Source organism: Desulfatibacillum alkenivorans DSM 16219, assembly GCF_900142135.1.
Classification (GTDB): domain Bacteria; phylum Desulfobacterota; class Desulfobacteria; order Desulfobacterales; family Desulfatibacillaceae; genus Desulfatibacillum; species Desulfatibacillum alkenivorans.
This window is the reverse complement of record NZ_FQZU01000028.1, coordinates 1-57,671: the sequence shown is the minus strand read 5'-3', so window position 1 is coordinate 57,671 and position 57,671 is coordinate 1. Positions and strand designations below refer to the sequence as shown.

Here is a 57,671-nt window from a genome sequence, read left to right as displayed (position 1 = left end):
TCTACTTTACGGTGCTGGATTCAAGCAACGCAACGGTGACTCCGTCGCCCATTACGTCGGACAGCCTGCAAACCGCCGACGGCGTGGTCGAGGCCACGTTCTCTTCGGCTTTGGATCCTGATGTTTATTCGATTTTGGGAAAATATTCCGAAACCATCGTATCCAACCAGGTGGACATTACGGTAGTCGCCGCTCAGGCGGCCAACATCTCCCTGCAAGCCAGCAAAACCACGTTGACGGCCAGCGGTCTCGACACGTGCCTCATTACAGCCACGGTCACCGACAAGTACGGCAACTTTGTGCCGCAGGGAACCACGGTGAATTTCACGGCTTTTTCCGGAACCTTGTCCAATGGCGGAGTGGGCACAGTCAACTCCAATGGAGAGGCTTCCGTCACTTTGACATCCAGCCTCTATGTTGGGACTGAAAACGTAGAAGCGACCGTAGACAGCATTTCCGAAGACATTGACCTGACCTACATTCCCGGACCTCCTGCGCACATCGCCTTTGAACGCACGTCCATTACTGCGTATCAGGGCAGCGGGGCCGAAATCGCCATAAGATGCTCGGTAACGGACAATTACGGACCGGCGGCCATCGGACACAACCCGGTCGCCGACGGCACGACCATTTATTTCTATGCGCTTGATCCCAACAACGCCTCCATTGGAACGGTGTTGTCCTCTTCCAGCGCAACCACAAACAACGGCATGGCTTCCGTCAACTTCAGCGTACCTTCCGACAATCCGGGAAGCTACACTGTGCAAGCCACCTATCAGAGCGTGGAAGGCGACACTCCGGTGACCATCAACGTTTTGCAGACGGAGCCTGCAAATGTTAACGTCGCCGCGGCCAGCGACTCCATTGTGGCGGACGGGGCGTCCCACACCACGATTACCGCCACGGTTTACGACCAATACGACAATCTTATGGGGGACGGCGTGGCCGTCACGTTTACGACCACCTCCGGAACTCTTGACGCCACTGTAGGAAACGGCGGAACCGCTACCTATAACACCGTCACCAGCGGCGGCATAGCAACGGTTAGACTCTACAGCGCCCAGTTGGTGGGCTCGACCACTGTCCGGGCGGACGTGGGAGGCGTAACGGGCACCGTGGACGTGGACTTTGTGGCGGGAGCGCCGGCAAGCGTCGCCGTATCCCTTTCCACCTCAAATATGGTCGCCGACGGCGAGAGCACAGCAAACGTGACGGCATTGGTGCTGGACGCCAACGCCAACCCGGTGCCTGACACAACGGTGCAGTTTTCCGTGGAAGCCGGCGGCGGAAGAGTAGTCCCCGTTGCCGACACTACGGACGAAAACGGCTACGTAACTGTTACCTATATCGCCTCCAGCACGGGCGGGACTTACCTTATCACCGCCACCTGCGGGCAAGGCATTACAGGCAACAAAACAATGGTCCTGCAAGACCTTGTCATTTCGTCCTTGATTCTCACCGCTTATATCGACGGCACACAAGTCAGTGGTAACGTGCCGGAACTGGTGGCCGACGGAACATCTAATATTTCCTTGTGGGCCGAACTTACGGATAATGCCGGAAATCCCGTAGAAGACGGCACGGTAGTGACCTTTGTCACCACGCAAGGAGATTTGACTTATATAGGAGCCGGGTCCGGCGGCGGCAACTCCGTGACTGCGGAAACCTATAATGGCATTGCCAAGGCCACCCTGACCAGCAGCACCACGGCCGGCACCACGGCATTTATCACGGCTACGTCCTCCTCGCTGGTGGATAGCATGACCGTGGCCTTTGTTCCGGGCGCGCCTTACCGGATCGACGCGTACGCCAATCCTTCGACCATTCCTTCCTACACCTATTATTGCCCCGGCGATACGGCCAGGGTGTACGCCACAGTGTATGACAGGACAAATAACCTTGTGGCTGATGGCACGGAAGTGGTTTTTTCCATCGATAGAGGATGGATTTGGGACGATTATCCGTTATGCCCCGAAGACGACGGCGTGTACACGGTCGTCGCCTCCAAAACCGAAGTGACCGCCAACGGCGTGGCCAAAATCGGCGTGCTTGGAAACAACACCGGCACCATAGAAACCGGCACGGTCAACGTGTGTGTGGACGGCCTGTGTTACGAAGATCCCACCAGGCCGGCGCCCAATAATCGCGGCGTGCAGATTTCCTACGGCTCTACGGGCTCGTCTTCTGGCCTGCCCACACGGATTGTGCTTTCCGTGGATACCGACGCGCTGTTTATTGCGGGTTCGGGCAAGGCGGAAAGCTGCATCATCACAGCCGAGGTTTATGATGAAACCGGAGACCCCATCCAGGACTATTACTCGGCGGGAGACGGTTTGATTTCAGCCACGGAAAGGACTTTCCAGTCTGCTTCCGCATCTTTTATCACTAGCGGATACGACGCCGGCGACTACCTGGTCATCAGTTCGGGCGAGTACGCGGGATCCTACGAGATCGACTCGGTCGACAACGAGCACCAAGTGACGCTGAATACCGGGGCCAATCCCTTTGGCTCAACGGAAACCGGAGTGTCGTTCACGGCCTATATTGTGGATAATATAGAGTTTAAAATCCTGAACGGCCCCAACAACCAGGAAAACATCGACGGAAATGAGGGCGTGGGCGCCACTTCCCTCAAATCCACTTCCAGCGGCATCGCCTACGCCACTTTCAACTCCGGCTATTCTCCCGGCCCGGTGTCCATCCAGGTCACCTGCACCCAGGGCGGACAGTCTGCTGTCGCCACTTACTCCGACATCGTAATCGGCGCCGGCAATCCCGCGGTGGTCAATCTCTACCCCCACAACGAGATCTTCGGAACTTACGGTGAAAACTCCGTCCGCTTGCTGGATGCCGTCGTAACCGATAAGTTCGGCAGCCCGGTTCCGGATGGCACGGCGGTTTACTTCGGACTTCTGGATGAAATCAGAGTCAGCGGAGCAGGCTTTACCGTGTCCGATTCGGGAGCGCGTTCGCAGGTTGTGGTGGCGGAGGATGTGAGCAGCGTCAACGCCGGCGACACCTTCTTTGTTGGAGATGATGACTCCGATTACAACGGCGGATACACCATTTACAGCGTGTCGCCTCCCAACACTCTGATTCTGGACAAGCAAATTGAAGCAGGCGTTTGCGCAGACAATTATCTAATCGGCTACGCCGAGTACGGAAATACCAATGGAAGCCGGGTTACGGGTAATGAAGGCGTTTCCGGCGTTGCCGTTAACACCATCCTGTTCCCGACCTATACGGCCGGCAACAAGATGGTTTACATCTACGCACTGGCTTACGGCGCAGATTCCAGCGGGAACTCCGTTCCTGTATACGACACCTGGTCCGGCTACTACTCGCCCAGCCGCACTTTCGGCAGCGTGCTCGTAAGCGCGGGCAGCACCTCCCTGATTGCCAACGGAACTGCAGAGACGACAATAACCGCTGAGATCTATGATTCCACGGGAGCTGCAGTCGCCGATGGCGTGACCGTCAACTTTACGTCTCAAAGCGGAACATTGTCCGCTGCGACCGCAGATACGGTGAACGGAGAGGCTACGGTTACTTTGACCAGCCCCACAACCGCGGGTGTGGATAGTATCACGGCCTGCGTCCAGGGCGTGTGCGGAGAGTTGGACGTCACCTACAAGGCGGATGAGGTCAGCACCTTGTCCTTGTCCCTGACGCCTTCCAACCTGACGGCCGACGGCGAGTCCACCTCCGTCGTCGAGGTTGTGGCAAGGGACGCCAACTTTAACCTGGTGGAAGGAGTTACGGTCAACTTTACCGCGGATTACGGAACCTTGTCCTCTGGGGCGGCCCAGACCAATTCCCAGGGCTATGCAACGGTGACCTTCACGGCGCCTTCTTCCGTGCCCGCCGGGTCTCAGGCTGTCGTTACCGCCAAGACTTCCAATGGGACGACAGCCACCGGGAATATCGCCCTGGTTGCCGCCTCGGTGGAAACGGTTGAATTAACCTCCGGCGTTTCGGAAATTGTAGCTAACGGGGCGTCTTCCGCCCTGGTTACCGCCACGGTTTTGGATAACAACGAAAACGCCGTGCCGGACGGCACCACCGTGACTTTCACGACCAGCGCCGGCACCTTGAATGACTCCACCTCCACAACGCCTGTGGCCAATCAGACGTCCTATGACGTCACCACGGTGAACGGCGTTGCCAAGGTGCTTCTGTACTCGGCCACCAATTTGGGAACCGCCACGGTGAATGCCGTGGCCGGCGGCATTGGAGACAGCATCAGCATATCCTTTATACCCGGACCTCCCGCAAAGGTGAGCGTTTCGGCCACGCCCAGCAGTCTGACCGCCGACGGCGCAAGTCAAAGCCTTATCAAGGCTACCGTGCTTGACGCCAACGACAACCCGGTGGCTGACGGCGAAACCATAACCTTCTCCGTGACTCAGGACGGCGGCAGCCTGGACAGCCTGACCAGACAAACGGTCGGCGGCATCGCCAGCGTCACCTATACGGCGCCCGCCTCCGTGCCTGGCACACAGGTCAGGGTGTACGCTTCCTCCACCAGCGGAGACTCCGGGAACGTCATTATTGAACTGACCGGCCCGTCCATCGCCAGTGTGAGTCTGGAAGTGGATCCCACCAGCCTGCCGGCTGACGGCTCCAGCACGGCTACGATTTTCGCCACCATCACTTTGTCAGGCGGCGGAGCAGCCCCGGACGGAACAACCGTCAACTTTGAAATCTTCTCAGGAGGAGGCCAGCTATCCGCAACCAGCGCCACCACTTCCGGCGGCATCGCCCAGGTGGAGCTGACAGCCGACAGCAATGCGGGAACCGCGGTCATCAAGGCGGAATGCGGCGGCAGGACGGCAGAAGTGGATGTGGAATACGAACCTGGAAGCGTCAGCGTATCGGTGGAGCAGAACTCCCTGCTCGGCACGGGCGAGGAAACCACGGAGATCCGCGTCCTTTTGGCCAAAGCTGACGGGTCTGTGATCACAGTACCTCAAACCGTTACCTTCACTCTCAGCGATCTGAGCATGGGCCAGTTGTCCCATACCACGGGCAACACCTCTGCACCGGACTTTGATGAGTTCAACTCCTGCGTATTCACCGGCGGAACCAAGGGCGGAACCGTGGAGGTCATCGCCAAGTGGACCACCTCCGGCGTGGAAGTCACCGGGTCGGCAATCATCGATATTCAGCCGCCTCCCGCCTTCCTGCAGTTGGCGAGCGGTTATCCGCTGCCGGCTTCCATTAACATCAAAGGCACCGGCGGCCAGACCACCTCTCAATTGGTGTTCAATGTCCTGGACTCCGTGGGAGACCTGGTGGCTGACGGATATATCATTGACTTCGAAATTGGAGACGGCGCCGGAGGCGGGGAGCAGGTCATTCCCACCACTGCGATGACCTCCAGCGGACAGGTGGGCACCATTCTGCAGAGCGGCTGGGCTTCCGGAACGGTCAACGTGAAAGCAACCTATCACCACGACCGGACCGTGAACATCTCGGCCTCCAAGGTGACCATCACCAATGGACCGCCCGTTGGCGAAGGCTTGAACATGTCTCCCGAATACAACAATATTTCGGGCATCAAGATTACCCAGTTGGAAGACTTGATGCAAGTAACGGCCAACGATAAATACAATAACCGCATTCCCGAAGGCTCGGCGATTTTCTTCGCCACCTACGGCACCGGGGGCATGCTGGCCAGCGGCAGCGCTTTTACCGATAGTGAAGGCAAGGCCAGCGACACGCTGATCTCCACAGCCAGCGCTCCCACTCAGGGATGGGTGTCCGTAACTGCAGAGGCAACCAACGGCGGCAGAACCACCCAGGTTACCTCCATGGCATTCAGCCCCACAAGCCCGGACACCAATATGTACATCGGCACCAACGGGGGCGGCGTTTACAAGTCTAACGACGGAGGCGCCTCCTGGACGAACGTGTCCATACCTAGCGGCATAAGCACCAGGCAAAGAGCGTGGCTCGACCCCTACGTTAACGACGTGTGCGTGGATCCCGATGATGCAAACACCGTGTTTGCAGCCACGGGCTACAACGGAGACGGCGCCTTGTACAGGAGCCTCAGCGGCGGTAACGAATGGAACAGCAACAATTCCGAAGAAGTGTTCGGATGCTTTAACAGGAACTCTGAAGTCACCTCGGTGCTTTGCGACGGCGGCGGCTCGGATTGGGTCTGGGTCGGCACCCAGAGCAACGGCCTCTGGTACACCCTGGACGGCTCTGCGGAACCCAATATCACCTGGGTCCAGGCGGGGCTCTCTTCAGCCCTTAAGTCTTTCTCGGCTGATGACGGCGTCACGGCCAACGGGTCCGATATACTGACCTCCGCGTCCGCCACCTTCCAGACCAATGATTTCGGAGCGGGCGACACGGTCGTCATTTCTACGGGCGACGACGCCGGAACCTACACCGTGGCCAGCGTGGTGAGCGAGACGGAAATCCAGTTGAACACCGCCTTGAACCATGACACCTCCCCGGGGGCTGTCACCACGGGCGGAGCTTCGGTCCAGGGCGGCTCGGCAGTCTTGGTGGACGGCGAAGCGACCTTTGACGCCTCAGGCTTTGAAGCCGGAGACTCCATCACCATCTTTGGCGGCAACGATGCCGGAACATACTCCATTCAGAGTGTGGACAGCGAGACCCAGTTAACCCTGGATGCTGACTTCACCGCTACGGTTGGGGATGTTATGGACGGCAGCGACGGCCAACAGATTTCAGGCCAGGTGGTGTTCACCTCCGCAACCGCCAAGTTTGTTGATGAAGGATTTGCAGCAAACGACAGACTCATCATCACTTCCGGCGACGACATCGGAATGTACATTATTAACACCGTGGTGGACAACAACACGGTTTACCTTGACAAAGCATTTACATCAACCTACGCAGATCCCATCACCGGCAACGACGCCCAGACCGCTGTCGGCTCGGCTACCATATCCTTGCCCAATACGGATCTGTACGACCTCATTGAAGCGGGGTATTACGTCGCTCTCACCAGCGGGAATGATCTCGGGGCGTACACCGTGGTCAGCCTGGCAAGCGCCTCTTCCCTGGTGCTAAACGCGAATATGACCACCGCCGCAAATGACGTGGATTACATGCTGTTCTACGGAAAGGCCAACCCCGATCAGAACAACAACGGCGTGTACCGCAAAAACGGCTCCAATCAGGTTGTTTTCTACTCGGATACGGCAACCTTCCTGACCGACGGCTTCAAAGCCGACGACATCCTGCTCATCGAGTCGGGATCTTACACGGGCGCCTATTCCATTCTGGGCGTGCTGAGTGAAAAGACGCTGTTGCTGCAGGAAAACGTCGCTCCGGTCGTCGTGGAAGAAACGGGCCTTAACTACACGCTGTTCCATAATGAAAACAGTGTGTCTTACAAGGCTTACCACAGGCAGACCGGATACAGCACCGCCTCGGACAACTCTTACTGGTCGAACGTGACCAACGGATTCTCCGTTTACGGATCGGCTGTCATCAACGCCTCCGGTTCAACCTTCGTGACCGACGGATACGAGGTCGGCGACATCGTGACCATCAACTCCGGTTCGGACGCCGGCGTGTACACCATCGTGGATCTCACGGAATCTTCGATTACCCTGGATAGGGAGTTGACTCAGGTTTGCGGCCCTGTTTTCACGGCGGAAGACCTTCAGACCACGGCCGGCTCCCCCATCGTCCGCTCCAGCGAAGCCACCTTTGTAAGCGACGGATTTGAGGCAGGCGACGCCTTTGTTATAGCCACCGGAGCAGATCTTGGAAACTACTCCATAGTAGAGGTCATCGACCAAACCCAGGTTCGCCTGGATGCGAATATGAGCACCACTGCATTGGACGGCAACATAACTTACCGCGTATATCATGCCTGCGATTCGGTGGACTTTAACCTGTATCATGTTGGTTTAACCAGCATCACCTACGTAGCCAACCATCTGTCCACGCTGGTTTCCTTTACCGTTACCAGCAACGACGTAACCGGCACTGACGCAGGACCTCAGGTTCGCGACGGCAAGTGGGTGAGGGACATCATCAAGGTGGACGGAAGCGGCTCCACCGCCGTGATCTACGCGGGAACCCAGACTGGAGTTTATCGCTCTGCGAACGGCGGCCAGACCTGGAACTTCCTGAAAGACTCCTTCGAAGGCTCCACCATCAAGACCCTGGATGGAACCAAGATCGGCAACGATGAAATCATCTACGCCGGCACCGAGGACGCAGGGCTTTGGATCTATGTGTATGACACCGTAGGCGAAACCGGAGTGTGGCATAATTACACCGACGGTTTGGATCGCGCCTTGCTGGTTACGTCGCCTGAAGCGGACGTGGATAACATAGGCAACGGAACCTTGAGCGACATGAGCGTCACGGACGACTCGGTGACTGAGTTCTGGACCTTGACATGCACCACCGCCAATCCGGGCGCCGGGATATTCTCCCTGGTCGGCACGGTAAGCGGCGCGCAGCCTGACGTGGATATCAGTGCAGGCGCTTACACTTGCCCGTATCTGGAACTCACCCTCAATCCGGGCGCCATCGACTTTGAAGTCGGCGACACCTTTACCTTCAACACGGTGCGCGACGACGGCAGCTCGGTCACCGACATAGTGGTGGACATGGACAATGAACTGCTTTACGCAGCAACCATCTACTATGAAGGCTCCGACGTGTACCATGAAGTCGGCAACCTGAAGGTTGTGGACATTGATCCGCTCACGGGCTTGCCTGTCGGCGATTGGAGAGATGCAACCACCGGCCTGGCTCAATTCGATCCGCCGGATGACAAGACTCTGTTCGCCATCCACACCATCGCCCTTTCCAATAGTCCCGGGCCTGGTGGAACGCCGCAGGCGATTTTCGCAGGCGGCCAGGGCATCCATCTGTACAAGGCTGCGGACGGCGTGACCACTACCGGCACAACGGATCTTTCCACCGGCGATGTGTACTGGGGCGCCAGCGAGAACGGCCTGGACAACACCATCATGACCAGAAGGGTGATCCTGTTCTCCGGCGAGGTCGGGTTCCAGGCATACAATGAGGCCTCAGAGACATTGTACGCCATCGGCGGCGCCAGCATAATCACGCCCACGACGACGTCCGATTGGGCGGAAGTCAAGGCCGTCGGAGACTCTTCCAGAACCGTGGAATTCACCTTCTACGTACAGGATATCAACGGCAACCCGCCCATTGTCGGCACGACCGTGATGTTGCGGACCTACAAACTGGAGGAAGGCGACTACAAAGAGATCGACACCATCACCCTGAAGACTTACGGTGACGATTTGATCTCCGGCGGCACCTGGCGGGATCCCACGAATGAAGATACCAACATACCCTTTACCTATACGATCAACTTTGGAGATCCCATAGTGAAGGTGGAATTCATTCTGACCCAGAGCGCCTCGTGCAACACGGAACCTGTGGAGTCGCCAGGGTGTAACGGCGGCAATGAAACCCTCACGTACACTTATCGATAAACCTGCAACCCATCGGTCTCCCGCAAGGGATGCCGATGGTTCCATAGCAAAATGCGGCAGTTAATCGTTTTTCATCCATAGGGAACGGCTTATGAGTATAAACCCCATTAAAATTGGTGTAGTTGTTATCCTGGCTTGCGTCCTCGCGTTCTGCGGACAGGCCTTTTCCCAAGACGAAGGGGAATATATCGGTTGGCGCCAGGGGCTGGAGTATACGGTCCAGGAAGGCGACACCCTGTGGGATATCTCGGAAAAATTCTTCGACACTCCGGCCATGTGGCCGGAAGTATGGAAGCAAAATCCCCATATCAAGAATCCGCATTGGATTGAGCCCGGAACGGTTATCAATATTTATGTGGAAGACGGTATGGCTTACATTCCCAAGGAAGAGCCTCCTCCGCCCGAGCCGGAGCCCGAGCCGGAACCGGTGGTGGAGGAACCGCCTCCCCCTCCGCCGGCTTATTGGTATCCAGCCATAGAAAAGGCCGGCTTCATCAGAAAACCGGAATTGGATTCTTTGGGGGAAATCAGGAAAACCCAGGACGGCAGGGAAATGGCAGGCACAGGCGCCGCCATCTATGTTGCCTTAAGTACGGATGACCAATACGCTGAAGGCGATCGTTTCACCATCTGGCGTCCCTTGGACAAGGTCAAGGATCCCTTCAATGGAAAGTTCCGTAAAGCCGTAATTGGAACGCAGCACTGGATCCTTGGCGAGGCTGTCTGCACCCATATATCCAATGGAACCATGAAAGCGGTCATTGAAAAAACCTACCGCTCAATCATGGTCGGCGATAAATTGATGCCTTATCGCAACCTTCCTTCCAACATAGTCATTCAGCCTGGAGTTCCCGGCATGGAAGGCAGGATTGTGATGGAGGAAAACAATTCGGCGATTTTCGGGGCCGGCGACGTGGTTTTCGTTAATAAAGGAACGGACGACGGCTTAAAAGAAGGCCAGATGTACTCGCTTTATCATGATCAGAATGTCAAATCAGATTTATTTGAGGATGACGGCCTGTTTCAGGAGTCCTTGGGCAAGATAATCGTGCTGATAGCCCAGAGCAACAACTCCACGGTGCTTATCACTGAAAGCAAAGAGGACTTCAATGTCGGAACCGTATTCAGGACCCAAGAGTTGATTGATCGCTAACCGGCGATTACGCCATGATTTTCAAAAGCCCTTTCCCGACCCTGGAAAGGGCTTTTTTAATCTTATCTGCAACATGTCAATTAGACTGCCATGAAAACCAACCTGACCATCCTTCTATATAGCCTGATTTTGATCACGGCTGCGTTATCCCCTGTTTCGGCCTGCGGCGATGATATGGCCGCAGCCATCCAAAATGGGGATTTACAAGGAGTTCTCCGGCTTCTTGAAAACGGATGCAATATAGAATCTTCGAACGAGGCGGGAGATTCGCCCTTGCTCCAGGCCTGTTTGGCGGATCAGGAGGAAATCGCCCTTGCGCTCATTGACCAAGGCGCAAACGTCAATGTGCAGCCCCCAAGGCATGGTTTAACGCCGCTGATGGTCGCCTCCGTCAAAGGCATGGAGCAGGCTGCGCAATCCCTGGTTTCTTCCGGCGCGGCTGTTAACGCCCAAGGGCTTAGGGGCCAGACGCCCTTGTATTTCAGCATTTTTTCCAAAGACCCCAGGATCGTACAGTTGCTGCTGGAGGCTGGCGCAGATCCGAACCTGAACGACGAGCTTAATCAGGCGCCGCTGTTTTTCGCCGCCAACGCCGGCCGGTTGGAAATGGTGAAAATGCTGCTGGAGTATGGAGCGGACGTCGACAATAGGGGAGGGGGCTTGGGGCAGGACGCCTTAATGGCGGCCTCGATACAAGGGAATTATGAAATCGCCAAGCTGCTGCTGGAAAAGGACGCAAAATTTCACATCCCGGATAAACAAGGCATGACCGCCCTCAAGTTTGCCAGCCAGTTGGGCCATACCGATATCGTCAACCTGTTTCTCGCACGCTACGCCCACCCTTTGCTGCCGCCCTTTGTTGACTCCATGAAGGAAAAGCAAAGCGCCGTGGAGGAGCGGAAGGCCAAACAAGAATAAGGTCGTTTTCCGGATTAGGTGAATTTTTTTCTGGAGGCGTCATATTCCCTGGCGAAGCGTTCCAAATAACCGTGATCTGCAAAGGAGTAGTACTCTCCCTGTTTTCCTATGATCAAATGCTCCAGCAGGTGAATCTCCACGGAACGGAACGCCGTGAACAGAGTGTAGGTCAGTTGGATGTCGTTTTTGGAAGGCTTTGTATCGCCTGATGGGTGGTTATGGGCCAGCAACACGGCGGAGGCGCCGGTTTTTAAGGCTTTGTCTATGAGCTCCCTGGTGTAAACATGGCTTGCATTCAGGCTGCCTTCAAAAGGGGTTTCCATGTCCAGAATGCGGTTTCGGACGTCCAGGTACACAATGAAAAAACATTCGTTTTTTTTGTTTTCGAACTGAAAGTTGAGCAGGTTGTATAGGTCTTCCGATGAGCTGACCGCCTCTTGCAAGGAGGCCAGAACGGCTTCGGACTCCAGGTGTTTTTTGGCGACCGCACGCATGAGGAGAATGCCGAGGATATTGGCAGGGCCGAGGCCTTTGACTTTTTGCAGCTCGTCTTTGTCTGCGGCCAGGACGGCTTTTAGGGACCCAAAATGGTTAACGGCTGCTTTTGCCTGCTGCTTGCAGTCCTTCCTGGGGGTCGCCAGGGTCAAAAGCAGTTCAACCACCTCGTAATCCAAAAAGCCGTCCAGCCCGTTTTGTAAAAAGCGTTCCCTCAGCCTGCCTCGATGCCCCTCTCCGGGGTTGGCCGCGCGCAGTTTGGGGACTGCTTCGTTTAGCGTTTCAGGTGCAGATCCCTCTTGTTCCCATTTAGCCATACTGGTCGTCGTGTTCGTCGCGCAGCTTTCGGGTCATGAGATTAAACAGGGCTTTGGCCGGGTCTTCGTCTTCGTACAATACCTTATAGGTTTGCTCCACAATGGGCATTTCCACGTCCAACTCAATCGCCAGATTGTAGACGGACTTGGAGGAGCGCACCCCTTCAGCCACCATCCGCATTTTGGAGAGGATTTCCTCCCTTTTCATGCCCTGGCCGATTTTCTTTCCAAAGGTGTAATTGCGCGAGAGATCCGCAGTGCAGGTAAGAACAAGGTCTCCCACGCCGGCGAGGCCGCTGAAGGTTTTTTGCTTGGCGCCCATGGCGCGGCCCAGCCTGCGCATTTCATTCAACCCTCGGGTGATGAGCGCAGCGCGGGTGTTGGCGCCGAATCCCAGGCCTTCGCAAATGCCCGAGGCAATGGCCATGACGTTTTTCACCGCTCCGCCCACTTCCACGCCTAGCAGGTCCGTATTGGTGTATACCCGAAAATAAGGCGTTGCGAAGGCCTCTTGGACCGTCATCGCCGCGTCCGGGTCCGAGGCGGCCACCGTAACCACCGTGGGCATGCCCTTAGCCACTTCCTTGGCGAAGCTGGGTCCGGAAATAACGCATATATTCTCCCGGGGAACATGAGTCAGGGTTTCCCGCAGGATGCCGGACATGGTCAGGCGGGTGCCGATTTCAATGCCCTTGGTGGCGGAAACCACCAGGGTTTCCGGCTTGATGAAGGGCTTCATTTTCAGGGCGGTTTCCCTCAGCCATTCCGAGGGAACCACGCTGACGATCATGTCCTTGTCTTTCAGGGCCTCTTCCAGATCCAGGGTGGGAGTGATGTTTTCGGACAATTTGATGTCCGGCAAAAACACCTTGTTTTCCCGCTCCTTGGCTATGGACTCGGCGACTTCTTCCTCCAGAACCCACAAAGAGGTCTTATAGCCCTTGGAGGCCAATAACTGGGCCAGGGCCGTGCCCCAGCTTCCTCCGCCAACAACAGCAACCTGCAACTCGTCTATGCTTTTGTTGAGAGTATATGCCATGCGATTGTTATTTCTCCTCGTCTTTTTCAGCCAGCCGCTGGGCGCCGATCAACCTTTCTCCCGGCTCCATGCCCATGAGGCGCACGCCCATGGTGTTTCTGCTGATCACCGAGATGTCCGCCATGGGCATGCGAATGATTTTGCCCGCGTTGGTCATGAGCATCAGGTCATCGTCGTTGGAGACGACCAGGATGGAAACCACGTGTCCGTTCCTCTCGTGGGTGCGGATGGTGATCACGCCCTTGCCGCCGCGTTTCTGCAGCGGGTATTCGTCCAGGGACGTGCGCTTTCCGAATCCGTTTTCCGTGCACGAGAACAGGGTTTTGCCGTGGGTCAGCACTTCCATGCCCACAAGGTGGTCTCCGGCGGCGAGGGTCATGCCCTTGACTCCCCGGGAAACACGGCCCATGGCCCGCACGTCCGATTCGTGGAAACGGATGGACTTGCCGAAGGCGGAGCCCAAAAACACGTTTTGGGTGCCGTCGCTTATGCGGGCTGCGATGAGCTGGTCTCCTTCGCCGAGGCTCAGGGCGATGATTCCGTTGGACCTGGGATTGCTGTACGCCAGAAGATCGGTTTTTTTGATGATGCCGTCTTTGGTGGCCATGATAATGTTGTATCCCGGCTCGAACTCTTTCACATCCAGCACGGTGGTCAACTGCTCGTCAGGAGCCAGGTTGAGCAGGTTGGATATGAACTTGCCCTTGGCGGCCCTGCCGGCCTGGGGAATTTCGTAGACCTTTCTCCAGTACACCCGGCCCAGGTTGGTGAAAAAGAGCAGGGTGTTGTGGGTGGAAGCCACGAAAAGACGAGAGACGAAATCTTCTTCCCCCGTGCCCATACCGATCTTGCCTTTGCCGCCGCGGCGCTGGCTGTGATACAGGGTCAGGGGATTGCGCTTGATGTAGCCGCGATGGGAAATGGTCACCACCATGTCTTCTTCCACGATCATGTCTTCGATGGTAATTTCCCCTTCGTCGTCCACGATTTCCGTGCGCCGTTCGTCCGCATATTCGGCTCTGACTTCCAGCAATTCGTCTCGAACGATCTCCAGCACCAGTTGGTCGCTTGCCAGGATTTCCTTGTACCGGGCGATGGCTTTGATCAATTCCCGATACTCTTCCTCCACCTTTTCGATTTCCAGGCCGGTGAGCTTTTGCAGGCGCATGTCCAGAATGGCCTGGGCCTGAATCTGGGTAAGGTCAAATCTGGCCATGAGGCCTTCCCGGGCTTCCAAAGGCGTGCTGCTTGCCCGGATGAGCTTCACCACCTCGTCCAGATTATCGATGGCTATCTTGTAGCCTTCCAAAATATGTGCACGGGCTTCGGCTTTGGCAAGCTCATATTTGGTCCGGCGGATCACCACCACCTTCCGGTGGGCGATGAAGTACTGGAGCGTTTCCTTGAGATTGAGCAGCTCGGGCTTGTTATTGACGATGGAAAGCAGGATGATGCCGAAGGAGTTTTCCAACTGGGTGTGTTTATAGAGCTTGTTGATGATGATGGAAGCCATCTCATCCTTTTTCAAGCCCATGGCTATGCGCATGCCGTCCCGGTCGGATTCGTCCCGCACAAAGGCCAGGCCTTCTATCACCTTGTCCTTCATGAGCTGGGCGATTTTTTCTATCACCCTGGCTTTGTTCACCTGGTAGGGCAGCTCCGTCACCACAAGGGTTTCCTTGCCGGTGCGGTTGTCCTTTTCCACCATGATGCGGGCGCGGATCTTGATGATGCCCCGGCCCGTTGAATAGGCGCTGTGAATGCCGGCCCTGCCGTAAATAATGCCGCCCGTGGGAAAGTCCGGCCCGGGAACATATTGGAGCATCTCCTCAGGCGTCAGCTTGGGATTTTCTATGAGCGCGCACAGGGCGTCCGTGATTTCCCCCAGGTTGTGGGGAGGAATATTGGTGGCCATGCCAACCGCGATGCCGGCGGAACCGTTCACCAACAGGTTGGGAATCCGCGTGGGCAGGACCGTGGGCTCTTGTATGGTTTCATCGTAGTTGGGGATGAAATCCACAGTTTCCTTGTCCAGATCCTCCAAAATGGCGTGGGCCATCTTTTGCATCCGGACTTCCGTATAACGCATGGCGGCCGGCGGGTCGCCGTCGATGGACCCGAAGTTGCCCTGGCCGTCAACCAGGGGATAGCGCAGGGAAAAATCCTGGGCCATACGCACCATGGTATCGTATATCGCCGCATCGCCGTGGGGGTGATACTTACCCATGACGTCGCCGACGACGCGGGCGGATTTCTTATACGGCTTGTTATAATCGTTTTTCTGTTCATGCATGGTGAAAAGCACACGCCGATGAACCGGTTTTAGGCCGTCCCGCACGTCCGGCAGGGCGCGGCCTATAATCACGCTCATGGCGTAATCGAGATACGATTTTTTCATCTCGCTCTCGATGCTTATTTCGAGCATGTTTTCTCCCAAATCCATGGTTACTCCTGTCAGTGGAAAGATTGTCTCGACAAGAGAGGCCGGAAGGATTTTCCGGCCCCTTTTTTAGACCTGATTCCTGTACGAGGAAATATATACTTTTAGTCGACAAATCCACGATAGTCAAGGCTTTTAAGGGATTTTCGCCATGAAAGAACTGCTTGATAACGGCCGGTATTTTTTAGGTTTTCAACAGGTTTGCCAAGGGCGCCTTTTATAGGGTTTTTGCGTCCGATTTCCGGATGGATCGATTGCAAATATGGAGGGCCTCCGGAGGTCAGGGCCGGGCCTGGATATTTGGTTGGGCAGGTCCGGCCAATAGCCTAGCGGCAAGCCCCCGGCGCCTGTCCGTTCTTTGGGCGCCCTAGGCAGAGCAGTACCCTGCCGGAGTTGCGGCGCAACAAAAGGCGCGGTCCAAAAAATACGTTGGAAGCCCGGAATGTCTGGCGGGCGCATGGGGACGGGGAAAACTTTTGGTTGGTTTTCTATAATGCCGTCTTCGGCCTAATTCATTAGTTTTAAACGTCCCACGAGGCCGCACCTTTTGTCCTTATGGACCCAGGCAAAAACTGCCTTGCCTGGGCCACCTTAGCATGGTGCGCATAAATTGGAATGTAGTGACAGGCCCCCGGCGCCTGTCCCTAAACGCGCTATGCGCGTTTAAAGGGCGCCCACACGGGGGCGCCGCTGCAATGTGAGAGCAAGCCGGATAGGTTGAATTTGAACATAGTGACAGGACTCGCCCTGTGCATTTCTTTGGGGGGGCTCAGGCTCCAAACCGTTGGCGCATGCTATTTTCGGCATTGCATGCCGCGTCGGGTTTTATGCAAATGGTATTTTCGCGGGCTTTAGGCTTCCACAATGGCTTTGTAGCTGGCGCGGTAGATGTCGGCCAGGGTGAGGAAGAAGGTGACGATGAGGGGGCCGTAGATGACGCCCAGGATGCCGAAGATTTTCAGGCCGCCCATGATGGCCAAAAAGACCAGCAAGGGATGCATCTGGACCCGGTCTCCCACAAGTTTGGGCTTGATCACGTATTCCACGGAAAAGGACAGAATCGAATAGAAGATGATAAAGAACATGCCCGTGGCGATTTTGCCCTGGATGAACATGACGATCGCCGCGGGCAGGAAGACCACGCCGATGCCCACAATGGGCAAAAAGGCCAGGATGCCCATGACCACGCCCCATAAAAACGGGGAGGGCAGGCCGAACAGGGCGAAAACCGCGCCGCCCAATATCCCTTGGGCCAAGCCGCACACGCCGTTGCCCAGAATGACGGCGCCGGACATATCCTTGAATTTGGCCACCAGCTTCTCATCCTGATCCTGGGGAAGGGGGGACATGTCCACCAAATAGTCCACCAGCTTACCGCCGTCTATCAATATAAAGAATATTATCAGTACCATAAAGAGGAAGTTAAGCACAAAGCTGAGAACATTGGATACGACGGCTTTGCCGGAGTCCAGGAGAAACCCGCCCACAAACTGGCCCACCTGGGAGGCGGCTTGCGTGATTTCCGCGCCGGTAATCTCAATCCCGTAATCGTCAATATACTGGTTGATGGTCTCAAGCAGGGTGCTGTTGTTGATGATGGTCCTGATTTGGTCCGGCAGGGCTGCTTTGTTGACCATGTCGAGAAACCCCACGGCTTCGGATACGACGATGCCCGCAAAAAGCAGGGTGGGGATGAACAATACCAGAAATATGATAACGCAGGTGAGGCTGGAGGCTGCGCCCGGCTTCATTTTTTTGAGTAAAAGACGGTAAACCGGGGCGAATACGCCGGTGACCACGAAGGCCAGCACCAGGATGGAGAAAAAGGGCCTGAGCAGCCACCCCATGAATCCTATGGAAATGATGTACAGGGCCAGGAAAAAAATGAGAATCATCTGGTGGCTTTTCCGGTCCTGTTCCATGGCCCTAATCCTTTGGCTTGCCCAATCCTATATCCGGGCGGGTTATGCTGTCGTGGTAGGCGGTTCCCAGTATCACGCCAATGGTGATGAGCACCGCTCCCGCAAGGCTTGCGGGGATGGCGTACAAGCCTATATGCGGTTTTAACAGGGCGTAGCCCGGCAAAAAGAGCATGAGGCACACCGTACACTGCCAGGGCTCCAGGTAGGCGGAGATTTTTTTACCGACCATCTTTGCCCAGATTCTCCGCATCCCCATTTTTTGGGCTGTGGCCAGGGCGAAGGAGGCGTCCCGGTTGCTCATGAGCGGGTAGTAATTCCGGGGCTCCCGGCCCGCCCGGTGCTTTTGGGTTTTCACCTCGTTGCCGAACCGGTCCCAAATGGTGGTGACTCCGGTTTGACGGCCCATGTCCCAATGGCTGAGCATGGCTTTTTGACCGTTGTCGAACCAGTCGTTCCACTCGCCGTGCATCCAGCCGTCTTTAAAGGCGCCTTGGGTGGCGACTTGTCCGTTGGGCCACCATTTGATCCAAAGGCCGACCTGCACGCCGTCCTTGTACTCGCCTTCCATCTGCTTGGCGCCCGAGCGGTACCAGAAGGTCCACATGCCCTGGCGCAGGCCGTCCTCAATACGCCCTTTGGCGTACTCCCGGCCCGTCTCCCAAATGCGGAAGGACAGGGGCCAACGGATAATTTTTTCGTAAGAATTCATCATAATCGTTTGGAATCAGTTAGAAAGCAGGCGCTAACGGAAAAATAGCCTTTACAGCCGCCGGAAGTTTTCCTTTAGGCCCAATATAAAGGGCAGCAAACCGGCTTCAGGCCATATATGCCGCCCTCAATAAATATTCGAACGGATTCCCGGAAAAAGAATTAAAAAATCAGTGTTCCAGATCCGGCGCTTTGGATGCGATGGTCAATGAAATAGCATACAAGGCGATTTCGTAAGGAACCACCAGGTTGTAGGAATGGCCGGTTGCCCACCAGATCAGGCCGCCGCCGATGATCGCCGGAACGCCGGTGAAAATAAGAATGCCGAGAGCCCTGGGCCTGGTCACGCGTTCAAAGAAACTCTTTTTCATGCTCTTTCTCCTGAGTGTCAAAAGATTCAAGGCCCGGGGCGGGGAGCGCCCCGGGATTGTTTTTAACAACTATTTTTCAATAATCATGGCCATGCCCATGCCGCCGCCGATGCACATGGTGATGAGGCCCGTGTTGTAGCCCTGGCGCTTCATGTGATGAATGGCGGTGACCATCTGGCGGGCGCCTGTGCAGCCGATGGGGTGGCCCAGAGAAATGCCGCTGCCCAGTTCGTTGGGCTTTTCCGTGTCGATGCCTAGTTCGCGCAGGCAGGCGATGGCCTGGGAGGCGAAGGCTTCGTTCACTTCCAGCATCTGCAAATCGTCGATGCTCATGCCTGTGGCTTTCAGCACCTTGCGGACCGCCGGGATGGGGCCGAGGCCCATGTAGGCGGGGTCCATGCCGGCGGAGGCGAAGGCCTTGATTTTCGCCAGGGGCTCCAGGCCCAGCTCCTGAGCCTTTTCCGCGCTCATGAGAAGCACGGAGGCGGCGCCGTCGTTGATGCCGGAGGCGTTGCCGGCCGTGACCGTCCCGTCTTTGGTGAACGCGGGACGCAGCTTGGCCATTTTCTCCATGCTGGTGTCCATGGGGCGTTCGTCGGTGTCCACAACCACTTCCTGTTTGCGCTGCATATAGGTGACGGGCACGATTTCGTCTTTGAACAGGCCGTCGGTGATGGCTTTTCTGGCGCGATTATGGGAAAGCACGCCCAGGGCGTCCTGTTCTTCGCGGGTGATGCCGTATTTTGAGGCGATGTTTTCTGCGGTGACGCCCATGTGGTAGCCGTAAAAGATTTCGTACAGGCCGTCCAGGACCATGAGGTCGTCGATTTCGCCTTTGCCGGAGATGGCCATGCGGTAACCCCAACGGGCGGAGGGCAGGGACATGGGCACGTTGCTCATGCTTTCCTGGCCGCCGGCCAGGATGACGTCGGCCTGGCCGGTCATGATGGAAGCCGCGCCCAGGGCGATGGCCTTGAGGCCGGAAGCGCAGACCTTGTTGATGGTGAAAGCAGGGGTTTCCTTGCAGATGCCCGCCTGGACCATGGCCTGGCGAGCCGGGTTCTGGCCTTGTCCCGCGATGAGCACGTTGCCCATGATGACTTCGTCAATGGTGACGGGCTGGGCGGAGTCGTCCCAATCCATGCCTTTTTCTTCCAGTTCGATGACGCCCTGGTCTTTGAGGGCGTCCGGGGCTGCGGAAAGCATGTCTTCGCTGGGGACCGGCCTGAGGTTGACCTTTTTGAGGGTTTCTTTCATGACCGTGCTTCCCAGTTGAATAACGGGGACGCTTTTCAATACGCCGCCAAAAGATCCGATGGCGGTCCGTGCGCCGCTGACGATTACCGCTTCTTTCATGTTGACAACCTCCTGGAACCAGCTCGAAAGCCTGGAGCATGGCTGATTATTACAAAATTTTTAGAAATTAAACCAAACCTTCACGCCCGGGAACAACGACCGAAAATCCGCCGGTCAATTCGGGCGGCTTATTAAATGTTAACGTTTGCCATATTTCAGGGCCAATGGCAAGTTAGAATTTCCGGGAGTTAAGGCAATAATGGGCGGATTTGGTACTGTTGGATCATGGACAGGGGCTTGCGCCGATGATCGGCGTTGGGGCGGCAATCCGGCAAAAAGCGCGGAAGCGCTTTCACGCGATGCGGCCCGCAAAGAGTGGAAGGACATGGTTTGGATGCGGCTAACCGGCCCTAATCCAGGGCTTCCCGCACTTTGGCCGCCAAATCGGCCTTGGTGAAGGGTTTGGGCAGAAAATGAACGCCTTCCTCCACCACGCCTTTTTGGGCGATGACGTCGGCCGTATATCCTGAAATAAATAAAACCTTGAGGCTGGGGAACATGCCTTGGAGCGTTTCGGCAAGCTCCCGGCCGTTCATTTGCGGCATGATCACATCCGTGACTAAAAGGTCGATTTCCTTTCCGCGGCTTTTGGCCAGTTCAAGGGCTTGGAGGGGGCTGGGCGAGGACATGACTTCATACCCCAGGCCGGTCAGGATTTTTTCCCCCAGTTCAAGGATGGGCTCGTCATCCTCCACAAAGAGGATGCGCTCTCCGCGGCCGAGGGGAAGGTCAGCGGGGGCCTCGTTTCTGTTTTTGGCAAGGGGTTCCTTTTCAACGCATCGAGGCAGGTAGATCCTGATGGAGGTTCCCTGTTTTAACTCGCTGTCAACGCAGATGAAGCCATTGTATTGCTTGACGATGCCGTAGACTGTGGAAAGTCCGAGCCCGGATCCTTTTCCCACTTCCTTGGTGGTGAAAAAAGGATCGAATATTTTGTCCAGGGTTTCAGGGTCTATGCCTTGGCCGTCGTCGCTGACTGTGAGCGCCACATAGTCGCCGGGAACGAGATCTGTGTTTTCGGCGCAGGTATTCACGTCGCAGGCGGTATTCTCCGTGCTGATAGCAATCCGGCCGGTGTCGGCAATGGCGTCCCGGGCGTTAATGCAGAGATTGGCCAAAATTTGATCAATTTGCGAAGGGTCGATTTTAAGGGGCCAGATTTCCGTGCCTGGCCTCCAGGAGAGGGTGATGTGCTCTCCGATAAGCCTTTGCAGCATGGTAAGCATTTTTTCAATGGCGTCATTCAGATCGATGACTACGGGGGCTGCGGTTTGCCGCCGCGCAAAGGCGAGAAGCTGCCTGGTGAAGTTGGCGGCGCGTTGCGCCGCCTTATGGATTTCCTGAAGATAGTCGTACAAAGGATCGGCCGGATTAAGGCCTTCCAATCCCAGTTCCGAGTAGCCGACAATGACGCTGGACACATTATTATAATCATGGGCTATGCCGCCCGCAAGCCTGCCGAGGGACTCCATTTTCTGCGCCTGGGAGATTTGGGCCTGCATTTGAACCCGCTCGGTGATATTCCGGCCAATGCCCAGCACTCCCACAAAATGGCCGTCGTCCCGGTACATGGGCGTTTTAATGGTTTCCAGCAGTTCCTTGTGGCCGTCATCCGCAAAGGTGATTTCCTCTTCATTAACGCTGGGGCTTCCCTTTTCTATGGCTAGCTGGTCGTAATGGCGAAAAAAAGCCGCCAGTTCCTCACCTAAAAAATCACGGTCGGTTTTTCCAATAATCTCTTCTTCCTTGGCCCCGAAAAACTTTTCAAACCGGGTATTGCAGGCAATATATCTTCCGTCGGGATCCTTCAGCCAAACCAAGTCGGGAATGGTGCGAATCAGGGTTTTGAACATGGCTTCGCTTTCACGAAGCGACTCTTCCGCCTTTAAGCGTCTTGCCAGAAAGACGGCGACGATGCACCCGCTAATGAAGCACGCAATCAAAAAGGAAGTCCGAACGAAAAGGGAATGGGGAGGAACCTGTAAAACCAGCGATTCCATTAGGGTTTCCGGACCCTCCAGCACCAGAAAGGACAGGTTTTTATGGAAAAACATGTACTCAAAGATTCCGTCAATAATCCAGAAGAGCAACCCGATGACAATCGCGGCGAATAGCACCTTTATGTAACTTTTGGTTATCCTGTTCATTAAAAGTCGAATGGCTCCGTCATGGGGTTTCGATATCATTGAAAACAAATTCTGCGATTTTTAAAAGATTTTTCGGAGGCTTGTAACCAATGATCCTGGCGGTCTCAAGGTTAATGGCCAGGGTCAGTTCTTCTTTCATGACCTGATTCAAATCCCTGGGTTTGGCGCCGTTAAATATCAAGGCGATATCTTTGGCGTAAAACGCCCCGTACTCTCTAAAATTCTTTCTTCCCACGCTCATAAGGGCGCCGGTTTTCACGCAGACCATTCCCCAATTGGACCAGGTGGGTATCTTATGCTCCATGAGCGGAGCCAGGACTTTATGCATATTTTCCGGCGCCGCTCCTTGATGGGCGCTAAAATAAAAGGCGTCAATCTCCGGAGCGATTTTTTCCAGGCATTTTAAATAACCCTGAACGGCCTTTTCCTCTGAGACGTTGGTATCAGGGGTATAGCAGTCCACCAGTTCAAAGCCTCGTTCTTTGGCCACTGTTTTTAAGTCTTGTTCATTGGAGTAGGCCTTGGCTTCGGGCGAGTCTTCACACACGTAACCCAGCCTTTTGAATTGAATAATGTCGTGGAACAGGCGGATTTGCCGCAGATAGCGGGTCGGGTCGCATTCCACCGTTACATGGTCGAAGCCCGAGTCCTTGGCGCTTTTGATGATTCCCGCCTGAATGGGATCCGTGGAGGACATGACTATGGTGGGGACGCTGTGCTTGTTGTTGGTCAGGTCCAGGCCGGCCCAGGTTCCCATAGCCATGATGAGATCCACTTTTCGTTCGTGCAGCGCTTTTATGCAGGCAAGACGGTTCGTCTCCCTGGCCTCGTCCTCCCAATTTGAGGACCAGAAGGCATCCTCTGCAAATTCCAGATAGGGGCTTTTAATAGTGCGGGCCAGCCATAGCCACAAGGCCCTGGCGTCGTCGGGCCTCCCGTGCTTGGGGGGGGCGAATTTTTCCATCCACCCCAGTTCGGAAAGGCCTATGGCGGTTTCAAGCAGGCTTTCGTAGTAGTCGGGCCAGGGGCCGCCTTCCAAATACCCGATGCGCCACTTGACGCCGTTGTTTGTCTTGGGCGCCGTCCCGGCCAAGGCCGCCGGCGCCGGAAACAGCAAGGCGGAGATGATCAAGGCGGCAATTAATGCATGGGACGGGAGTTTAACCTTTTGCATAGCGGCCTCACGACGACAAGTGGATCCAACCGGTTATATTTTTATGGTAAATCCTTTGGACCAGAGCATGGCGCCAAGTTTATTGGCGTCATTATGAGTGCGCAAATGCACCGGAAGTTATGCAAGATGTATTCCATGCTGACGGCGCCGGGAGATTTTATATAGTCGCATGCTGGTAGGTGGCGTCCTTGCCTGTCTGGCCGAAGGCGCCTACGTCGCCGCCCGTAAGATCGGGCCAGTCCGGCTTATGCATGGTGACGATGAGAGCGTCAAACAGGATGCCCATAATCTCAAAAACCGAAAAGGCGGGCGTCGGTTTGGCAAGCTGTTTCTGCGCCCATGCCAGACGGGCGAGGTGGTTTTTCATGCGCTCCAGATCGCCGAACAGCTTAAGCGCCTGGCGCTTGACCCTGGTTTGGGCTGCATTGCCGTCCGGAGTATTTGCAAGCCGCACTTTTTGCTGGTTCAGGCTTTTGGCGGAAGCGGCGAAAAGTTTTTTCTTGGCGTCTTTGCTGGTGTATATTTTTTGATTGAGTATTCTTGCTTTCAAAGCCTCAAGCACAATTTCGCTTTCAATAGCGAGCTCTTCCTGCAGCATGACCACGGCGGTTTCATCCAGAGTAATCTTCAAAGTGCGCAGCGCCTCTTCCTTTTGCTGGCGCTTGGCGTCAAACTCCGCCATGGCCGACTGCCAGAACAATTTGCTTGTTTCCTTGATCAGGTCCAGAGGGGTTTTTCCCTTGGGCGCCTGGCTGAACATCTTGGGCAGCTTGGGCAGGATTTTGCCTGTTTTGGGAAACAAGGTTTTGCCCGTAGCGACGCGATAGATCATGCCCAAGGTGGCTTGCCAATCCTGGTAATGGAGCATGCGGCCCACGTCGCCCCAGGCCAGGGCAATGATTTCATTGGCGAAAAGGTGGCTTGGCGTGGCGTAATTGGGGGTGCCGCCCAAAAGCGGCTGCTCCATGGATCCGGGCTCGCCGCCGGAGAAATCAGCCGCGGTTTCCACGTCGATGAGGCCGATATTATATTCCCCGGCGTTGGTTAAAAAATAAGGGTAGTTGTCGGGGTTGCCGGCCACCAGGAGATTGTCCGGCTTCAAGTCCCTGATGGACACTTTGGAGGTGCGCAGCCATGCGAGAAGCTCCAGGAGGTTGACGATGATGGTTTCCATCTGGGGCTTGTTCCGGAAAAACATCTTTTCCCTGATGTATTCCTTGATCATTTTCCGGTACGCGTTGACCGTGGAAGCCTCTTCCTCCATCAATTCGTTGAGGGCTTTGTTTAAGTCGTCCAGAATTTTGGCATTGCCGTCCGCATCCTCGGCCTTGACGGTTCTTCCCGCCAGATGGATGAGAAACCAGTTGCGTATCCGGTAATCCTGGACCGCGTTGGCCAGTTTGTGCCGGATCAGGACGGCGCTGGCAGCGGCGCGGCATTTGCCGTATAGGTGCTGGAGGTCTTCGCAAAGGGATGCGAACTGGTATCCGTAACGGCCTTCAAAATCGTCGATTTCCCAAATCAGATCATGGTGGCCTAAAATTTCCTGGGCGTTCCTGTCTTTATCGCCCTGCATTTTAGCGACGATGCCTCCCAGGAAGTAGTATTTCGCCAGATCCATAAAATAAACGAAGGACCCGTTGATTTTCAGGAATTCCTGAGTCCGGGGATCCTCCATGAGCCATTTGATGTAGACCTCCTCAAACTGCATGGGCGAAAGGTCTTCCGTATCGTCAAAGGTGCGGATCATTTTCAGGATAACGGAAACCCTGGGGACGATGCATTCCCTTGGCGCCAGGCGGTCCACGATTTTGGCGTCCCGGCGTATGCTTTCGATATACTCCTGGAGATTGTTCTGCTCCATGGGGGGAATTTTGAGGACCATGTGCACGTCGTAGATGACGAAAAAGCACTTGCTGCGGCTGCCCGTGTCCTCGCCCAGGGGCGTGATGGTCATGCGCCGGGTGTGGACGTCTTCTCCGATTCTCACTTTGAGTTCATACAGGGATTCCGGGCCGTGGGCGTCCGAGTCGAGGGCCGTGTATTTTCCCATGCAGGAGGGCGGGGCGCCTATCTGCTTTCTGTACAGGTTCAAAAAGAAATTGACGACGTCGAGTTTGGTGGTTTCAGGACGAGGCTTGTCCGATTGTTTGGGGGAAGACGTGCTATTGTCTTCTTCAAGGATGATGGTTTTTGTCTTTTCGACCTGGAACATGGATCACTCGATTTTTTTTCAGGCGCCGGCTCGGAAGGACGGCGCAATCCCGGGTCAGGGTAGCTTGTAAGCGGTCTCTCGTTGCTTTATACCGTAATTTTCATGCTGATGTCCACAGCTCGTGCGCCGTGGGTCAGGGCCCCGCACGACAGGATGTCAACGCCGGTCCGGGCCATCGTGCGGATGGTCTCTTTTTTTATGCCTCCGGAAACCTCCACCAGGGCCTTTCCCGCTATCAATTGGACGGCCTGGCTGATTTGGTCCGGGTTCATATTATCCAACATGATTACGTCCGCTTTTGCGTCAAGCGCTTCCTGCACTTCATCCATGGAAGCCGCCTCCACCTCGATGCGCACCATATGAGGAGCGCCTTTACGAGCCAGGGCCACCGCCTGGGCGATGCCGCCCGCCGCCACGATGTGATTGTCCTTGATCAGGACGCCGTCAAAAAGCCCCATGCGGTGATTGGATGCGCCGCCGACTCTCACGGCGTATTTTTCCAGCAGCCTCCAGCCCGGGGTGGTTTTTCTGGTGTCCACCAGTTTCACGTCCAGGCCATTGGCCTCCTGCACGTGGGCATGGGTGTGGGTGGCGATTCCGCAAAGCCTTTGGAGAAAGTTCAGGGCAGTCCTTTCGCCCCACAGCAAGGGGCGCAGCCTGCCCGAAAGCCTGGCCATGGTGTCCCCTGGCCTGGCGCGGGCGCCGTCGGGAGTCAGGACGTCGATGCGGATTTCCGGGTCCACGGCGTCAAAGACAATGCGCACCATGTCCATGCCCGCCACAAGGAGGTCTTCCTTGGCTTTGATAACGGCTTCGCCCTTGCGATCCGGCGGCACGATGGGGTCGGTGGTGATGTCTCCTGTGGCCAGGTCCTCTTCCAGGGCGAGGGCTACAAGCCTTGTGACGATGCCGGAGACTTCCAGCCCCGGACGCCATGCGTCCGGGGCCGGAGCGGAATTGTTATCCTTGGTCGCCATGAATTTCACGCACCTTTTCCAGATTCGATTCCAGATGTTCCCGTTTTTCCGTCATTTCAGCCTGCTGTCCGCGGACCTTTTCGACGACGTTGTCGGGAGCTTTGGCCAGGAAATCCTCGTTATTGAGTTTTTTATCCAGCTTCACCAATTCCTTGGTGAGTTTGGCGATTTCCTTTTCCAGGCGGGCTTCTTCCTTGTCCAGGTCGATGACGCCCTCCAAAAGGACGTACACGGAGGCTCCGTCCACAACCGCCGTGGCCGCGCCCTTGGGCCGTTTGCCTCCCACTTCCAGGGAGGACAAGCGCGCCAGATTGGAAACCAGGCCGCTTTCCCTGGCGAGGGCTTCCTTGGCGAAATCGTCCGTAGGCTCGATAATAGCGGCCAGGGCCTGGTTGGGCGGGATGTTCATTTCGCCGCGGATATTCCTCACCGCGGTGACCGCCGCCATAACCAGCTCCATTTCCTTTTCCGCGTCCTTATCCGGACCCAGGCCGACGGCCTCATCAACAGCCGCGGGGTAGGGGGCCTTCATAATGGAGCCTTCGGCTCCCGGCATGTGATGCCAGATTTCCTCGGTCACAAAGGGGATGAAAGGATGCAGCAGAACAAGGGCGTCGTTCAACACCCTTTGCAGGGTCGCCACGGTTGCGTTGCGTTCTTCTTCCGCCCCTTCCCTGTATAGTATGGGCTTAATGGCTTCCAGGTACCAATCGCAGAATTCGTGCCACATGAACTTATAAAGAATGTTGGCGGCGCTGCTGAACTGGTAGGCCTCCAGGTCTGCCTCCACCTGCAGGATGACCTGATTAAGGCGGGAGAGAATCCACCGGTCCGGTATGGCCGTGGACTTGGAAGCCTTGGCGGCGGCGTCCGGGTTGTTTTCCACGTTGGTCAGGGTAAACCGGGCGGCGTTCCATATTTTATTGATAAAGTGGCGGTAACCCTCAATGCGCTTGACGGACAGCTTGATATCCCGGCCCATGGCCGCAAAAGAAGCCAGGGTGAACCGGAATGCATCCGTGCCCTGGGATTCGATGACTTCCAGAGGATCGATAACGTTCCCCTTGGACTTGCTCATCTTTTCGCCGTTCTCATCCCGCACCAGGGCGTGGATGTACACGTCCTTAAAGGGAACTTCATCCATGAACTGGAGGCCCATCATCATCATGCGGGCGACCCAGAAAAACAGGATGTCAAATCCGGTGATGAGCACCGACGTGGGATAGTAGGCTTTAAGCAGTTCGGTCTGATCCGGCCAACCCATGGTGGAGAAGGGCCAAAGCGCCGAACTGAACCAAGTGTCCAGAACGTCGGATTCCTGCTGCAGATTGGCGGATCCGCAGGGGCATTTTTCGGGGTCCTCCAGGCGAACCATAACTTCACCGCAGTCCTGACAGGTCCAGGCCGGGATTCTGTGGCCCCACCAGATTTGGCGGGAGATGCACCAGTCCCGGATGTTGTAGAGCCATTCAAAGTAGGTTTTTTCCCACACTTCAGGCACGATCCGGGTCTTTTTGGATTCCACGGCCTTGATGGCTTTTTCAGCCAGGGGGCCGGCCTTTACGAACCATTGCTTGCTCAGATTGGGCTCCACCGTGGTTTTGCAGCGGTAGCACTGGCCCACGCCGTGATCGTGGGGCTCGACCTTTTTCAACAGCCCCATTTCATCCAGTTTTGCCACGATGGCCTTGCGGCATTCAAAGCGGTCCATGCCTTCGAACTCGCCGGCTTCGGCGGTCATGCAGCCGTCTTCCCCGATAACCTTGACCCTGGGCAGATCGTGGCGCAGGCCGATTTCAAAGTCGTTCACGTCATGGGCCGGGGTGACTTTCAGGGCGCCTGTGCCGAACTTCAGGTCCACGTAGGAGTCCTTCACGATGGGGATTTCCCGGTTCATGATGGGCAGCATGACCTTTTCGGCGGTCAGGTCCTCATACCGTTCGTCTTTGGGGTTGATGGCCACCGCCGTGTCGCCCAGCATGGTTTCCGGCCGGGTGGTGGCCACGATCAGTCCGCCTTCCTGGTCCACAAAGGGATACAGGATTTGGTAGAGCTTGCCGTCGGTTTGTTCGTGCTCCACTTCCAGGTCGGCCAGGGCGGTATGGCACCGGGGGCACCAGTTAATGATGTAGTCGCCCCGGTAGATCAGGCCCTGGTCGTAGAGGTCCACGAAAACCTTGCGGACGGCCCTGGACAGGCCTTCGTCCATGGTGAACCGCTCCCGGTCCCAGTCGCAGGAAGCGCCCAGGCGTTTGAGCTGGTTGATGATGGCGCCGCCGTATTGTTTGCGCCATTCCCATACTCTTTCGATAAAGGCCTCCCTGCCTACCTGATGCCTGTCCGTGCCTTCCGAGGCCAGTTGCCGCTCCACCACGTTCTGGGTGGCGATGCCTGCATGGTCGGTTCCCGGCATCCACAGGACGTTGTCTCCTTTTGAGCGGCGGTACCGGCACAGGATGTCCTGCAAGGTGACGTTCAGTGCATGGCCCATGTGGAGCACGCCGGTTACATTGGGCGGAGGGATGACGATGGAGTATGTGTCGTCCCCGCCTTCTTCCTTGGCGGCGAAAAGTCCTTCCGACTCCCAGAATGCGTACCAGTGCGCCTCCACGTCGTGGGGCTCATAGCCTTTATCGAGTTTGGAATCCATGATGTGTTTAATCTCCTGCAATTTGCAGCTAATGTTTTGAATTTAATAATATATTAGCTGCCCTTAAACGTGAAAAAGGGGATCAATCGCTTAATCCCCAGTCCATAAAACTAGTAGGAATTTAAAAAGCGTTAGTCACGCTTCTGTTGAAGCCTTCTTAATTCCTTGGCCACAGCCTGTTCCACAGCGACCGTGATTATGCGATCAATCTTTTGGGATACAAGCTGACGTACTACAGCGGCTACATTAGCGCCTATAGTATAAGGGTCCAAATAACCGTAATCATCCGAATCCAAATCAGAGGAGTCGAATGCTTCCGATTCCATGATTCCTTCGGGGTCGCTCAAAAGGACGTCGTCCGCATTGGACAGGTCCGATTCCAGGTCAATGCCGATGGCGCCCATAAGGTCGTCGTCGCCTGCAGCGCCGAAAGCTCCGGATCCGTTTGAGTCGTCGTTTGTAGTGCGATTGTCCTTAGAAGGGGCGTAGCTGTCTTCCATAAGCCTCTCTCCGTAGGTTCTTGGCGGATATGACAACAATTTTCGGAACCTTAGCAAGAAGAATAGTCTGTGTCAAGCCAATTAACGCCATATACGACCGGATCCGGCCTTTCCCTTGATGCTCTAATTCCCTTATGTTATTAAGGAAATGTCAATCGAGCACGGACGAATCCGGAAGCCGGCGGGCCGCCGTCCACGGCTTTGGACGACGAGTCGTCCTTTTAATTACAATAGCCACGTGATGTCAATGATTGCCTTGGAAAAACAGGAGAAAACGCCATGGCGGAAATCAGACGTTTTTATATAGAGCCGGAGCAGATAACGGGCGACAGGGCTTTCATTACGGGCCAGGACGCAAAGCACGCTAAAAAAGTCCTTAGGCTGGCGAAGGGGGATCCCGTCATCCTCCTGGACAACAGCGGCCTGGAATATAAGGGGATAATACTGTCCGCGGGCGCCAGGGACATGGAGGTGGAGATACAGGACAGGCGGTTAGGGGCCACGGAAAGCCCATTAAAGATCGATCTCGCCATGGCCATGATCAAAACCAGCAAGATGGACAAGCTGCTAAAGGGAGTCACCGAACTTGGAATGCACGGCTGGCGCCCCTTTTACGCGTCGCGATCCGTGCCCAAGGTCAAGGACCCTGAAGATCGGCGGGAGCGCTGGAAAAAGATCGCAGCGGAAGCGGTCAAGCAGTGCGAACGGGTGCGTTTGCCGGAAGTGGATGCGCCTGTGAGCTTTGAGGAATTGTGTGCGATTTCCGCTGAGTACGATCTGGGCGTGGTTTTTTGGGAAAAATCCCGCACGCCCTTTCAGCAGGTGCTCCAATCCCGCATAGACTCCCCACCCAGGTCCGTGTTGGTGGTCATTGGCCCGGAAGGGGGATTCGAAGACCACGAGGCGGCCCAGTTGAAAGAGTCCGGCATGGTTCACGCAGGCCTGGGGCCGCGCATACTTAGAGCGGAAACAGCGGCTTTGGCCGCTTGCGCGCTGATCCAGGCCGGCTTTGGAGACTTGGGGGGCCTGCCCAGGCTTGCCGTCCGAGCGTGAGGACGCACCGCTCCTGCCGGCTTGAAGGGTTTCTCGTCTTCAGCCGCGGGTTCGACCCTAATTGTCAGCTTGAGTATTAATCCGGTCCGGGCGTGTTACAAGCGCAGGCCGCCTTTCGCCTGCTCCGGCGTGCTTGCCGCTGAGTTGCCGCGCCTATTAGGGATGATCAGGATTTAATGACGTTGGTCGCCGCAGGCCCTTTTTGACCTTGCTCCACATCAAAGGAAACCCTGTCGCCTTCCGCAAGCGTTCTAAAGCCTTTTCCGGTTATGGCGGTATAGTGCACAAAGACGTCTCCGCCTTCTTCCTGCTCAATAAAACCATAACCCTTTGCGTCATTAAACCACTTTACTGTACCGTTTGCCACGGGACTAACCTCCTGCTTACTTGTTAATTGCACGAAAAATCGTTTTCGTGGTTGAAAATCGTCGGACCACGGCCAGATGTGCGCCTCGTTCGCTCGGAGCATCCGGATGCAAGCCTTTTGGAACCAGGGGAATGGGCGGCGTCTGGAAAACGTCATAGGGTGCGGGCAAACATCAAGTCCGGAAATGTTTGCAGGTTTGAGCACATCAATCGAAAGCCGTTGCGGCTGAATTGGAAAGAGGGCGCCTCCCGGGAAAGAGAGGCGCCTTATTTCTCAGGCCTGTAGGCCGACTGCTCTTTGGTTACAGCTTGACTACGTTAGCTGCTGCAGGGCCTTTTTGGCCTTCTTCTACGTCAAAGCTAACACGATCCCCTTCTGCAAGGGTTTTGAAGCCTGAGCCGGAAATGGCGGAATAATGAACAAACACATCCCCACCTTCTTCGCGTTCGATAAAACCATAACCCTTGGAGTCATTAAACCATTTTACTGTTCCGTTTGCCAAAGTACTGACCTCCTACTGATAGTGAAAAGAAAATACAGTTTCGAACCCGGAGGGCGCACTTTTTAAAAAATGCACGTCTCCTAAGTTGAAACCAGCCCTGCGTTGCTTTTATGCATGGGGTATAGTTAACAATAGTTGAGAGCCGTTATGAAGTCAAGAAAAAAAATGCTGGAAAAGGGGAGATTAATACTTTTTTGTGAAAAAAAATGAATTGGGAAGTTCGCTCCTATGTCTCGGATATAATAGCATTCCCTGAATACACAATCGTGAAAAAAACCGCCTTCTCCTACCGACCGCGGCCTGTGAAAACGGACGCGAAACCCGCCGCGGGGCATGGCGTATAACGCTAAATGTGAATCAAGTTCATAAAATCCTTTCCGCCGCCCCCATATCCAGCATTTTAAAGCCTACGCAGTCGCCCGTATACGAATCTTTTGCAACCAATAGAAGATATTTGTAATTGCTTATTCAGCATTTGTTTGGATTTGGTTGCATTTTTTGGGCTGCTGAAACAACCTTTGGTCAGCGACTGCGGTCTTTGAGCTTGCCCACCTTACATGACGGATAACGGCAAGCGGATGGTGAACCTGGCGCCTAGCCCGGGGTGGGAGCTGACTTCCATGCGCCCCTGATGGGCTTCCGTGACAATAAAATACGAAACGGACAACCCGAGCCCCGTTCCTATACCCGTGGGTTTGGTGGTGAAAAACGGCTCAAAAATCCGTTTGCAGACCGTTTCTTCCATGCCGGGTCCGTTGTCCTGGATCTCCACGCAGGCCATGCCGCCTTGTCTTTTGAGCCGTAAAATAATTTTCGGCTGCTTGCCGGAGCCCGAAGCGGCCTGCATGGCGTAGGCGGCGTTTTGAAGCACATTAAGCAGCACCTGCTGGATTTGAGGCCTGTCGCAAGGAACGGGAGGAATCCCAGGCTCGTATTCCTTGACGATTTTTATGGAGCGAAAGTCGTGTTTTTTCTTTAAGTCGTAGTCCGTCAAGGCAAGCTCCAGGGTGGAGTCCAGGAGCTCCGCCAGATCCTCGTGAGTCGTCTGAGCGCTCCCTTTTCGGGCGAAGCTCAGCATATTTTCCACGATTTTGGCGGCCCTCACCCCCGAGGATTGTATGGTCTCAATCATTTTCGGAATGCCCCGGTCCTCCATAAACTGGTGTATGGCTTCCATGGTGGTTCCGGCGCGCTCCGCCGCTTGCCGGTTTGCCGGGACGTCCTTCCCTGTCAGGCGGGTGGACATGACCTCCGCCATCTGCATCATGCCGGCGAGAGGATTGTTGATTTCATGGGCCATGCCCGCTGCGAGGCCTCCCACGGAGAGCATTTTTTCGGACTGTACGACCAACTCCTCCATCTGGACTTTAGAGGTTACGTTATCCACACGGATGACGGCGCCTTCCATTCCTTCGGAAATCAAGGGGTATATGGTGAAGTCTTCATACTCGAACAAGTTGTTTCCCCGGGTTATTTTTTTTCTGTGCTGGACGATTTCCCGATTGTGGATGCTGTCTGAAATTTTTTCCCAGAGGGCGGAGTCGGCGGGGTACACTTTTTTCAGATCCCTTCCCGCCGCTTCTTCTTCTTTGACGCCGGTGACTTTTTCAGCATGCTGGTTCCATTGGGTCACCTTGCCCTTTCCGTCCACTCCAATGAGCACCGAGGGCATGGAGTTGATGATGTCTCCCAGATAGTTCTTGAGCGCCCTGAGTTCCTTTTCCGAGTCCTGGCGGATATGCACCTCCTTTACAAGAAGGCGGTTTTTTACGACAATTTCACTGACGGCCATAAGGCACAGGGCCAGGAGAAGCAAAACCAGCATGGTTTCCAGGATAAACGTCTTCCATCGGAAATCCGCTTGCTCCTTTCTGAGATCCTCCATGTACCGGCCCACGCCTATGTAGCACTCCAGTTCCTGGACGCCCATAACGAACGAGATTTTTTCTTGAGGCGCGCCGCTGCCCGGCGGCATATAAAAATAGCGGACAAAACCGCCTTCCGGCTTGTTTTCGGCCGTTTTGACCAACTCCCGGATGATGTACACGCCATGGCTGTCTTTCAGATCCCACTGGTTGGTCATCTCTTTGTCCGGCTCAAAGGGCTGAACCAGCATGGTCCCGTCATAGGCGCTCATGAAGACGTAATTGTCTCCATGGGATTCCGTAAAGGTCATGCGGCGAACAAGGTTTCTGACTTCCGCAATGCCGGCTTCGCGGGAAATATCTCCTGATCGGCATCCGGCGGCGATGGGCTCGATGGCGTTCCGGGCGATTTCCACCAGCTGCTTCATTTGATCCAGGCGCTGGCTTTCGATTACCTTTACGTGCTGCCTGCTCACATGGTCGAACAGGCCTATAAACGCGGCAAAAAGGACGAGGGAAAGGACTATGACCTTGAAGACGGGTTTTTTCCGAAGGATCATCCGGACATTCGGGGTATGATTGATTGCATCGTTCATTAACCTGGGGCGATCTGCTCCTGTTCCGGCCTGCCTGGAATGCCTGTTATATCGATTATTTTATCTTCGCTCCGCATTCGGTGCAAAAATTGCCGGAAGGATCAAGAGGCGTCCCGCATGCATTGCAGCAGCCGGCGCCTTTAAGCAATGCTTTGGTTTGGGCGAGCATCCTGTTGATTTGGTCCTGCGTAAGTTTCAACTGTTGCGCGAAGTGGAGGATTTCCTTTTTTTCCTCCATAGCCAGGGTGTTGTCGGCCATGGAAACCAACAGCATGTCTTCCAGGTTTCGCACCTGGTCGGAAAACCGCCCGACGGGCGTGATTTGATAATTCCCGCCGTGAACCAGAGCGACGGCCTGTTCCAGCAAAGCATCATCCGCGCCCAATTCCAGGCGCACCTTTTCCACAATTTCCTGCTCCTGATGCGTGAACTTTTTGTCCGAGCCTGCAATCATTAATATATTGGCAAGACAGGCCACTACATCGTTTTCGTTCATGGGGGACTGCTCCTTTAGTAGATTTGGATGAATTTATACCATGGCTGGTTTTGCATGGCAAGAAAACCAAAAGTCAAAAAAGGCGCCAAACGGGCCGGTTCGGCCATGTTCCATAAAATAAGGATGGGAATAAAAACTCCATTGTATATTAGGGGCAAAACATTGCCTGGCGAGATGGAAGATGATAATAAGGCCCAAGGTCTTGGATCCATCCTTTCTCCCCATTGCACAAGGAGTATTATCATGAATATTCAGGTCAATTATTCCAACCGCATCAAAAGAATGATCGAGCAAATGCAGGCCCTGGGCATTGACGCTTTAATAGGCACCCGCATGGTGAGCGTTACTTTTACCGCCGGGGCCTTTGCGCCCTGGAGGGGCGCCGTGATCGTCACCCGAGACGGATATGTGGGCCTGATTAATTTCATGATCGATCAGGAGCGGGTCAAGGCGGAGTCCTGGCTGGACGAGATCATCCCCTACGCCCCCATTCCCGGCATGGACATGCCTGATATGGTGGTCCATAAAATCAAGGAGCTTGGCCTGGAAAAAGGCGTTTTAGGGGTGGAACTGGGCCATTCCCCCCGGGGAAACACCGGGTACTTGACCTCCACCGAGTACGACTTGTTCAAGGAAGGCCTGCCTGAGGCGACATTCGTGAACGCCCTGGACGTGGTGGATATGGCCGGGTACGTGAAAGATCCCGAGGAAATCGTCCTCATGCGCCAGGCCACGGCCATGGCGGACAGCGCTATTGAAGAAGTCCGCAAGGCGCTTTGCGTAGGCATGACCGAAGCCGAAGCCGTGGGCATCGGAGAAATGGAGCTCCGCAGGCTTGGCAGCGAATATCATTGGGCCGTTACCGGCTCCACCGAGGCGGCTTCGGGGTTCCGCTCCTGCTACAATATGTGCGGCACCACCCAGCCGACGGACAAAATCCTCCAGGCCGGGGACAACATGATCGTGGATTTTCATCCCACGTACCGCACTTTCATGTCCGATCTCTCCCATAACTACCTTTTAGGCAAGCCGAACCCTGAGCAGCAGAAGCTGGCGGACGCCTATCTGCGGGCCGCCGAAACCCTGGTGACCAATTTAAAGGCCGGGAACACCATCGGAACGGTCTGGCATGCCGTAAACGACAGCCTGACCAAGGACGGATACATCCAATACACCGTGCCGTTTTTCGGGCACGGCCTGGGCGTGCTGGGCCATGAGTGGCATCCGCCCATCGGCAACGCAGAGCCGTATACGGAGATCGTGCTGGAAGAAAACGTGGTGGAGGTGGGCTTTTTATCCATCACCGTGCCCGGAGTCGGAGGCATGCGCCTGGAATGCCCCATCCGGGTGACTTCAACGGGCGGGGAAATGCTAAGCGCCACGCCGTTGGCCATGACCGTGGTGGACATTTAGTCCTTTTCATCCGGATCTTCCTCTTCCGGGGTCCTGACTTTTGGCAAGCGGATGATGAACTTGGCGCCCTTGCCGGAAGGCGACTCAACTTCCATGGTTCCCTGATGAACCTGGGTGACAATAAAAAACGACACGGAAAGCCCAAGCCCGGTGCCGATCCCGGCGGGCTTGGTGGTGAAAAACGGTTCGAAGATCTTGGCCCGGACCTCCTCGGGGACGCCCGGGCCGTTATCTTCAATTTCCATTCTCACGAAGTCCGGCTCATCGACAAGCCGCAGCCAGACGGCGGGCTCCTGTTCTTTCGGATTTCCCTCCATGGCCTGGGCCGCGTTTTTCAATAAATTCAGGATGACCTGCTGCAGCTTCCCCGGCTCTCCCGGGACAGACTGGATTGTATCGTCATATTCCTTGATAATGCGGATTTTGGAGAATTTCGAGTCCCGGTGCAGGCTGAGGTCGTTGGCCGCGATTTCCACGGTTTTATCCAATAGCAAATCAAGGCTGGTATCCTGAACGCCGCTTTGCTGATTGGTGCGGCTGAAATCCAGCATATTTTCCACAATGGAGGAAGCCCTTAACCCGGTTTCGAAAACCAGGTTCAGCAGTTTTACAATTCCCCGTTTTTGCAGGTAATCCTGGAGAGCGTCAAAGGACAGGCCGCTTTCGCCGGCCTGTTGCAGATTTTTTTTGGAGTTCCAAGTCAGACGGTGGGTGACCACCTGAACGTTTTGGATGATGCCGCCCAGGGGATTGTTAATCTCATGGGCCATGCCCGCAGCCAAGCCGCCCAAGGAGAGCATTTTTTCCGACTGCATCATCATTTCTTCTATGTGGACCCGTTCCGTGATGTCATCGATCCTGATCACGGCCCCTTTTTCCCCTTCGAAAACAAGTGGAAAAACCGTGAAATCATAGTACTTGCCATGCTCCGGCCGGCTGCCGGCGACCTTGCTTTTTTTTACCGAGGCGTTGCTTTCCATGGCCTCTTGCACCATGCCCATTTTGCCCGCCATCTTGGGCAGGACGTCCTCCAGATATTTGCCCTCCGCATAGGCCGCTTCTATGCCTGTGGAGTTTTCGGCCTCCTGATTCCACTGGGTGACCAGCCCCTTTTGATCCACCGCAACCAGAATGGAAGGCATGGAATTGACAATATTGGAAAACAGGTTTTGAAGCTTGCGCAATTCCTGCAGCGCTTCCAGTTGTTCGCTGACGCTGGTGACAAAGCCCTCAATGGCCTCCAATTGGCCGTCTGCCGAATAAATTCCCCGCCCTTTTTCCCATACCCATTTTTCCCGGCCGGCCTTGGTGATCAGGCGGTAGACCACCACAAAAGGCTTCTTGCCGGCAATGCAGGACTGTACTTCGTCCCATACCATCTCCTGTTCGTCGGGGTGAATCAGGGCGTTATATGAAGTCACCCTATTGCCGACGATTTCATCGCATGAATACCCGGTCAGATCCAGGCTGCCTTGGCTGATGAATTCCATGGTCCAGTTCTGGTCGTTTCTGCACCGGTAGGCCATGCCGGGAAGGTTGTTCATCAGCGTGGCCAGTTTGCGCTCGCTTTCGTGCAGTTCGTTTTCCAGCGAGGCTTTGTTGCGCTGCTCCTCCACAAGCCGCCACATGCCCTGCATGAGCAAAGTAAACTGCCGTACGTCGGTTTCGTCATAGGGCTCTTTTTTGTTGGCAACCCCGGCAATGGCCGCCACCTTGCCCCTGACTATCACCGGCAGGTTCATGTGTCTTTTGATGGGCGCATGCCCTGCCGGGAGGCCCTTTTTGGCCGGATTGGGAACGGAGTAGTCGTTGGTGACAATAGGCTTCTTTTGGCGGAAAGCCTCGCCCCATAATCCCGTTTCCTCCACCTTGTACACCATGGGCTTGTCCTCCATTGCGCACAGCTCCATGGCGTTCTTTGACCAGGCTTGTATGGTCAAGACGGCCTGCTCTTCGTCCATAAAAGCCAGGTAGCCCATCTGGCTTTTGGTCAGCCGAACCGCCTCGTCCAGAACAAAATGGACTATCTCGTCCAAGGGCGCTTCGGTCATGGCGCTCAGGTCCACCAGGGTTTTCAGGCGGGATTCTTCAAAGGACTGTTCTGCCTCGTCTCTCTGGGATATAGAGTTGAAATAAATCAGGAAAAGTGTGCAAAGACACAGCACTGCCGTCAAAACGGCCCAGAGGCGCAAGCCGCTTGAGGAGGCCAGGATAGGGAACAAAATAGCGCCAATTATAAAAAATGCCAGTATAGGTATGGTGGTCAGCGTATTTCGCTTGGTAAAAAACATGGAATGGCCCGATCTAAACTTGAGCAAGAAAAAAATGGCCGAAAAGAGTTATTTTTACATAAAATCCAATAATACTTGCATCTGATAATTCTTGTCAATTATTCACAAGCCACTCTTTTTATTGGTTTTTAGAATAAGTAATTGAAGACTTTGATGTGAAAGTAAGACTTTATTATTACAGCGTATTTCCATTGCATAAAAACCAGACCGGCCCGGGAAGGCCGGCCTGGGTTTTTAATGTCAGGAAGGAAGCGGGGATTCCTGGGTAGGGCCCGGCGGCTTCACCGGTTCTGGTTTTTTCTCCTCGTTGCCGGAGGAAACTCCCAATACCCGCGAGATGTCGTTAAGCACCAGGAAGAGCGACGGAACCATGGCCAGGGTGATCACCGTGGCGAAAAGCACGCCGAATCCCAGGGAAATGGCCATGGGGATCATCATCCGGGCCTGGAAGGACGTCTCCATGATCATGGGCATGAGTCCGCCGAAGGTGGTCACCGTTGTGAGCAAAATGGGCCTGAACCTCTGGATTCCCGAGGATAGGATCGCCTCCATGTGGGTCTCGCCGGCCTTGACCTTGCGGTTGGCCAGGTCGATCAACACCAGGGAGTCGTTGACCACAACTCCGGAAAGGGCCACCACCCCGAAGAGGCTGTTCACCGAAAGGGAGTAGCCCATGATGATATGCCCCAGGATGGCCCCGATGATTCCAAAGGGTATGCTGAACATGATGATCAGCGGCTGGAAGTAGCTCTTGAACGGCACGGCCAGTAAAAAGTATATGGCGAACAAAGCCAGCAGGTAGTACTCGGCCAGGGCGCTTAAACTTTCGCTCATGTCAGCCTGATGCCCTTCAAAGCTGTAGGTAAGTCCGGGATACCGCTTGGCAAGGTCAGGCAAAATGCTGGCTGTAAGCTCCTGCTTGATGTTCTCCGCCTGGGCCGGAGGCGTGACATTGGCCGTAACCTGGATGTCGCGCTTGCCGTTGGTGCGCTGGATGGCGGTGTAAGCGCGTCCGGGCGTCATCCGCACGGCGTCCCGCAGAAACACTTCGCCTTCCGGCGCCTGGAGAATCAGGTCTTCCAGGGTGGATTCGGAAGCCCGTTCGGTTTCCGGCAGGCTCACCCGCACGGTCACTTCGTTCCGCCCGCGCTGCTGCTGCACCGCCTGCACGCCTTGGAAGGCGCTGCGAACCTGCTGGGCCACGCTTTGGGAGGTCAGGCCCATGCGTTCCCCCATGGGGAGCAGTTGAATGTCGTATTGACGCTTGCCTCGTGCCGATCCGTCGTCAATATCGTGGACGATGGGAAACTGGGCAAGGTCCTCCGCCAGGGCCGCGCCCGCATCTTCCAGCGTATCCGTATCGCTGTGGCTGAGCATGACCGTCAGGTTTTTCCCGGATCCCGGACCGCCCATGTTGGATTCAAATCGTATGGTTTCCAGTCCTGCGAAAGCTCCCGCTTCCTGGCGCCACAGATTGACCACCTGGGACGTGGGGATGGGCCGGACATCCGCGCCCTGCAAGTAAATTCTGGCCGTAACCGTATTGTCGGATACATTGGTCAACACGCCTTTGGCCAGTTCGGACCCTCCGTTTCCGGCGGTTACTTTTTTGGCAGCCTCTATAAGACGGTCTTCCACTTCCTTCAGGCGCGTTTCCGAGGACCCGTAGGGCAGGGTCGCCGAGCAATAGGCGAAGTCCGACTCGCTTCTGGGGAACATTTCCAGCCCCATGCGGCCCGACGCAACATATCCGCCCAAAGCCAGCATTATGGCGACGCCGGCGGCCAGGACCGAATAGCGGTTTTTCAAGATGAATCCGAGCAAGGCGCCGTAACGCACCCGGACGAAGTTTTCAAAGGCGCGGCTGAATTTATCCTGCCATTTCTCCAGGTGGTTCAGGGGCCACACCGCTTCCTGGCGTTTGCGATGCCCCAGGTGGGCGGGCAGGATGAACAGGCTTTCGATCAGCGACACCGTAAAAACAGCCGCCACCACAAGGGGGATGACTTTGAAGATTTTTCCCATGAAGCCGGGGATGAACAGCAAGGGCATGAAGGTGACCAAATTCGTCAAAACGCTGAACACCACGGGCATGGCCACTTCCCGCACGCCGGCCGTCGACGCCTGGAGGCTGGAGTAGCCCTGGCGCTTCCAGTAATACACGTTTTCGCCCACCACCACGGCATCGTCCACCACAATGCCCAGGGTGACGATGAAGGCGAACATGCTGATCATGTTGATGGAAAAATCCGTGGGCCCCAGGAAAAGAAAGGAACCGAGAAAGGAGATTGGAATGCCCAGGCTGACCCAGAAAGCCAGGCGGGTTTCCAGAAACAAAGCCAGGAAGATAAAAACCAGGACAAGCCCCTGCAAGGCGTTTCTGGTCAGCAGTTCGGCCCGCTGGGTGAAAATTTCCGATGAATCCCGCAGCACGGAAAGGTTCAGGCCTTCGGGCAGGGTGTGATTCAACTCCTCCAGCACTTCCAGGGCGGCGCCGGAAACCTCCGTGGGGGTCTGGTCCCCCACCCGGTACACCTCGATCATCACGGCGTTTTGGCCGTCGAATTCCGCCCATGTGTTGGAGTCTTCAAAGCCTTCCTTGACGGTTGCAATATCGCTCAAAAGCACCCGAGAGCCGTCATCCTGGGTCAGGATGGGCAGTTGGGCGTATTGGGTTGCGTAATCCCGGCGGTCCTTGACGCGGACCAGAATGTCTCCGCCTTCAGTTTTAAGGCTGCCGCCTCCGATCTCCACCGAGGCGTTTGATATGGCGTCCGAAACGTCCGTAAGAGTCAGGCCGTAGCGCCGCAAAGTCGCTTGTGGAATTTCCGCCTGAATCTCGTAATCCTTGACGCCGGTGAGCTCCACCTGGGTGATGTGCGGATTGCCAAGGAGTTTGTCGCGCACTGAGTCAGCAGCGGAACGCAGCACCAGTTCGTCCACCGGGCCGTGAAGCGCTATGGTCACCACCTCGTGCTTGCGGCTGCCAATGGCGATTTGCGGGTCTTCCGCTTCGTCCGGAAAGGTGCTTATGCGGTCCACCTCGCTCTTGATCTCCTGCCACAGGCGGGTGACGTCCGAGCCTTCCATCACCTCCACGGCGATGCTTGCGGAGCCTTCCGACGCCGTGGAGGTGACCTCGTCCACGCCTTCCAGGTCCTTTATCGCCTCCTCAATGGCCAGGACGATGCCGTTTTCCACCTCCTCCGGGCTGGCGCCCGGATAGGCCATGGTGATGTTCACCTGGTCTATGGTGAAGTCGGGAAAAATTTCCTGCTTGACGTTCCAGCCTACAAGGAGCCCGCCCACCACAAAAACCAGCATCAACAGGTTTGCGATGACCGAGTTGCCGGCCATCCAGGCCATGGGGCCTTTTTTGGTATTGGTTAGTTCTTCAGTATTCACAAGGCGCCTCTCTATGCTTCCGTTTTATTTTCGGCGGCCGGGGTTGCGGCTTCCAAGGTCTGCAGAGGCATGCCCTGGACAGGCGTGGACAACCCGGAGGTTACAATCTGCTCTCCCGGCTCCACGCCGTTGCTGATGTACACTTTGTCCGCGTCTTTCCAGGCCAGGGAAACCTTGCGGATGTCCAGGGCGTTATCCTTAAGCACCCAAACCGCGTCATCGTCCTGCAATGCGGAACGGGGGATTTCGATCACGCCGGGCAGCTCGCGCCCGGTAATTTCGGCGTATACGTAGTCGTCGATCATTAATCTGGCTGCGCTGGGGCCTTCTGCGCCGCCCATAGGATTTTCAACCTCCACGATCACCGTGGCCATGCGGCTGGCGTCGTTCAGCTTTCCAGCCACCTGAATCACCTTGCCGTCCCATTCTCCGAATCCGGCCTGGGAGTGAATTTTCACCGGGCATCCCTCAGGGTGGTCCAGGTCGATCATATGAAGCTGATCCAGGGAAACCACAGCCTCGATCCAGAACGCGTCGATCCCCACCAAAGAGGCGAGGCTGTCCTGCGCGCCTACGTATGTCCCGACGTTCACGTCCCGCTCCATGATCATGGCGTTGAAAGGCGCCTTGATGACCGTGCGCTCCAGATCCAGCAGCGCCTGGCGAAGGTCGGCTTCGGCGCTGTCCACAGCCGCCTGGGCCTGGGCCAGTTGGGGTTTTCTAAGCGCCAGATCGGATTGGGCCATGCTGCTTTCGGAAAGCTCGGACAAAAGGCTCAACTCCTCCCGGGCGATGTTCTGGTTACCCTGCTCAATGGCCAGGGCCGCCTGGGCGTCCGCCATGGCGCTGCGCGCCTTTTGGACCTGAACCTTGTAGTCGGCCTGGTCAAGGGTCAGTAAAACGTCTCCCTTATGCACGATTCCGCCGGGTACGAATTTGGAGGAAGCCTTCAGCACGGTCCCGGAAACCTGGGCTTTGACCGTGACCTCTTTCGCCGCCGTTACCGTGCCCATGGCGGAAATGGCCGTGCGCAGATCGTTCTTGGCAGCAGGCATGGTTTCAACCACCGAGACCTGGCGCTTGGGCTGGGCGCGCTCCATGACTGGCGCGGTGGTTTTGAAATAGGACCATGCCGCCCCGCCTGCAACGATAATGGCTATCGGCGTGATCAGTCCGATAAATCTTCCTAAAAATGAGGGTTTGTGCTTTTTCTGCGTCATGTATATTTGCTCCTTAAAAAAACTGATCAAAGTCCGTCTTATCCTGCTGCAGGCTCCGATGCGGCGTTTGCTTGCGCGTTTTTCGTTTCTTGTGCGCGGGATACATATTTCCCGGTCCAATCGCCGCCTATGGTGCGATACAAGGTCACCCTGTTTTTAATGAGGGTCGCCTGTTCGTCCACCAATTGGCGTTCCAGGGCCTGCACGCTGGTCCAGGCCGTGAGGTAGTCGAGGTAATTGTCCTGGCCGTTCAGGTATTGCAGATGGGCGTCCTTTAAGGTGACTCGGGACGCCTTCAACTGATCCTCCAGCAGGGCGATGTATTCGCTCTGGCGTTTTTCCGTGACCAGACTTTCCTCCACTTCCTGGATGGCTTCGGCCACGGTCTGGGCGTAGGCGGTCAAATATTCCTCGGCCGCCGCCTTGGCGCGATCCACCTCGGCGGATTTGTATCCTGCATCAAAAATCGGCCCGGTCAGGCTGGACGCCAGGGTTGCGACCCAGTTATTGAATAAAAGGTCTATGGCCGTGCTGGAAAAATTCAAGTCCGCAGACAGGGCGATGGAGGGCAGCCGGTCGGCCCTGGCTGCGCTCACCTGCCAATCGGCTTCCTTAAGCCTCAGGCCCGCAGCCCGCACGTCGGGCCGGGAGGCCAGCAGGTCCGCGGGAATTCCCGTGGAGGGCAGGGGGATCAGGCCCGGCAGCGTGCTTTCCGATATCTCCAAAGACCCCTTGCCCGCGCGGCCCAGCAACACGGCCAGGGCGTTCATCTCCTGCTCCTCCCGCATTTGCAGGACGGGCAGGTTGGCTCTGGCCTGGGCCAGGGCTTCCCGCTGCTGGGATATGTCCAGGGCGTCGGCCTGTCCGTTGACGAAGCGCAGCTCCTGGAGCTTCAACATGCGTTGGTTCATGCTGATCTGGTCCTGCAAGATGCTGATTTGATTTCTCAGGGAAAGAATTTCCACCCAGGAATCCACCACTTCGGCGGCAACGGTCATGGCTGCGGCTTCCAGATCCTCGCCCGCGGCCTGCAGCTCAAGGATTTCCGATTGCCGCAAGGCGTCCAGCTTGCCCCAAAGGTCCAGCTCGTAGGCTGCGGCCAGTCCGGCGCTGAAAGAGTCGGAGTTGGTTTGGTAGCTGTCTCCGTTTTCCGGTTTGGTCTGCTGTTTGCTCGTGGCGGCGCCTGCGCTGTAATCCAGGGTCGGCTTTGTATTTGCGCCTGCCTGCCGGGCGGCTGCGTCGGCCTGCTTCAGCCTGGACCAGGCGGTTCTGAGGTCGAAGTTGCCTGAGAGCGCTTCCTGAACCAGTGCATCCAGTTCGGCGCTGTCAAAGCTCTTCCACCATTCCTCCGGGCCTTGCTCCTCCTCCGTATACAGAGTGAACTGGTCCGGCATGGCGATGGGCGTTTCCGGGCGGGGCGCCGGCTTGAACATGGTGCACCCCGAGAGGATAAGCATGATTAGTATGGCGTTTAAGTACCTGGGCATTCCTTTTGTCTCCCAATGAAACGTCCCACAAAAGTTGTGGGGTATCTCAAGATATATGTGCAGCAAGTATCCTGCGGGGCATCTACCCACTCTGATAAAAAATATTTAACCCTTTTCAAGGGCTTCACTATGTCTAACGAAGGAGGTAAGGAATTCCTGCGCAATTTTTTTGATTTTTTTTAGGCGGCTTCGCTCACGGCGGCGCGCAAGGTGCGACGGGCGCGGACAAGAAGGGATTCCACGGCGCCCAGGGAGACTTCCATGACTTCGGCTATCTGATTGTAGGATAGCTGCTCCATGTGACGGAGCAGAACGGCGGTGCGCTGGTTGACGGGCAGGTCGTCTATGGCTTTTTCCAGCATGTCGGCGCTTACGGCGGCTTCCAGTTGGGATAGAGGGGTGGCTTCCGTGGGGATTTCCGGCAATTCGTTCAGTAAATCCGGTTTTTTCTTTCTAAAATGGTCGATGCAGAGATTTTTGGCGATTCTCAGCAGAAAGGTTTTTAACGAGGCTTTTTGGCGATATGCGGCGGACGTTTTGTACAGCCTCAGAAAGGTTTCCTGAGCGATGTCTTCGGCCTCGGACGGGTCTTTAAGCATGTACATGGCGAAATTGTACACTACGCCCTGGTAGCGTTTGAGCAATTCCTCAAAGGCTTTTTCGTCTCCCTTGGCGACCAGCGCCATCAGTTCGGCGTCGGTGCGTTTGGCGTGGCGGGAACCAAAGATCATTAATCGTTTTTATCCCTCGTTTTTTTCAATCTGGCGTGCATGAGCTGAAAAAACTCCGCTCCCTTTTCATCTCCCAAAATGGAGCGCAACTCCAGGGCGTGCGCCTCGAACTTGATGCTTTTTTCCTCCTGGATTTTGTCCGCCGCCGCTATGGCGGCATGCAACTTCTCGGGGGCCAGGGGACCGTCAGCCGATAGAACGAGAGAGATGTTTTTCCGGGCGTCTGCAAGCTCGTCATGAAGTTGATGAATCACAACATTGAAGTCTTTGACGCACTTGAGAGCGGATTGCTCCTGCTCCTCCGGAAGATCCAGTTGATGCACGATTCCCGCAAGCTCTTCAAAGGTAGCCTTGTGATGAGAGCCGGAATGCTGAAAAACCAGTATTAGGGCGACGACGACGAACCCTATGTTCAGGGCGATTGAAAAAATGATCAGTATGCGTTTTTGCAGAAGGTTCATGGCATCATCCCCTCGCTTACATACATGGCTTGGTAGGGATTGGCCGCGGTTCCTGCGCTCAGGGTCAAAAGGCTCGTCCCAAGCACGGCGCCGAATAACAGTCCTCCCACAACGGCGCCGCAGACCGCTCCTTGCATGCTCAGGCTCAACTCCCGCCACCACTGCAGCAGGCCTGGGCGTTCCATTTCGTTGTGAAATGCGCGCATGGTTTTGCGGGAGAGTCTGGCGGGAGGAGTAAAGCGGGGGAGGGCGTCCAGGCCATCGGCCACTTTTCGCCGGGCCATGGCTTCTTGACGGCAGGAAGGGCACTCGGCCAGATGGGACTCGATTTTTTCGGCCTCCTCCTGGGGCGATTCATAGTCTATCCAGGCTGTCAGGCGATGTTTGATCTCCGAACAATCCATATTATTCCTCCGGTTAAACTTATTCGAGTTATGCAATTAATGCACCGGGACTATAGGCGGATGCGAAAAAGCATACACCTGCCTGTCCAATAATTCAAACGAACGACAATCCGTTTTCCTGCGAAAATTTTTTTGATTTTTTAAAATTCTGTTGGTAGGGCGCATCGCAGCTTAGACGCGCCTAAAAAATCGCAGGGTTCCATTTCCGCCATTGCAGCATCGAGGGGGGGGAGACCCAACCCCTTCGCGGGCGCGGCAAGCGGCGCCCAACGTGAGCCAGGATGATAGAGAAAGACTTTCAAGTCGTGGGAGGCGCGGAAGTTTTCAATTCCGTGTTTTCCGTAACTTCCGTGGTTCAAAACAAACGTACACATTGGATGTTCTGTTTTCAATCAGCCGGCATCACAATTGATAACCAATTTAATTTAGGCAGTTTTAATATGCATTTCCACGCACAGCATGGGAACGGGAGCAAAATATGTTGTATGATCGAAATCTTAGTCCAAGGCCCTACAAAAAACCCGGATTCATCCAATCCCTTCCGCCCGCCGACCATTCCCGGTTTCAACATTTTTTCCTGGCCGCGCCTTTTGGCCTGCGGCCCCAGGCATTAAACTACGATGCCTGGGCCAGCCTCGTCTATACTATTGGTTGGGTGAATAATACCAAGTTGCTATCATTCGAGTAATTTTTTCCATCATTTTCCGGGCTTTTAGTCCACACCCCGGCGCTATTCGGGAAAGACGCTGGGTCCCCGTTTCCGTGAGTGCGTCACGATGATTGCATAACTGCCGCAGTCATCCCGCCGCCCTCCCTCCACGGGGATGACGGAGAGCGGCGGCCATACCAGGAAAAGAGGGGGAGAAGCCGTCCTGGCATCCTCACAAAAGGGCTTCAAGCGCCCTTTGCACTTTCGCTTACCGCAAACAATCGTCATCCCGGCAAGGGCGATCCTGCTTTTCAGGATCGCCCGCAAGCCGGGACCCAGCGTCTTTTTGATTTGTTCCCCGAATATTATTACCTTTTTAAACGCAACTTGGTATAAAGCCGCCTATTTAAAGTTTTTTTGAAAGGGGGTTGGGGGAAGATTTTTTTTAAAAAAAGTTTTCCCCCAAAATCGTTTCTCGTTGCTCAGTTAACGCTGTTTTATTCCGTTTTGCGGGTCCGGTTTTTTCCTTTGCCGCCCTTGCTAAAGATCCTTATTCATGCCATATTTATATGTTAATCGAGGATATGGGCTAACGTCATCGGATGAAATTCATTTTTCCGGCGGCCCTGATCCTGAAACATTGATTTTAAAGAGGTTGTGGAAAGAGCTTCCATGGATTCTTTTGATACTGCAAAACAGGCCCTTGTCGAAGCCGGGCGAGATCTGGACGCGCTGTTTGAAACAGCGGTCACGTTGCCGGGCGTATCCACCAATCCTTTTGAAAGCTGGCGGCAGACCCTGGACGCCATGAAAGCCCAGATGGCCGAAGGCGTGCTTCGGGTGGCTGTGGTGGGCTCCATCAAGTCGGGGAAAAGCACCTTTGTAAACTCCTTTTTCGGCGGCGATTACGTCAAGCGCGGCGCCGGGGTGGTCACGTGCATTGTCACGCGGATCAGGCACGGTCAGGACCTTGCAGCCACCTTGTACCTGAAGACCTGGGATGAGGTGAACGCGGAGATCGAACAGGCCATGGTGTTGTTTCCCTCTTTTGACTGGCGCGGCGCGGACGGCAAGATCGACATTCGCCGTCAGACGGATCGGGAAAAGCTGGGCCACGCCTTGGAGCTTTTGGGCGACGAGCAGTTGATCACCCAGGGAACCATCAACATGAACGCGGTGCTCATCTCCTCGTATCTCCAGGGTTTTGACAGAATAAAGGATCTCATGGACGCTTCGTCTGCGTCCAAGGAGTTCGGCGCCGGGGAGTTCGCCTCCCACAAGGATTTTGTGGGGCATGAGCCCCTGGCCGTGTATCTCAAGGACGTGTGCCTGAGCCTGCCCGCGGGCCAGGGCGTGGAGGATCAGGTGGAAGTGGCGGACTGCCAGGGAAGCGACTCCCCAAACCCCCTGCATCTGGCCATGATCGAGGACTACCTTTTAAAAACCCACTTCATCATTTACGTGATTTCCAGCCGGACCGGCGTGCGTCAGGCGGACATACGATTTTTGTCTCTCATTAAAAAAATGGGCCTGGCCTCCAACATCTATTTCGTCATCAATTGCGATTTTTCCGAACACGAGAGCGTGGCCGACCTGCGGTCTTTGCTGGAGCGCATTACAGGCGAGATTGCCCTGCTGCGGCCCGATCCCGAGGTTTTTTGCTTTTCCTCCTTGTTCCACCTGTTTTCCGGCATCAAGGACGAGTTGAACGACAAGGACCTGGCTCGCCTGAACCAGTGGGAGCTGGACTCGGACATGCGCTCGTTTTCCGATTACGAAAGCAAGCGTTTTTTGGACATCCTGGATAAAAGGCTCACCCGCGACCGCATGGCCCTGCTTTTGAAAAGCCACGTGGACCGGGCTTCCATGATGGCTTCCGGTGTAGGGGACTGGATCAATATCACCAGGGATTTCGTGTCCCAGGACGCCGGCCGGGCTGAAGAGTTGGTGCGCCAGATGGCCGTTGAAAAGGAAGGCGTGGACCGGATTCGGGCCATGGTGAAAAACACCCTGGACGGCGCCCTGCGTCAGGCCAGGCAGGAAGTGGGCCAGGATGTGGACCGGTTTTTCGATCCCAACATGGGGCCCGCCGTCACGGATTTGTGGGAGTTCATCAATCAGTATCAGGCTCCTCAGCCGGAAACTTCGCCCGGCAGCTTCACCAACGCCGTGTACTCGGTTTTTTCGGATTTGAAGCGCGCCGTGGACCGGCACATGGCCGAGCAGTTGAACCCGGCTGTGGCCAGGTTCGTCAAGGACGAGGAGGCAAAGATCGGCCGGATGGTGAACGACATCGCCCGTCCTTACGGAACCATGGTGGACGGCGCCCTGAGCCGGTACGAGAAGACCCTGGGGGAAATGGGCATTGTTTTGGCCGACCAGAAAATGGGCGCTCCGTATCAATTGGACGTAAGCCGGGTTCGCCGGCTGGCGGGGTTGCAGGTTCCCGGCCTCACCGCGGCCATGCGGTATTCGGCCCGGGTGAGGACCGAGGCGATCATGCGGAAAAGCGCCTACAGCGCCGGATCCTTTCTTAAGCGGATTTTCAACAAGGAGTCCAAGCCTCTGGACCGGAACGATTCCAAGGCCATTGCCCATGCTTTGGCTCGGATGAAGGAGGAAACCCGGAAATCCTTGGAGGAGCATTTCATGGATTTCAGGGAAAACCTGAAGTTCCAGTACATGTTCAAGCTCCTGGATCTCTCCGCCGTCACCCTGCAGGAGGATCTTTCGGACCGCTTGAAGATCTTTGTGGAAGGCATGGACCAAAGCGCAGGACTGGTGAACGAAACCCAGGCCTCCAAAGAGCAGGCCCGGGAAATTCTCGCCTCCATGGAAACGCGAAGAAAGGAAATCGCCGATAAACTGGCCTCAGCCGGCAAGCTGACAGGCCTCTAGATTGTACATGATGTTTAACTTTTTAGAACGAGGGGGTCGAATATGAGTGCACAGCAGGCTCGAGTCATTGCAGTGGTCAACGAGAAGGGCGGTGTGGGCAAAACGGCGACGGTCATCAACCTGGGAGCGGCCCTTTCCAAGCAGGACAAAAAGGTTTTGATCGTGGACATGGATCCCCAGTTCAACGCCACCCATGGATTGGGCGTGGAATTGGACGAGGACGCCCTCACCACCTATGAGGTCATGGTGGGCGACGACGACCTGGACCCGGCGGACGCGGTGATCGCCACAAAATGGGCCGGCCTGGGGCTTGTGCCGTCCCACGTGGATTTGGCGGGCGCCGAAGCCGAGTTGATGGATCAGCCGGGCAGGGAAAATCGGCTTAAACGCCTGCGCCCCCTGGAAAAGGAGTACGACTTCATCCTGCTGGATACGCCGCCCAGCCTGTCGCTGTTGACCATCAACGTGTTCACCTTCGCCAAGGAGGTGCTCATCCCCTGCCAGACCCATCCTTACGCCTTAAAAGCCCTGGACGACCTTTTGGACACCATCGAATTGGTTCGCGAAAACATCAACCCGGACCTTGACGTCACCGGGCTGGTTCCCACTTTTTACGATCCGCGCACCCGGGTCAGCCGGGGCATCATGGAATTGCTGCAAGCCGATGAACGCTTTGAGGGCAAGATATTCGACACGGTCATCCGGTCCAACGCCACCATCGCGGAAAGCGCCTGGAAGCAAAAACCGGTTGTCTTTTTCCGTTCAAGGAGTTATGGAGCCCTGGACTACACTAATCTCGCCAAGGAGTTGTTAAAACGCGGCAATGGAAAAAAGAATTGAAACCCTGAGAAAGCTGTTGGCCGGCCAGCCTTTTGATACTTTTATGGTGATGGTCGAAGAAAACAGGCGGTACCTTTCCGGCTTCACAGGAGAGGACTCCCAGTTCGACGAGTCCTCCGGCTGCCTGTTCGTCAACCAGGATAAGGTCCTGCTGGCGACGGACTCCCGTTACACCACCCAGGCTGAAAACGAGTGCCCCCATTGCCAAGTCTACACCTATGAAAAAGGGCTGGCAAAGGCCATGCCCGAAATCATGGGCATGTTCGAAACCAAAAAACTGGGCTTTGAACAAATTCGCCTGTCTTATCTGATTTACCAAAAAATCGTCGAGTCCCTGGACGACGCTCAATGCCATGTTGAAATGGTTCCCGCCTTGGACGTGGTGGAGCAGATGCGGGTCATCAAGGATCAGTCGGAAATCGACGCCATGCAAAAAGCCCTGGCCATTTCCGAGCAGGCGCTGACTGATCTTATGCCTACAATTCAGCCCGGCATGACCGAAAAAGCCCTGGCCTGGGAATTGGAGAAGGCCATGCGGAGCGCAGGCGGCGACAGCCTGGCCTTTCCCAGCATTGTGGCCTCAGGCCCCAACAGCGCCTTGCCTCACCACGGGGTTTCGGACCGCGAAGTCCGCGAAGGGGAGTTTTTGCTTTTTGACTGGGGATGTAAAAAAGACGGGTATTGCTCTGATATTTCCCGCACCACGGTCCTGGGCGCTCCCAAGGACGACGAGATGAAGAAGATTTTTCAAACCGTTTTGGAAGCGCAAACCATGGCGACCCAGGCGGTGAGGCCGGGGATCAACTCCCGGGACGTGGACAATATCGCCCGCAAGCATATCGAAGAGGCGGGATACGGCGGAAAGTTCGGCCACGGCCTGGGCCACGGCGTAGGCCTGGCCGTGCACGAGGCGCCCAGGGTGAGCCCCCTGGCCAGCGTGGAACTCCAACCCGGCATGGTTTTCACAGTGGAGCCGGGAATTTACATTCCCCACTGGGGAGGGGTTCGCCTGGAAAATATGGCCGCCGTCACCGAGGACGGCGTGCAGGTGCTGAATAGCATCGGGCAATTCTGGACGCCCTGAGCCATTCGGATTCCAACCTAATTGGATCTTCTATAACCCTGGCCTAGCTTCCAACTTCCGGACTGGGCCAGGTTTGATTTTTCCGCCTGACCGTAATGGGGGCGATCGTCAAAATCCCGGAACGCCTTGGAAGGCGTGCTTATCAGACCGATTAGCAGCATGATTACCGAAATGACCGCGGCAATGGTCATGGGCGTAAGCATGGTGTTGGCGTTTTTAGGGCCGGACTGAAGATGCTTCATTAAAATCGGCCAGTTGATTTGCACGTGCAATCCCGCCGCGACCAGGAAAAACAGGCCGAACATCAGGTGGATGTCCATCCATTTTCCCCGAACTCCAAACACGGCGATCAGCCCTGTCAAGGCAACGCCCGCAAAGGCGAAGGTTATGCATGTGGATACCAGCTTGCGATATTCCTTTTTCTTCATTTTTTGCCTCCTTAAAATGTCTCCCGCAAGTTTAACCGGGGATTTCCGTACCATACTTGATCGGCCTTGTCTGTATGATATTTGTCAAAAAAGAGGCCATGCAGCAGGGTGAGCATAATTAAAGGGCGATAAGGCAAGTTTCTTGTAAGTGGAAAGAATAGAGTGGAAGAATTCTTATTTTATATCTTTTGAATAAAGGGTTTGCCGCCGTTGGCTTTGCCGGATTTCAGGGCGTCCAGGGCTTTGAAGAGCAAGCCGCCCCCCGAGCCCGCCCCTGTATCTCCGGACACGACAAAGCCCATGGCCACGCCCGGGCGCCAGCCCGAGACTCCGGCCTCGCAGGCCTCCTTCACCGCCGTGAACATGTCCTGGCACGCGCCTTCCAGAGTGCACTCGTCCCGGTCCGAGACCAGCACGCCGAACTGGCGGTCGTCCAGGCGGGCCAGGACTGCGTGCTTAGGCAGCATTTTGGTGAGAAGCCTTCCTGTTTTTTCCAGCATTTGATCCGCCAGGTCCACGGAGGCGGGCGCCTGCTCCGGCTCCTGCAATTCCAAGATTCCCACGCCCACCTGATACCCGAATCGCTTGGACCGCTCCCCTTCCTTGGAAAGCTCCATGAGGAAGGCGTCCTGCCCTGGCAGGCCGGTGGCGTCGTCCAACAGGCCGGCCTTGGCAAGGCTGTGGGTGGTGGCCTCCAGGCGGTCGGCCAGGATTCCCATGAGGTTGAAGCACAACCTGTAGGCGGCGGGGGGGTACAGCCATTGGAGACGCTGGATCATCTTGCGGCTGATTTCCAGGACTTCCACGCCTGTTCCGGCAACCACCGTGGCGGACCGGGGCGCCTTGCGCACCAGCCCCATTTCCCCCACGATTTCCCCGGCGGGAAGCAGAGCCACGTGCATGCGTTTGCGGAAGGACGTGGTTTCCCCGGCCTGTCCGCTGTCCAGCACTTCCATATTGCCGGAAAGGATGGCGTACATGGACGCGCTGGGGTCTCCCTTGCGAAAAAGAATCTCGCCGGGCGCCATGTTGCGCAGGCTCCCGGCCAGGAGCACGTAATGAATCTGATGGCGGCTGAGCCCTTTGAAGATGGGCATGCCCTGGTCCGGTGTGCGGCCCATGCGCAGCCTGATGACGTCCCACAGGGTGACGATGGGTACATGGAGCATGAGGGTTGGCAGCAGGATCAGGTCGCCCACAAGCGCGGCCATCATGGTCAGAACCATCATGACGCCGAACAGGGCCGTGGGCCTAAATCCCGAGAACACCAGCACGAAAAAGCCCAGGCCGATGGTCAATGTGGTGAACACGATGGGCCGGCCGATGGTCGCCAGGGTCTCGGCCAGGGCGCGTTTTTCGTCCAGGTCTTTTTTGAACTCGTCGTTGTAATGAAACAGGTAGTGAATGGTGTCGTCCACGGCCAGGCCGATGGCGATGCTGGCGATGAGGCTGGTGACCAGGGACAATTCCACGCCCATCCAGCCCATGAGTCCGAAGTTCATGATAATGGGAAACATGTTGGGCAGGATGGCCGTCGCCCCTGCCTTGAAGGACAGAAACAGCAGGAACATCATGCCGAAAACCAGAACCATGGTGATGGACAGGCTTTTCACCTGGCCCTGGGTGACCAGATCGCTGGTTGCGGAAATCACGATCCCGAATCCGGTTGCGCGGCAGACCGCCTCCGGTCCGAAGAATTGGCGGCAGATTTCCTCCATGTCGCGTTTGCCGTTCAAGAAGTCGCTGGAGCCGGAAATATGAGTCAGCAGCAAAATATTGGCTGACGAGAAATCCTGGGTGACGAACCGGGCCAGGGTCTCGCCGCCGATCATGGTCTTCATGGTGTTTATGTCCATACGCACCATATAGCCTTGATCCGGCAGCACGTAGGCGTCGCCCGCGTATTGGTTGGAGGCGTAATGGGCCAGACGCAGGTAGTCGGCCACGGAAACGGCCTTGTCCACCTTGTCCAGGCCGACCAAAGCGTCGGACAGACCGGCCAGTTTGGCCAGGTTTTCCGGATCTTCAAAAAAATCCGGGACGTCCGTCTGCACCACCACGTTGACCGGAAAGCTGCCGCACAAGTCTCTGTATACGGCGTGAAAATTTTGCAGCACCGGGGCGTCGGCCCGGAAATACCGGCAGGGATTGGTTTCCACCCGAATTTTGAATATGCCGATCAGACCCGCTACGGCTATGATGATGAAAAAGGCGAACAGCTTTTTTTGATGATGCAGGTTCAGGTGGATGACGCCCTGTAAAAAATGGTCGATCAAGTCCTTTTTTCGTTCCCGCTGGGAGGTCTCGGGGGACGGATAGGCTGCAATCAGGGCCGGCAGCCAGGTTAAAAGGATGATCAGCAGAAAAAACATGCCCACGCAGGAGAACAAGGCGAAATCGCGAATGGCGTCAATGCGGTTCACCACTAGGGAGCCCAGGCCTATGATGGTGGTCCCCACGGCGAGGGAGGTAGGCAGGCGCAGGTCGCCGCAAACCCTTCGGGCGGCTTCCTCGGCTGTACAACCCGCCTCAACGGCACGGGTGTAGGCCGTAACAAAATGCAGGCAATAAGCCGTGCCCACGGCGATCAGGAAAACCGGCGTGATCATGGTGAGCATGGACAAGGCCGTGCCGGTCCAGCCCATGAGCCCGATGGTCCAGACCAGGGCCAGGGTAATGCTGGAAAGGGGGAAGAGCACACCTTGCACGCTTCTAAACAAAATCAGCAGCAGGACGGCGATCACCCCGTAAGTGATGGGCGGAAGCCGGAAAAAATCCTGTTGGGTGTACCGGCCCAAAGCCAGGGACACGTTGGGCATGCCCACGGAATACAGGGACAGGCCGTTTTCCTCGTCTTTTAAAATGGCCGTAACCCGGTCCACCAACTCCTCAGGATTTCGGGAGTCGTCCAACACCAGGGTCAGGCCCGCAACCTTTTGATCCCGGCTTATCAATTGGGAATCAAACAGCTTCACCGGGCCGATGATGTCCCGAAATTTATCCAGGGTCATGCCCGTCGCCGCCATTTCCCGCAGGGCCGAGGGCTGGGAGATGGTTCTTTCCACGCCCGGAATTTGGGACAATCGTTTGTCCAGCCGTTCCAAATGGGCGAAGGTCTCGGGCGCCAGGACGTTTTTCCCTTTGGCAACCACCTGGATGACCTGTTGCTCGCCGAATATTTTGGTCGTCTCCTCGTAGTAGGCGGTTTCAGGCAAGTCGCGAATCACAAGGTCGTGGAGGGATGTCTTTAATTGAAGGCGAAACAAGCCCAGGCCCAGAATAACGGTTACCACCATCACCGCCGTCAGGGTCACCTTGGGCGCCTTGAGGATGCCTTCCAAAATAGGGTCATAGGCGATGAATCGGTGCAGTTTCATGGCCGAGGCCTTTTTGGCTATGGGTGGATTCCAGTCATCAAGCAAGCGCGTGCAGAATGAAGGCGTGGAAACAGGGTGGAGAATGGAAAAAACGCGTCGCCTGGTTTTACGCCGTTTTGCGGGCCGCTTCAAAAGATGTCCGCCGCGGCCCGATTGCGGGAAAAACAGCTCCTTAAACGAGCTCGAATATGAACGATATTTAATTATTACCTATTCCATATGGAGGGATCAAGCGCTTTTTGCGGGGGCGATGAAAAATGGTTGCCGCCAAGCCTTGATGAGGAATGTTGCGGGCAAGCCCGATTTCGGGGACGGAAATTTGTTTGCTGGGCTTTAAACAGTCTTTTTCGACTTCAAAAAACACCCGGGCGCTGCGAGTTCTCCTTGCCTTGGTGCTACGCTGTTTTCCAGCGAAGGAATGCATACGGGGGCAGTTTAAGGGCTATTGTTTTTCCCTGGCTGGTTGATGTTGGGTTTGAAGTCCATCTTCATTTTAATCAGGGAGAAACTCATAGCCGGACTTCTTAACCCAACCTACGCCTCAGCAATCGCGACGTAGGTTGGGTTGAGCTTGCGAAACCCAACGCAAAAATCGGCGTGCGCCCGGAACGCTGCAAGTGTTATGGAACGGAAAGCCCTTCACTTACGCCAAACAACGCCCGCCTGCCTCAATGTCAAATGATTTACCCGGTCGCTTCTTGTGTTACAAAAGCAATACGTGCGGCATATTGTCGCAGCCTGGGCCGCTCGAAACCCTGTTGATTACCCTTTACCGGTAAGGCGTTAAAGGCTCCTATTCTCCGTCATTCCTTTCATCAAACGCGGTTAGGTTTTTTGTCATGATTTCCTTGGCTTCAGCAACCATACCGTCCAGCAGCTCCTTGCAGGTAAGCACTTCGTGAATCAGGCCGATGGATTGGCCAACGGGGATGAGGCCGGTGTCCATTTTGCCTTCCTGCCAGATGTCGTCTCCATAAATGCCCGAAATGTGGGGCAGGATTTCCTCAAGCCCTCCGCCCCTGGCTTCGATTTCCAGGACCTTGGCGATGGATTCATTCATGAGAGCCCGCCCCTGAAGCCCGATGGAGTTCCCGTACAGGACGGTGTCGTTTTCCTGGCGGTTGATCAATTCCTGATAGACCTTTTCGTGCACCTGGCATTCTTTGGTCGCCACAAAGCGCGTGGCCATAAGGATGCCGTCGGCGCCCAGGCAGAGGGCGGCGGCCAGGCTTCGGCCGTTCACCATGCCGCCGGCCGTAATTACGGGGACGTCCACCTCTTCGGCCATGCGCGGAGTCAGGACCGTGGTGGCCACGTTTTCGTTCAAGGGGTGGCCGCCTTCCTCCACGCCTGCGGCGATGACTCCGTCATATCCTGCTTTGGCAGCGTGCTTGCCATGCCGCACCGAGCCGGCCTTGTGGAATATCTTGACTCCGGCGTCTTTCAGCAGCTTAAACCACACGCCGTCCTCGAAGCGATTCAGAGGGGCGCCGGCGATCTCCATGACCGTGACCTTTTCTTCCGCGCACGCCTCAAAATAGGCGTGATACTGTTTGTTGTCTATGCCGATGCTCGGCAGCAGGGTGACGTTCACCATAAAGGGCTTGTCCGTCAGTTCCCGCACCTGGCGGATGGCCGCCGTGAAGTCCTTTTTGTCCTTGTACATGGCGGCCGTAAGGTTGCCCAGGCCTCCGGCGTTGGATATGGCCGCGCACAGGGGCGGGTATGCCAGGCGCATCATGCCGCCGCAGACGATCGGATATTTGATTCCCAACATTTCGGTCAATTTTGTTTTCATGGGGTCGCCTTTCTTGATTCTTTTGCTTAATGGGGCTGCCAAGGGGGATCCTCCGCCCATCATCATCCCTCTCCCTAAACCCTGGCGTCAACACTTTCTTTAACTTTTGGGAATGACTGAAAGGCTGGTAGTGCAAAATGGGGTCACCCATTAGAGGCGGAGGTCAAGAAAAAACACTCTACCTGTGGCAACGAAACTCTGTTTTCTTGCCCTCCGGAGTTGCATAACCGCCCGGACTCTTGATTCGCCTGGGATGTATCCGTTCTTATGTGTCAGCGGTTTTGCTGCTGCACCAGTCACCCATCGGGTTCTGGACGGAAAAAACCCGGCCCTTGATCCAAAAACCGATAGAGCTCCTCGGGCCGCCGACCCGGCGGCGCGGCGAGAATGGGGCTTGCCCTTCCTGCGTCGGAGCCGCGCCTGCCGGGGCAGGCGGCCGGGCGCTCGGTTT

At 55.7% G+C, this 57,671-nt stretch carries 36 protein-coding genes (1 of these 36 running past the window's edge); 9 read left to right on the top strand and 27 right to left on the bottom strand.

Annotated elements, in window-relative coordinates:
* From BUE18_RS19115 to BUE18_RS19105, 3 genes are all read left to right on the top strand, one after another.
* Positions 1 to 9,473: the 3' portion of an Ig-like domain-containing protein gene (locus BUE18_RS19115; RefSeq protein WP_073477783.1), read on the top strand. It extends 1,537 nt beyond the left edge of the window; the window shows 9,473 of its 11,010 coding nt (coding positions 1,538–11,010); the start codon falls outside the window, past its left edge; it ends in the stop codon at positions 9,471 to 9,473.
* 91 nt (positions 9,474 to 9,564) lie between these two features.
* Positions 9,565 to 10,626, top strand: a complete 1,062-nt coding sequence (locus BUE18_RS19110; RefSeq protein ID WP_073477782.1) for a LysM peptidoglycan-binding domain-containing protein — start codon at positions 9,565 to 9,567, stop codon at positions 10,624 to 10,626.
* 90 nt (positions 10,627 to 10,716) lie between these two features.
* Positions 10,717 to 11,544, top strand: coding sequence for an ankyrin repeat domain-containing protein (locus BUE18_RS19105; protein ID WP_073477781.1), 828 nt, complete (start codon positions 10,717 to 10,719; stop codon positions 11,542 to 11,544).
* 14 nt (positions 11,545 to 11,558) lie between these two features.
* Here the strand turns inward: BUE18_RS19105 and radC are convergent, their stop codons facing one another.
* The 13 genes from radC to BUE18_RS19040 all read right to left on the bottom strand — a co-directional run bounded on the left by radC (position 11,559) and on the right by BUE18_RS19040 (position 29,855).
* Positions 11,559 to 12,356 carry a RadC family protein gene (radC, locus tag BUE18_RS19100; RefSeq protein ID WP_083611148.1) on the bottom strand — a complete coding sequence of 266 codons (798 nt, stop codon included), beginning with the start codon at positions 12,354 to 12,356 and terminating at the stop codon, positions 11,559 to 11,561.
* Positions 12,349 to 13,395, bottom strand: coding sequence for an NAD(P)H-dependent glycerol-3-phosphate dehydrogenase (locus BUE18_RS19095; protein ID WP_073477780.1), 1,047 nt, complete (start codon positions 13,393 to 13,395; stop codon positions 12,349 to 12,351). Before BUE18_RS19095 ends, radC begins: the two co-directional genes overlap by 8 nt.
* Before the next feature lie 7 nt (positions 13,396 to 13,402).
* Entirely contained in the window at positions 13,403 to 15,838 is a 2,436-nt protein-coding gene (gene gyrA / locus BUE18_RS19090) for a DNA gyrase subunit A (RefSeq protein WP_073477779.1), read from the bottom strand.
* Positions 15,839 to 16,686: 848 nt separating this feature from the next.
* Entirely contained in the window at positions 16,687 to 17,757 is a 1,071-nt protein-coding gene (locus BUE18_RS19085) for an AI-2E family transporter (protein ID WP_073477778.1), read from the bottom strand.
* Between the two features lie 4 nt (positions 17,758 to 17,761).
* Positions 17,762 to 18,469, bottom strand: coding sequence for a toxin-antitoxin system YwqK family antitoxin (locus BUE18_RS19080; RefSeq protein WP_073477777.1), 708 nt, complete (start codon positions 18,467 to 18,469; stop codon positions 17,762 to 17,764).
* 166 nt (positions 18,470 to 18,635) lie between these two features.
* The gene (locus BUE18_RS19075) at positions 18,636 to 18,836 is read right to left on the bottom strand and encodes a hypothetical protein (RefSeq protein WP_073477776.1); all 201 of its coding nucleotides are present in this window, start codon (positions 18,834 to 18,836) and stop codon (positions 18,636 to 18,638) included.
* 69 nt (positions 18,837 to 18,905) lie between these two features.
* Entirely contained in the window at positions 18,906 to 20,192 is a 1,287-nt protein-coding gene (locus BUE18_RS19070; protein WP_073477775.1) for a thiolase family protein, read from the bottom strand.
* Between the two features lie 350 nt (positions 20,193 to 20,542).
* Positions 20,543 to 22,339 carry a PAS domain S-box protein gene (locus BUE18_RS19065; protein ID WP_073477774.1) on the bottom strand — a complete coding sequence of 599 codons (1,797 nt, stop codon included), beginning with the start codon at positions 22,337 to 22,339 and terminating at the stop codon, positions 20,543 to 20,545.
* Positions 22,340 to 22,358: 19 nt separating this feature from the next.
* Positions 22,359 to 23,513 (bottom strand): ABC transporter substrate-binding protein, encoded by a 1,155-nt coding sequence (locus BUE18_RS19060; protein ID WP_073477773.1) that lies wholly within the window; start codon positions 23,511 to 23,513, stop codon positions 22,359 to 22,361.
* Positions 23,514 to 23,670: 157 nt separating this feature from the next.
* Positions 23,671 to 25,728, bottom strand: a complete 2,058-nt coding sequence (locus BUE18_RS19055) for a protein kinase family protein (RefSeq protein WP_073477772.1) — start codon at positions 25,726 to 25,728, stop codon at positions 23,671 to 23,673.
* An 86-nt stretch (positions 25,729 to 25,814) separates the two neighbouring features.
* A complete protein-coding gene (gene nadC, locus BUE18_RS19050; protein ID WP_170868409.1) occupies positions 25,815 to 26,705 on the bottom strand; it encodes a carboxylating nicotinate-nucleotide diphosphorylase in 891 nt (296 codons plus the stop codon).
* On the bottom strand, positions 26,689 to 29,355 hold the full coding sequence (locus tag BUE18_RS19045) for a valine--tRNA ligase (RefSeq protein ID WP_073477771.1): 2,667 nt from the start codon (positions 29,353 to 29,355) through the stop codon (positions 26,689 to 26,691). The genes nadC and BUE18_RS19045 overlap by 17 nt, the downstream gene beginning before the upstream one ends.
* 131 nt (positions 29,356 to 29,486) lie before the next feature.
* A complete protein-coding gene (locus BUE18_RS19040) occupies positions 29,487 to 29,855 on the bottom strand; it encodes a hypothetical protein (RefSeq protein ID WP_073477770.1) in 369 nt (122 codons plus the stop codon).
* A gap of 279 nt (positions 29,856 to 30,134) precedes the next feature.
* Between BUE18_RS19040 and BUE18_RS19035 the strand changes: the two genes are divergently transcribed.
* A complete protein-coding gene (locus BUE18_RS19035; protein WP_083611146.1) occupies positions 30,135 to 30,908 on the top strand; it encodes an RsmE family RNA methyltransferase in 774 nt (257 codons plus the stop codon).
* A 166-nt stretch (positions 30,909 to 31,074) separates the two neighbouring features.
* Here the strand turns inward: BUE18_RS19035 and BUE18_RS19030 are convergent, their stop codons facing one another.
* The 4 genes from BUE18_RS19030 to BUE18_RS19015 all read right to left on the bottom strand — a co-directional run bounded on the left by BUE18_RS19030 (position 31,075) and on the right by BUE18_RS19015 (position 34,734).
* The gene (locus tag BUE18_RS19030; RefSeq protein ID WP_012609647.1) at positions 31,075 to 31,275 is read right to left on the bottom strand and encodes a cold-shock protein; all 201 of its coding nucleotides are present in this window, start codon (positions 31,273 to 31,275) and stop codon (positions 31,075 to 31,077) included.
* Between the two features lie 301 nt (positions 31,276 to 31,576).
* Entirely contained in the window at positions 31,577 to 31,777 is a 201-nt protein-coding gene (locus BUE18_RS19025; protein ID WP_073477769.1) for a cold-shock protein, read from the bottom strand.
* A 553-nt stretch (positions 31,778 to 32,330) separates the two neighbouring features.
* A complete protein-coding gene (locus BUE18_RS19020; protein WP_073477768.1) occupies positions 32,331 to 34,238 on the bottom strand; it encodes a cache domain-containing protein in 1,908 nt (635 codons plus the stop codon).
* A 55-nt stretch (positions 34,239 to 34,293) separates the two neighbouring features.
* Positions 34,294 to 34,734, bottom strand: coding sequence for a zinc ribbon domain-containing protein (locus tag BUE18_RS19015; protein WP_073477767.1), 441 nt, complete (start codon positions 34,732 to 34,734; stop codon positions 34,294 to 34,296).
* 243 nt (positions 34,735 to 34,977) lie between these two features.
* Between BUE18_RS19015 and BUE18_RS19010 the strand changes: the two genes are divergently transcribed.
* Positions 34,978 to 36,147 carry a M24 family metallopeptidase gene (locus tag BUE18_RS19010; RefSeq protein ID WP_073477766.1) on the top strand — a complete coding sequence of 390 codons (1,170 nt, stop codon included), beginning with the start codon at positions 34,978 to 34,980 and terminating at the stop codon, positions 36,145 to 36,147.
* On the opposite strand, the gene BUE18_RS19005 is transcribed toward BUE18_RS19010, so the two are convergent.
* From BUE18_RS19005 to BUE18_RS18975, 7 genes are all read right to left on the bottom strand, one after another.
* Positions 36,144 to 38,312, bottom strand: a complete 2,169-nt coding sequence (locus BUE18_RS19005) for a GAF domain-containing protein (RefSeq protein WP_244549345.1) — start codon at positions 38,310 to 38,312, stop codon at positions 36,144 to 36,146. The two genes, BUE18_RS19010 and BUE18_RS19005, sit on opposite strands and share 4 nt — an antisense overlap.
* A 366-nt stretch (positions 38,313 to 38,678) precedes the next feature.
* Positions 38,679 to 41,843 carry an efflux RND transporter permease subunit gene (locus tag BUE18_RS19000; protein ID WP_244549343.1) on the bottom strand — a complete coding sequence of 1,055 codons (3,165 nt, stop codon included), beginning with the start codon at positions 41,841 to 41,843 and terminating at the stop codon, positions 38,679 to 38,681.
* 11 nt (positions 41,844 to 41,854) lie between these two features.
* Positions 41,855 to 43,063, bottom strand: a complete 1,209-nt coding sequence (locus tag BUE18_RS18995; RefSeq protein ID WP_073477806.1) for an efflux RND transporter periplasmic adaptor subunit — start codon at positions 43,061 to 43,063, stop codon at positions 41,855 to 41,857.
* Positions 43,064 to 43,101: 38 nt separating this feature from the next.
* Complete coding sequence (locus BUE18_RS18990; RefSeq protein ID WP_073477764.1) at positions 43,102 to 44,550, bottom strand: efflux transporter outer membrane subunit; 1,449 nt, start codon at positions 44,548 to 44,550, stop codon at positions 43,102 to 43,104.
* A 179-nt stretch (positions 44,551 to 44,729) separates the two neighbouring features.
* Positions 44,730 to 45,281 carry an RNA polymerase sigma factor gene (locus tag BUE18_RS18985; RefSeq protein WP_073477763.1) on the bottom strand — a complete coding sequence of 184 codons (552 nt, stop codon included), beginning with the start codon at positions 45,279 to 45,281 and terminating at the stop codon, positions 44,730 to 44,732.
* A complete protein-coding gene (locus BUE18_RS18980; protein ID WP_073477762.1) occupies positions 45,281 to 45,742 on the bottom strand; it encodes a periplasmic heavy metal sensor in 462 nt (153 codons plus the stop codon). The genes BUE18_RS18985 and BUE18_RS18980 overlap by 1 nt, the downstream gene beginning before the upstream one ends.
* Positions 45,739 to 46,146, bottom strand: coding sequence for an anti-sigma factor family protein (locus tag BUE18_RS18975; protein WP_073477761.1), 408 nt, complete (start codon positions 46,144 to 46,146; stop codon positions 45,739 to 45,741). Before BUE18_RS18975 ends, BUE18_RS18980 begins: the two co-directional genes overlap by 4 nt.
* Positions 46,147 to 47,467: 1,321 nt before the next feature.
* Here BUE18_RS18975 and BUE18_RS18965 point away from each other — a divergent pair.
* The 3 genes from BUE18_RS18965 to BUE18_RS18955 are packed head-to-tail and all read left to right on the top strand — an operon-like array spanning position 47,468 to position 51,617.
* Positions 47,468 to 49,693 carry a dynamin family protein gene (locus tag BUE18_RS18965; protein ID WP_073477759.1) on the top strand — a complete coding sequence of 742 codons (2,226 nt, stop codon included), beginning with the start codon at positions 47,468 to 47,470 and terminating at the stop codon, positions 49,691 to 49,693.
* Between the two features lie 42 nt (positions 49,694 to 49,735).
* The gene (locus BUE18_RS18960) at positions 49,736 to 50,533 is read left to right on the top strand and encodes a ParA family protein (protein ID WP_073477758.1); all 798 of its coding nucleotides are present in this window, start codon (positions 49,736 to 49,738) and stop codon (positions 50,531 to 50,533) included.
* Positions 50,517 to 51,617, top strand: coding sequence for an aminopeptidase P family protein (locus BUE18_RS18955; RefSeq protein WP_073477757.1), 1,101 nt, complete (start codon positions 50,517 to 50,519; stop codon positions 51,615 to 51,617). Before BUE18_RS18960 ends, BUE18_RS18955 begins: the two co-directional genes overlap by 17 nt.
* A 17-nt stretch (positions 51,618 to 51,634) precedes the next feature.
* Here BUE18_RS18955 and BUE18_RS18950 read toward each other — a convergent pair whose 3' ends face one another.
* Both BUE18_RS18950 and BUE18_RS18945 read right to left on the bottom strand, forming a co-directional pair.
* Positions 51,635 to 52,045 (bottom strand): DUF4405 domain-containing protein, encoded by a 411-nt coding sequence (locus tag BUE18_RS18950; RefSeq protein WP_073477756.1) that lies wholly within the window; start codon positions 52,043 to 52,045, stop codon positions 51,635 to 51,637.
* Between the two features lie 179 nt (positions 52,046 to 52,224).
* Positions 52,225 to 55,422 carry an MMPL family transporter gene (locus BUE18_RS18945; RefSeq protein ID WP_073477755.1) on the bottom strand — a complete coding sequence of 1,066 codons (3,198 nt, stop codon included), beginning with the start codon at positions 55,420 to 55,422 and terminating at the stop codon, positions 52,225 to 52,227.
* Here BUE18_RS18945 and BUE18_RS18940 point away from each other — a divergent pair.
* Positions 55,421 to 55,759 carry a hypothetical protein gene (locus BUE18_RS18940; protein WP_073477754.1) on the top strand — a complete coding sequence of 113 codons (339 nt, stop codon included), beginning with the start codon at positions 55,421 to 55,423 and terminating at the stop codon, positions 55,757 to 55,759. The genes BUE18_RS18945 and BUE18_RS18940 overlap by 2 nt on opposite strands.
* Positions 55,760 to 56,215: 456 nt before the next feature.
* On the opposite strand, the gene BUE18_RS18935 is transcribed toward BUE18_RS18940, so the two are convergent.
* Entirely contained in the window at positions 56,216 to 57,220 is a 1,005-nt protein-coding gene (locus BUE18_RS18935; protein WP_073477805.1) for an NAD(P)H-dependent flavin oxidoreductase, read from the bottom strand.
* Positions 57,221 to 57,671 lie beyond the last annotated feature (451 nt).

Excerpts from the sequence above, each read along its gene's own strand:
- BUE18_RS19110 (WP_073477782.1), top strand. The coding sequence starts at position 9,565 with ATGAGTATAAACCCCATTAAAATTGGTGTAGTTGTTATCCTGGCTTGC.
- BUE18_RS18995 (WP_073477806.1), bottom strand. The coding sequence starts at position 43,063 with ATGACGCAGAAAAAGCACAAACCCTCATTTTTAGGAAGATTTATCGGA.
- BUE18_RS18985 (WP_073477763.1), bottom strand. The coding sequence starts at position 45,281 with ATGATCTTTGGTTCCCGCCACGCCAAACGCACCGACGCCGAACTGATG.
- BUE18_RS19045 (WP_073477771.1), bottom strand. The coding sequence starts at position 29,355 with ATGGATTCCAAACTCGATAAAGGCTATGAGCCCCACGACGTGGAGGCG.
- BUE18_RS19105 (WP_073477781.1), top strand. The coding sequence starts at position 10,717 with ATGAAAACCAACCTGACCATCCTTCTATATAGCCTGATTTTGATCACG.
- BUE18_RS19010 (WP_073477766.1), top strand. The coding sequence starts at position 34,978 with ATGAATATTCAGGTCAATTATTCCAACCGCATCAAAAGAATGATCGAG.
- BUE18_RS18950 (WP_073477756.1), bottom strand. The coding sequence starts at position 52,045 with ATGAAGAAAAAGGAATATCGCAAGCTGGTATCCACATGCATAACCTTC.
- BUE18_RS19060 (WP_073477773.1), bottom strand. The coding sequence starts at position 23,513 with ATGCAAAAGGTTAAACTCCCGTCCCATGCATTAATTGCCGCCTTGATC.
- BUE18_RS18990 (WP_073477764.1), bottom strand. The coding sequence starts at position 44,550 with ATGCCCAGGTACTTAAACGCCATACTAATCATGCTTATCCTCTCGGGG.
- BUE18_RS18940 (WP_073477754.1), top strand. The coding sequence starts at position 55,421 with ATGGCCGAGGCCTTTTTGGCTATGGGTGGATTCCAGTCATCAAGCAAG.
- BUE18_RS19075 (WP_073477776.1), bottom strand. The coding sequence starts at position 18,836 with ATGAAAAAGAGTTTCTTTGAACGCGTGACCAGGCCCAGGGCTCTCGGC.
- BUE18_RS19020 (WP_073477768.1), bottom strand. The coding sequence starts at position 34,238 with ATGAACGATGCAATCAATCATACCCCGAATGTCCGGATGATCCTTCGG.
- BUE18_RS18975 (WP_073477761.1), bottom strand. The coding sequence starts at position 46,146 with ATGGATTGTTCGGAGATCAAACATCGCCTGACAGCCTGGATAGACTAT.
- BUE18_RS18955 (WP_073477757.1), top strand. The coding sequence starts at position 50,517 with ATGGAAAAAAGAATTGAAACCCTGAGAAAGCTGTTGGCCGGCCAGCCT.
- radC (WP_083611148.1), bottom strand. The coding sequence starts at position 12,356 with ATGGCTAAATGGGAACAAGAGGGATCTGCACCTGAAACGCTAAACGAA.
- BUE18_RS18980 (WP_073477762.1), bottom strand. The coding sequence starts at position 45,742 with ATGAACCTTCTGCAAAAACGCATACTGATCATTTTTTCAATCGCCCTG.
- BUE18_RS19035 (WP_083611146.1), top strand. The coding sequence starts at position 30,135 with ATGGCGGAAATCAGACGTTTTTATATAGAGCCGGAGCAGATAACGGGC.
- BUE18_RS19055 (WP_073477772.1), bottom strand. The coding sequence starts at position 25,728 with ATGTTCCAGGTCGAAAAGACAAAAACCATCATCCTTGAAGAAGACAAT.
- BUE18_RS19070 (WP_073477775.1), bottom strand. The coding sequence starts at position 20,192 with ATGAAAGAAGCGGTAATCGTCAGCGGCGCACGGACCGCCATCGGATCT.
- BUE18_RS19080 (WP_073477777.1), bottom strand. The coding sequence starts at position 18,469 with ATGATGAATTCTTACGAAAAAATTATCCGTTGGCCCCTGTCCTTCCGC.
- BUE18_RS18965 (WP_073477759.1), top strand. The coding sequence starts at position 47,468 with ATGGATTCTTTTGATACTGCAAAACAGGCCCTTGTCGAAGCCGGGCGA.
- BUE18_RS18945 (WP_073477755.1), bottom strand. The coding sequence starts at position 55,422 with ATGAAACTGCACCGATTCATCGCCTATGACCCTATTTTGGAAGGCATC.
- gyrA (WP_073477779.1), bottom strand. The coding sequence starts at position 15,838 with ATGGATTTGGGAGAAAACATGCTCGAAATAAGCATCGAGAGCGAGATG.
- BUE18_RS19085 (WP_073477778.1), bottom strand. The coding sequence starts at position 17,757 with ATGGAACAGGACCGGAAAAGCCACCAGATGATTCTCATTTTTTTCCTG.
- BUE18_RS18935 (WP_073477805.1), bottom strand. The coding sequence starts at position 57,220 with ATGAAAACAAAATTGACCGAAATGTTGGGAATCAAATATCCGATCGTC.
- BUE18_RS19015 (WP_073477767.1), bottom strand. The coding sequence starts at position 34,734 with ATGAACGAAAACGATGTAGTGGCCTGTCTTGCCAATATATTAATGATT.
- nadC (WP_170868409.1), bottom strand. The coding sequence starts at position 26,705 with ATGGCGACCAAGGATAACAATTCCGCTCCGGCCCCGGACGCATGGCGT.
- BUE18_RS19065 (WP_073477774.1), bottom strand. The coding sequence starts at position 22,339 with ATGAACAGGATAACCAAAAGTTACATAAAGGTGCTATTCGCCGCGATT.
- BUE18_RS19095 (WP_073477780.1), bottom strand. The coding sequence starts at position 13,395 with ATGGCATATACTCTCAACAAAAGCATAGACGAGTTGCAGGTTGCTGTT.
- BUE18_RS18960 (WP_073477758.1), top strand. The coding sequence starts at position 49,736 with ATGAGTGCACAGCAGGCTCGAGTCATTGCAGTGGTCAACGAGAAGGGC.
- BUE18_RS19040 (WP_073477770.1), bottom strand. The coding sequence starts at position 29,855 with ATGGAAGACAGCTACGCCCCTTCTAAGGACAATCGCACTACAAACGAC.